Source organism: Pseudochrobactrum sp. sp1633, assembly GCF_030376605.1.
In the GTDB taxonomy this organism is placed as follows: domain Bacteria; phylum Pseudomonadota; class Alphaproteobacteria; order Rhizobiales; family Rhizobiaceae; genus Pseudochrobactrum.
Genome location: NZ_JARRAE010000001.1, coordinates 230,686 through 288,356, shown reverse-complemented (window position 1 = coordinate 288,356; position 57,671 = coordinate 230,686). Strand labels below are relative to the sequence as shown.

Here is a 57,671-nt window from a genome sequence, read left to right as displayed (position 1 = left end):
AGATGTTTTGTGTTCTGTCATCACCGTCATGCCAGCTCACCACAATCTCCGAGCGAAAATGATCATAGCCGATACTGCTATAGCCAACCGTGTATTGAACAGACGATATGTTGGAGACCTGCGTGGTACCTGACGCCACATTCTCCCATTCGGGAACAGTCTGTGCGTTAGCATAGCCCGTGTTGATTGCAACCAAACTGCAACACAGACAAGCAATCCGTCTGAATGGCGCATGCACGGGGTAAACACGCAGAGAAACTGGTTTATTAGTCAGGTTTCGACTGGCAATCATGGTGCTTCCAAAAATTCGCTTCATGATATCCTTAGCAGCTCACGCGGAACAATGCATCGCATTGAGGTTATTCATACCAAGCGGTGCCTTTAGTCATTCGCACTCAGCCCGCATAGAACAAAACTTCCATTCCTATCAAAACAACAGAAAATTATAGCTGGGCAATCCCTGCCCTGCCTTGTCATTCTTCATTCACAGGAGACAGAGATGACAGGGTTCTGGATATGCATCATCGTGATACTCGCCATCAACGGAGCGATAGCGGTTTATTACAGCCGGAATATCCCACTTGTCGGAGAAGATGATGATGCACCTGCAGACCGATGAAATCATCAATCGCGATCAGAATCCAGCCGCACAGAAAAAATGCGGAACACCAGCTCATTGAAATGATGTTCCGGATTTGCAGTTAAATTTATTGCCATCACCAGCGCCCCACTGGTCTGCCATATGTATTATGGCTAGCAACACCCTTGCCTGCGCTCTGGCCATTATCAGTCAGACACACTGCCGTTTCCGGCTTAAGGCTGCTCTGTTGCCACCCGCGCAAGTGCTTGCACATCATGCGCAGCCAGCAAGCTCAACACACAGGGTAGTATCATCTGCCGTATACTTTCGGAAACCGAAAGCGCGGCCTCTTCAAACGAGAAAGCTTCGCAAAAGCGAGGCTACATGTGAAATAGAAAAGGCAATTTTTTCGCCTTATTTATGTTGATGCAAACAAAAACACTGACTTTTATTCCGCTTCACCAGCAATATGAGATGATTAGTTTTTTTATGGTCTTTGCGCCAACACCAGCTTTGATAGTAGATCAATCTGTTGCTGCTGTTTTTCGATGAGTGCACTCAGTTCCGCTGAGATCACCTTGTCCAGTTTATCATGCAGAGCCAATATCTCGATTTCAGCTTTCAAATTGATCTCATAATCATGGCCTGCATCCATACGATCCTTTGCAGCCTGCCTATTTTGACTCATCATAATCACAGGTGCCTGCACCGCGGCCAACATAGATAATATGAGATTCAAAAATATATACGGATAAGGATCAAATACCTTGCTCGCAGCAAGTGAATTAAACCCCACCCATGCGGCCAGCAACACAGCGAAGATAAGAATGAATGTCCACGAACCACCGAACTTAGCAACTTTATCGGCCAGCCGCTGCCCAAGCGTTAATTTATCATCGAATGCGGTATTCACGTTACGCGCAATAGTTTGACGATCAACTAGGCGTTTAAAAATTCGCATTTCCCGCTCAGTAAGGGATTCTAACGGTTTCCCGAGATAATGGATCGCCTGTTCAGAAAAATGATACTTTTTACTTGCCTCTGACTTTAAGTTTTTAGGCACATCGATCTCCACTTAACTTCTGGGCTCTATGTTTCGATATACAAATATCATTCGTACTATTACGATTTAGCAACTGATTTTCACCATCATGGAAATCATAAAGGTTAAGTAAGTAAGCAATCTCACAATAATAATATTTGCTCATATCAGGGGAACGTCATGACTACAGATAAAAGCGTAAAAGGCCCTGCTTCTTATTTTCCGTCCATTGAGAAAACATACGGAAAACCAATCAATCATTGGTTGGAAATATTAAATGGGATGAACGGCAAAAAGCACATGGAGATGGTTACCATCCTCAAATCCGAACATGGGCTAGGTCATGGCCATGCAAATGCTTTAGTCGCCCATCATATGGCATCGGCTGCGAAGTAGCCTTCATAGACAACCCTCAGAGCCCAAACTACGCACCTCTTTTGGTTATGTATCAGACCATACATGGCGGCAATCTGACTTGCTGCCCCACACGATATCAAAAGTCCAATACTTACCCCATCATTCTCCATCGAAAGGTTAATACGTACTCCGTTTAGCTAGCTTTCTTAAAACGGCGCTGCCTTGTTTACTGTCACGCGTTTCAAGTTAGGATGGAGAGAAAAATGTTAAGGCTTGTGACAGCAGCAGGAATGATTGTTTTCGCATCCGCAGCAATAGCGGCCGACAAGGCGAGCGTGGAGGAAGGCGCGCGCATCGCTGTGGTCGGTGGTTGTCATGACTGCCATACAGAAGGCTTCGCTGAAAGTGGCGGGAAGGTCGACAACAAGAAAGCACTTTTAGGAAATAAAGTAGGGTTTCAAGGTCCGTGGGGAACGACTTATCCAGCTAATTTGCGCATTACCCTCTCCAAAATGAGCGAGGATGAGTTTGTGAAATACGGGCATGAGATGAAAGCCCGCCCACCTATGCCCTGGTACGGAGTAAATGCCATGACTAATCATGAGTTGCGGGCATTGTATCAATATGTGAAATCACTTGGCGAAATCGGGCGCCCTGCTCCAGAATATGTGCAGCCAAACCAGACACCGAAGACACCGTTTATTGTCTTCGCGCCACCAAATCTGCCCGCCCAGTAATCGATAAATTCCCGCATCACGACCAGTCCCACAGCTCGTTTTTTCCTTCACGCCCAGCTTTTTTTCAGACTCAGTCGTACTGGCTGCGATGCAACCATCAAGAGCAGTCATTAACCTTCACGGTACAGATTCGACACTATCAAAAGACTGTTAGCAGTCCATCCAGTCTATCTTGTCAGGATCATTGCAAGCCAGCACTTCTTCCAATCCTTCATGCAGCGCAATGGAACGCCGTGTGAAGCTGCAAGCCAAAACTGGCTACTGAGCATTATTGCACTCCGGCTTGAGAAAATCGGATATCCTTTTGGCCGACTGGCAGCATTTGAACGGCACATCTTCTCAATGAAGACGCAAAAACAGGCGTCACCATAACGGTAAAGATCCCTGAAAGTCTGATGGCTCTATTTGCCGCCTGCCCAACCCGCGTAGAAACCTTCATTGCAGACGAGAATGGTCGCAAATTTTCCAAGAAAATTTTGGCAACTGGTTTCGACTCAGATGCACTGAGGCGCTCATTGATAAAATGCGCATGGAATCAGAAAGCTGCCGGCAAAAAGCAAAGCGTCAGTTCGCGCGCTCATTGCTCAATATGGATGGAGCAATGTCGTACAAACACCAAAGGGCTAATTAGAGTGCCTTGGTGTCAAATCATCAGTTACGTAAGGGAGGAAATTATGAAATGCGCTCATGAATGCAATCCCGAAGTGTGGGACTAGTTGTAAAAAGCACAACAATTACAATGGGAAGATTGTAAGTGGTGCCCCCAGAGAGACTCGAACTCCCGACCCCCTGATTACAAATCAGGTGCTCTACCAACTGAGCTATAAGGGCAACTGACGGCTAGATAGCATATTCTTTTTGTTTGTAAAACGGAAAATCGCATACCCGCATAAAAAATAACAATGTTTTGCCTCTTATCCACATTTGAGCTACAAATCCTCATCCAATCATGCAGCTTTTCGGCGGAAACTGATGAAATACCCGTATAAAAATTTCTGTTACATCACTTCAGGCACCTCAGAATCCGAATTTGCCGCAGAATCGCTACGCAATCGCTATGGTGAATCACCTGCCAACGAAGCAGATGCCCTGATCGTGCTGGGTGGCGACGGCGTTATGCTTCAGGCTTTACACGATCATATGAATCACAGCCGTCCGATTTACGGTATGAATCGTGGTTCAGTCGGCTTCCTTATGAATGAGTATCATGAGGACGATTTACCCAAGCGCGTTGCTGCCGCCCATGCCGAAACCATTCGTCCGCTTGAAATGATCGCTGAATCCCGTGAGAGCGGCACAGTCAAAGCTCTGGCGATCAATGAAGTGTCAGTTTTGCGGCAATCTTATCAAGCGGCAAAAATACGTATCAGTATTGATGACAAGGTACGGCTGGAAGAATTGATTTGCGACGGACTGATGGTTGCCACACCTGCCGGTTCCACCGCTTATAATCTTTCCGCTCAGGGGCCGATCCTGCCACTCGACTCTCCGCTGCTGGCATTAACGCCGGTCAGCCCGTTTCGCCCTCGCCGCTGGCGTGGCGCATTGCTGCCTAAAACTGTCACTGTGCGGATGGATATATTGGAAGTAGACAAACGGCCGGTCAACGCCGTTGCCGATCATACAGAAGTCAAATCCGTGACATCCGTCACCGTGCGCGAAGATACGCAAAACAGCGTCACCCTCTTATTTGATGAAGAGCACACATGGGATGAGCGTATTCTCAACGAGCAATTTCGTTACTGACAACCCGCAAACAAGTTAACATCGCAAATAACCTGCATCAGAACTGCGGACTTACTGCACTGCAGACAATTGATTTGACTGGTAAAACCGAGATAAACACCCATATGTATCAACAATGCAGTGGCTCATCTGCTTTTTCAGGCAGTTGTCATCTGCCGCAAGGCCAATTAAATCAACCATAATCAAAGCAAAAACGGCATTTTTGTTGACTTTTTGAGCTATTACCCGTAACGGCATTATTAATTTTAACGCAATGCGCAAACATAAGCGCTTTTCCTGTCCTGTTGTCATGCGGACATTACCGGTCGGGTCCAGTGCGCTTCTTCCAAAAAGAGAGCTACGCCTCCATTGACGACATTTGCAGAACTCGGTCTGTCACCGAAAATACTGGCCGCAGTAGACGCCGCTGGTTACACCACTCCCACCCCTATTCAGGCTGGCGCCATTCCTCACGCACTGGAACGTAAAGACGTTCTCGGTATTGCGCAGACAGGTACCGGCAAAACAGCATCCTTCGTGCTGCCAATGCTGCACCTGCTGGAAAAGGGTCGTGCCCGTGCACGTATGCCACGGACCCTTATTCTTGAGCCAACGCGTGAGCTTGCTGCGCAGGTTGAAGAAAACTTTGTGAAATACGGTGTTAATCACCGCATCAACGTTGCCCTGCTGATCGGCGGTGTATCTTTCGACGAGCAGGAGCGCAAGCTGGAGCGCGGCGCTGATGTACTGATCGCAACACCTGGTCGTCTGCTCGATCATTTCGAGCGCGGCAAACTGCTGCTGACCGGTGTGGAAATTCTGGTGATCGACGAAGCCGACCGTATGCTGGATATGGGTTTCATTCCTGATATCGAACGTATCTGTAAGCTGATCCCTTTCACTCGTCAGACTCTGTTCTTCTCGGCAACCATGCCTGCAGAAATCACCAAGCTGACCGAGCAGTTCCTGCATTCGCCAGCCCGCGTTGAAGTGGCTAAAGCCTCTACAACGGCTAAAACAGTGACGCAGCGTCTGGTTAAATCCGCCAAAAAGCCTTGGGACAAGCGCGCTGTTCTGCGTGACCTTATCACTGCCGAAGGCGATGAGCTGAAAAATGCGATCGTATTCTGCAACCGCAAAATGGACGTATCCGAGCTGTTCCGTTCACTGGTGAAGCATGGCTTTGATGCCGGCGCTTTGCACGGTGATATGGATCAGCGCGCACGCATGACCATGCTGAGCAATTTCAAAGACGGCAATCTCCGGATTCTCGTGGCATCCGATGTTGCTGCACGCGGTCTTGATATTCCTGATGTCAGCCACGTCTTCAACTTTGATGTGCCGATCCATGCGGAAGACTATGTTCACCGCATCGGCCGTACCGGCCGTGCCGGTCGCTCAGGCAAGGCATTCACGATTATTACTCCTTCAGACACCAAGCATCTTGATGCCATCGAAAAAATGATCGGTGAAAAGATTGAATGGCTGGACGGTGATCTGTCCACTCTGCCTGCACAGGAAGAGACTGAAGATACCAGCCGTCGCGGCCGCAACAGCCGCGGTAAAAACGGCAAAAAGCCACGCGATAAAGACAATCGTGAAAAAGACCATAAAGAGAAGCAGGCACAGCCACGCAGCACGGAAGAGAAAACTTCCGATGCACCGCGTCAGGTTGCTGATATCTCTGCGCTCAATGCCCCGCAGCCTGTTTTACCTGACAACGTGTCGATTGGTACGACTGTAACTGCAGAGCCGGTACGTCCTGCGCCGCATAAAAACGGCAATGACGAGCGCCGTCAGAACCACACACAGAACGGCCAGCAGCATAACAAACGTCATCGTCGTGATTTCGATGATGAGCCGTCACCGCTGGGCTTCGGCGATGATATTCCGGCATTCATGCTGATACCGATCAATATTTGAGCATTTCCGCAAAAGCGCGTAGCGCTTTTGCATAAGGATAATGCGTCAGACAAATAATCAGGGCATTTTCAACTGAAAATGTTCAAACAAAAAACCCGCCGATTGGCGGGTTTTTTAATATCATCGTTTCATGAATGCAGGGTTAGAATTCGTCCTGCCGACTATTTATCCTGCTTGGAGAAACATACTCCGGCGAACAAATCAGGCTGCGCTATGGGCAGCATCCAGTGCTTCTTGTGTAACTGGCGCAAGCTCAACAGATTCACCGCAACCGCAGGCAGAAGTCTGATTAGGATTATTAAACACAAATCCTGTCCGCAATGTTGTCACTTCAAAATCCATTTGTGTGCCAAGCAGGAACAAAGCAGCTTCCGGCGCCACATAAACCCGCGCACCATCGCGCTCGATCAGATCATCACCGGCTTTTGCCTCTGCAGCCAGCGCAATTGTATATTCCATACCTGCGCAGCCGCCTTTTTTAACACCCACGCGGATGCCCAACGCATCTTCATTTGAGGCCTGAATTTCGCGCACGCGGTCAGCGGCTGCGTCAGTCAGGGTCATGATGGCAAAAAGTCCCATTAAATTATCTCACTTGTATCTGTTACATGGTTCAAGGCCATGTAGTTTCAACCGGCAGGCTGCAAACCAAAAGATTCTCAGCAAAACGCGGATAACCCGCTCAACCTATAAGCCTTATCTAGTCTCACACAGACATTTTCGCAAGTAAAGCCGCAGCTACAACGGTATTTTAAACAGCGTGCAACAAGCGCTTAAAATTGCCATGATCTGTTTGCAGTCTTTTGCAACAGAACCGAACAGAAGCCCTGCACGAGCATCTTTCTGAAAAAAAGCGGAGATATTAATGGGTACCCGGCAACACCGTCATAACCCCGCCCCTCATGTGCCGGTTGCGCATGCAATCGCTCTCAACCGCAAACAACTCCAGCGCATAACTTTGATGCGCCTGCTGGGCACCACAATTGTTGGCGCCGCACTGCTCACCGGCAGTGCTATTTATGCCAAGGCGGCAGGTTCTGCTGAAACCACCACAGCGCAACAAAAAGTCAAACCGGATGCTCTGAAAAAAGCAGGTGAAGCTGCTACCAAAGATTCTGAAGAAGAAAAAGCGAAGGCTGAAAAAGCCAAAGCCGATCCGGATAAAAAAGAAGAAGTTCAAACATCCGAGCCCTCACCAAAATCAGATGCGGCAGCGGCTCAACCAGCAAATGATTTAGCTGAGCCGGAATATCTGGATAATCGCAGTACGCCGCAGCAGCTTCTGGAATCCTATTACAATGCCATCAACCGCAAGGAATATGCGCGTGCTTACAGCTATTATGCTGAAGGCCAGCAGGGTGATGATTTCGAAAAATATGCCAAGGGTTATGAAGGAACGGAATCGGTAAGCGTCAAACTCGGCAGCAGCGAGCCTGATCCGGGTGCAGGTCAGATCTATTGGTCGGTGCCGATTGCAATCGAGTCCAAGCTCGCAGATGGCAAATCTCAGGTTTATACCGGTTGTTACACAATCAGCATGAGCAATCCCGCGATGCAGGAAGTGCCGCCATTCAAACCAATGTCGATTATGACCGGCACCTTGTCCAAATCGCCACTGCCACTTGAGAAAAGTGTACCGGAAGAATGCGGCGCACCTTAATCTCTGTATTCAATGTTTATAAAAGCCTGTCAGCAATGACAGGCTTTTTGTTTTATGGCTTGCGCGGATGAATGAGCTGCGTGCTGACACCGATCCGGTTCCATAAATTAATCATGCCGATGGCCACGATGAGTTTGGCGATTTCTTCCTCGGAGAACAGTGCTTTCACGCTTTCATAAAGATCATCCGGCACGCCAAGTTCTGCAACCCGTGTCAGATGTTCTGTCCATTCCAGCACAACACGATCACGTTCATCAAAACAAGGCGATTCACGCCATGCGCTCGTCATATACAATGTCTGCATATCCATGCCGTCTTTATGGGCATCACGGATATGAATATCCGTGCAATAGGAACAGCCATTAATCTGTGAAGCACGAATTTTCACCAGATGTAACAAGCGCTTATCCAGCCCCGCCGCATCGACAGCTGCATCCAGCGCCTGAATCGACTGATAGAGTGCCGGTGTAATTTTCGCGATATTCATTCTGTTCTGCATAGGTTTTGTCCAGAAATAAGAGTTTGCTCTAGAATCATCGATATAATATATCGATGATTAGAAAATAACAAATCACGGGTTTTTAAAATGCGCAGAATGAGTGACGGGGTTGAGGCGGCATTGCATTGCGCGCTCGTGCTGTCAGGACTCCCGCAGGATAAGGTTCTTGCAGGAAAACATCTGGCAGAACTGCACGGTGTGTCCGAGAGCTATCTGCTCAAACATCTGCGTGCCCTCACCGCTGCCAATGTGATTATCGCGGTACCGGGCCCGCGCGGTGGCTATAGGCTTGCGCATGCCCCGCAACAGATTACATTACTGGATATTGTCGAAGCGATTGACGGCAAGGAACCAGCTTTTATCTGTCGGGAAATCCGACGCCGCGCACCGGGAAAATCGCAGTATCCCTGCAACTATAAAAGAGATTGTTTTATTAAGTCACGCATGCTGGCCGCTGAGCAACTCTGGCGCGATGCTTTGCGCAGTCAGACTGTTGCCGATCTCATGCAAGACGGCGAACAACAGATCAGCCCTTCCAGCAAACTACTCGTATCCGATTATCTTGCTCTTCATGCCCGCTAAATAAAAAACGCTGCGTTTCCGCAGCGTCTTCAAGCACATCCCGAAAAGTGTGAAGCGGTTTTCGGAGTAAGATGTGCGTACAACCAACAGACAGAGCATTTCCAACATTTCAATTCAAACTGGAAATGCTCTGAAAATCAGTACCAGCCCACAGCAACCTGAGCTTCTTCAGACATACGATCCGGTGTCCACGGCGGATCAAATGTCATCGACACTTCCACATGGGCAACACCTTCAACCGCACCAACGGCATTCTCAACCCAGCCCGGCATTTCACCGGCTACAGGGCAACCCGGAGCCGTCAATGTCATATCGATTTTGACCGTGCGGTCATCTTCAATATCAACCTTGTAGATCAGGCCGAGTTCATAAATATCTGCCGGAATTTCAGGGTCATAAACGGTCTTCAGCGCGCTGATAATATCATCAGTCAGGCGCAGCAACTCATCTTCCGGAATTGCAGAGGCAGAAAACACCTTTGAAACGCCGGTTTCTTCATTCGTATCGGCTATATCTTCAGCATGCATTTGCGGTTTGGTATCCATAATATTTATCCAAAAAACTGTCTTGCTTTTTCAAGCGCTGCAACCAGAGCATCCACCTCGGCACGGGTATTATACATACCGAAAGAGGCACGGCAGGTCGATGTCACACCAAAGCGTTGCAGCAAGGGCTGAGCACAATGCGTTCCTGCCCGCACTGCAATACCGGCACGGTCAATCAGGGTTGAAACATCATGGGCATGAATACCCTGCATCTCAAACGCAATGATCGCCCCTTTATCCGGTGCATTGCCGACAATACGCAGTGAGTTAATTCCAGCCAGAGCTTCATGAGCATAAGCACGCAAATCAGCCTCATGGGCAGCAATTCTCTCACGACCAACACTGCTTATATAGTTAAGAGCAGCGCCCAATCCAATAGCCTGCACAATTGGTGGCGTTCCGGCCTCAAAACGATGCGGCGGATGATTATAGGTAACATTATCAACTGTCACCTCCTCAATCATTTCACCACCGCCCATAAACGGACGCATCTGCTCCAGCATGTCCATACGACCGTAAAGCACACCGATACCGGAAGGTCCGTAAAGCTTGTGGCCGGTCATAATATACCAGTCGCAACCCAGATCACGCACATCCACCGGCATATGCACGGCAGCCTGCGATCCATCCACCAGCACCGGAATGCCGCGTGCATGCGCCAGTTCCACGATCTTTTTAATCGGCAGAACCGTACCCGTCACATTGGACATATGGGTCAATGCAATCAGCTTGGTTTTCGGCGTGATGCATTTCTCAAATTCATCGAGATGAAACACACCTTCATCATCTACAGGTGCAAATACCAGCTTGGCACCCTGACGCTCGCGGATGAAATGCCACGGCACAATGTTGGAATGATGCTCAAGAATGGTGAGCAGTATTTCATCGCCCTCACCGATTTTCGGCATACCATAGCCATAGGCAACCGTGTTGATCGCCTCAGTTGCCGATTTGGTGAAGATAATCTCGTCTACCGAACCGGCATTGAGAAAACCGCGCACTGTTTCACGCGAACGCTCATAGGCATCCGTCGCGGCATTGGAAAGGAAATGCAGTCCGCGGTGCACATTGGCATATTCGTTAGAATAGGCATGCGTTATCGTATCAATAACCGCCTGCGGCTTCTGTGCCGATGCGCCATTGTCGAGATAAATCAGCGGCTTGCCGTAGACTTCACGCGACAGGATCGGGAAATCACGACGGATCGCTTCAACATCATAATTTTGCAGTACAGACGATAATTGATTCATAACAAAATCCTTGAGCGGCCTTTAAAAGCGGGGTCAAATACCCCGCTTTTAGTGTCTGCATCAAAAAGCGGTAGGCCGTAGCGAAAATGGTGATTTCGAGAACCGGAGCGCCGCGTACATTTAAGTACGTGAGTACCGGAAGCACAGAAATTGCCATTTGCAGCCAGGCATAGCGCCTTTTGGATCAGACATGCTTATGCGTGCTTTTCGAGCCAGCTCTGCAAAATATCTTCCAGCTTTTCAACGAGGACCTCGTTTTCCAGCTCTTCGATCACTTCTGCGATAAAGGCTTTGACCAGCAGTCCTCGTGCTGCGTTTTCAGGCACACCGCGTGCCATCAGATAGAAAAGGTGATCCTTCTCGATCTCACGCACCGTTGCACCATGACCGCAAGCCACGTCATCAGCGAAGATTTCCAGCTCAGGTTTGGCTGAAAACTCTGCATCATCCGACAGCAGCAAAGTGTTGCAGGACATTTTGGCATCAGTTTTCTGAGCGATCTGCGCAACGCGGATCATACCCTGAAAAATACCGCGTGCCTTATCGGTCACCACATTGCGGATCACTTCCGTTGAGGTCGTGTTTTCCACCAGATGCCCAACTGTCATGGTAACATCCGTAACAGTTTCACCGCCGAGCAGGTTCAGACCGCGCAGCTGGAAATCAGAGCCTTCGCCCTTAACATCCACATGCACTTCCTGACGCACCAGCTTGCCGCCCGCATTCATCACGAACAGAACCAGCTTGGAGTTCTCACCGATTGTCACATTGATCTGCGACAGCTGGGTGGAAAGATCCGTATGTTCACGCACGATAACCCAAACGATTTCTGAGTTGTCAGCAATGGACACATGGCTCACGCTGGTAGCAAAGGTTTCGCCTTCGCCGCCGATCTGGCGCTCAATGATTGTGGCTTTAACATCCGAGCCGATCTTGACCGGAAAACGCACATGAGACTGACCGGATGGCTGCAGATTCTGCAGTTCGATGGCCTGTTCCAGATCTGTGCCGTCAGCAATCGAGACGCCCCAGCCATCGCTGGCATAGGCCGCATTGATCTGGCCGATTGTGTCATCGTCACCACGGATTTGCAGAGTATGAGCAGCAATGCCCTGTCCCAGAATCTCGCGGATAGCTTCAACGCGTACGCCTTCGATCTTTGCAGGTTTCTGCGCAACACCATTGGCAACGCTCAGCACAGCAGACTGGTCAAGCAAAGGCGCAACAGATTTATGCTCAACACTCGCATCAAACGGCGCTACAGAACGCAGCAGCGTGCGCATATCCGTATAGTGCCAGCTCTCAATACGACGGCCAGGCAGACCGTTGATCTTCAGAGCTTCCAGCGCATTGTCACGGGCGCTTAAAACTTCCGCATCGCCCGGCAGATCACCAACACGGCTTACAAATGCATCAATCAATGCACTTTCTGCCGGTGTCCTGACTTTGGTAGCCAGTTTGGGGGAAATGACGTTCATAATCATCCCTCCCTTTAAGCAGCTGCGCCGATGATTTCAGCGTAACCGTTTTCTTCCAGATGCAATGCGAGGCTCTTATCGCCGGACTTGATCACCTGTCCTTTGTAAAGAACATGCACGCTGTCCGGAACGATGTATTCGAGCAGACGCTGATAGTGGGTGATCACGATCACGGCACGGTCAGGCGAACGCAGGGCATTCACACCATCAGAAACGATCTTCAGCGCGTCGATATCCAGACCTGAGTCTGTTTCGTCGAGAACGCAGAGTGATGGCTCCAGAAGCTGCATCTGCAGAATTTCCGCACGCTTCTTCTCGCCGCCGGAGAAACCGACATTGAGCGGACGCTTCAGCATGGCCATATCCATGTTCAAACCACCGGCAGCAGCCTTAACGCGACGTAGCAGTTCAGGGATTTTCAGCTCTTCTTCACCACGGGCCTTGCGCTGCGCATTCATCGCAACTTTCAGGAATTCCATTGTGGCAACGCCCGGAATTTCCAGCGGATACTGGAATGCAAGGAAAATGCCCTTGGCAGCGCGTTCCGCAGGATCAAGCTCAAGAATGCTTTCGCCGTTGTAGAGAATGTCACCGGAAGTCACTTCATAGTCTGAGCGACCGGCGAGGATATAGGACAGCGTGGATTTACCCGAACCGTTCGGGCCCATGATCGCAGCCACTTCACCGGCTTTAACGGTGAGATTCAGACCACGGATAATTTCTGTATCTGTGTCAGCGATTTTGGCGTGCAGATTAATAATCTCTAACATGAGTGTAACCTTTTATACCGGATCGTTGTACGATCCGCAGAATATCATTTGAGTTGATTAAAGGAGCGGAGAAGCTGTCTCCGCTGCACTTTTTAACCAACTGACCCTTCAAGCGAGATGCCGATAAGCTTCTGAGCTTCCACGGCAAATTCCATCGGCAGTTCCTGAATAACTTCCTTCACGAAGCCGTTCACGATCAGCGCAATCGCCTCTTCTTCCGGAATACCGCGCTGCATCACATAGAACAGCTGGTCTTCAGAAATCTTGGAGGTTGTCGCTTCATGCTCAAACTGCGCAGTCGCGTTCTTTGCCTCAATATAAGGCACAGTATGCGCACCGCAGTCATTGCCGATCAGAAGACTGTCGCACTGTGTAAAGTTACGGGCATTGGCAGCCTTGCGATGAGCAGTCACCTGACCACGATAGGTATTGTTGGAATTACCTGCCGAGATACCCTTGGAGATGATGCGGCTCGACGTATTCTTGCCGAGATGGATCATCTTGGTGCCGCTGTCGATCTGCTGATGACCGTTGGAAACCGCAATCGAGTAGAACTCACCGCGTGAATCATCGCCGCGCAGGATACAGGACGGATATTTCCATGTAATCGCCGAACCGGTTTCAACCTGTGTCCAGGAGATTTTGGAACGGTCGCCACGGCAATCACCGCGCTTGGTCACGAAATTATAAATCCCGCCCTTGCCGTCTTTGTCGCCCGGATACCAGTTCTGAACAGTGGAATATTTGATTTCCGCATCATCCAGAGCGATCAGCTCAACAACAGCCGCATGCAACTGGTTTTCATCGCGCTGCGGTGCAGTGCAACCTTCCAGATAGGACACGTAAGCGCCCTCTTCGGCAATAATCAGCGTGCGTTCAAACTGGCCGGTATCTTTTTCGTTGATACGGAAATAGGTCGACAGTTCCATCGGGCAGCGAACGCCTTTTGGCACATAGACGAATGATCCGTCGGTAAAGACAGCGCAGTTCAGAGCGGCATAATAATTGTCCGAAACAGGTACAACTGTCGCCAGATATTTCTTGATGAGATCCGGATATTCGCGGATCGCTTCAGAAATCGAGCAGAAAATTACACCGGCTTTGGCAAGCTCAGCCTTAAAGGTGGTGACAACGGAAACACTGTCAAACACCGCATCAACAGCCACGCGGCCCGATGCATAGACATTGTCTGCCGGATTGCCGTCAATCTCGCTCGGCTCACCCTGTTTGCGCACACCAGCCAGAATTTCCTGCTCACGCAGCGGAATACCAAGCTTTTCATAGGTGCGCAGCAGTTCCGGATCAACTTCATCCAGAGACTTAGGGCCGGTCTGATTTTTAGGCGCCGCATAGTAGCGGATATCCTGAAAATCAATGTCCGGATAATTGACGCGTGCCCATTTCGGCTCTTCCATCGTGAGCCAGCGGCGGTAAGCATCCAGACGCCATTCCAGCATCCATTCCGGCTCTTCTTTTTTAGCAGAAATGAAACGGATAATATCTTCGTTCAGCCCCTTAGGAGCCTTATCCATTTCGATGGTTGTTTCAAAACCATATTTATACTGATCCACGTCAAGCGTGGCGACCTGATCGATCGTTTCCTGCACTGCAGGCATCGCCGTTCTCCATCCTTGTCAGGGTCAAGGCCCGACAGTTAAAAACGTTATGGCAGCAATCATTTTGCTGTCATAAACATATAGTGCGCAATGATGCGCTATGAAAGCCTTGTGGCTGGCCATGTTTCAAACAGGCGTCGCCGCGACTTTAAGATTCGGCCGGTTTTGCATCACATTGCTGTGTGCAAAAACCTGTAGCCATTTATAAACACTCACCTTTTCAGGCAGCGCTTTTTCCCGATTCGCCGGCAACCTGATCCCGTCTGGTCACAAGTCTCGCGAAAATCGTCAGAAATGCTTCCGCATCCTGTTGTGTGGCCGACTTTTCAGTCGAAACCCGTATTGCGCCGCACTCATCATCATAACCCATAGCGGTCAGCACATGACTGGCTCCGACTTTGCCGGATGAGCAGGCAGAACCGGCTGAAAGCGCAATACCGCCCAGATCAAAAGCGATCTGCATGGTCTCGGCCTTCATGCCCGGCAATGAGATAAAACTCGTATTCGGCAGGCGCTCCACAGCAGCCCCGTGCACCACAGCATCATCTGCCAGCTTGCGCACGCCGTTCTCGATCACAGTGCGGATTGCATCCGACCAGCGCGGCAGATTACTGCCCTCAGTCTGCGCAGCCAAAGCTTCACGCGCAGCTGCGCCAAAACCGGCAATCAGTGGCAAAGCCTCAGTGCCTGCGCGATGTCCCTTTTCCTGTCCGCCACCGCGCACCAGCGCCAAAGGCATAACCAGATCAGAGATCGCAACAACCGCACCGACGCCCTTAGGCCCGCCGATTTTATGCGACGACAGGATCAAATAATCGGCTGAAGCTTTTGTAATATCAAGCGGAATACGCCCTACGGCCTGCACGGCATCAACAATGAAAAAACCACCAGCAGCTTTAACCAGCGCACCGATTTTCTCTACCGGCTGAATAATACCGGTCTCATTATTTGCCCATTGCACAGCAACCAAAGGTAGACCTTTGGTTTTATCATGCGCTTTCAACGCCTGTTCCAGCACATTAAGGTCTACAATACCCTGATGATCCACCGGCAGCACAGTCATATTATCCGCAGCAAAACGTCCGCCGGACAGCATGCAAGGATGCTCAGTTGCGGAAACATAAAGATGTGACAGGCGCAGTTCCGAGCGCCCCATCTTATAGACCGGCGTCAAAAGCGTTGTTGCAGCTTCCGTTGCGCCGGAGGTGAAAAACACATGATCTGATTTTGCATTGCACAGAGCGGCGACGTCGCGTCGCGCTGATTCAATCAGTCCGCGCGCCGCACGGCCTTCCTGATGCACGGAAGAAGGATTGCCTGTCACGTTCAAAGCCGCGACCACAGCCTCGCGCGCAGCTTCACTCAGCGGCGCACTGGCGTTATAATCAAAATAGATACGCGGCTTTGGCATTGCAGACTCTTTCGCGAAGCACCATATTTGCTTTAAAAGCGCAATTATCTTGAAATTTCAAACCAGAGCAGACTATTAAGCTGCATGAGTGTTTTTTACACCCTCCAGTTTTGAAAGATTCTAAAGACGGTTCTAGGATTTATGAGCGAAACAGTCAAGGATTTGCTCATAATTTAGACCGTAAAGTCGCATTCGGTAACGATCAGGCTTATAAATAATAAATACAAGACAGGTGTTGCAATCCGGCCATTTGGCCATGCAACCCGGCGGTTATAGCGGAGTACATATGCCAGAAGTCATCTTTAATGGTCCTGCGGGTCGCCTTGAAGGGCGCTATCAGCCTTCAAGCGAGAAAAACGCACCAATCGCCATCATCCTGCATCCGCACCCGCAATTCGGTGGCACCATGAATAACAAGATCGTCTATGATCTGTTTTACATGTTCCAAAGCCGTAATTTCACGACGCTGCGGTTTAACTTCCGTGGAATCGGCCGCAGTCAGGGTGAATTCGACCACGGCGCGGGTGAATTGTCCGATGCGGCAAGCGCACTGGACTGGGTGCAGTCCCTGCATCCTGATTCTAAAACCTGCTGGGTTGCCGGTTATTCTTTCGGCGCATGGATCGGTATGCAGTTGCTGATGCGCCGTCCTGAAATCGAAGGTTTCATGTCGATTGCACCGCAGCCGAACACCTATGATTTCTCGTTCCTCGCACCTTGCCCTTCATCGGGTCTGATCATTCATGGAGATCAGGATAAGGTTGCACCACCGAAGGATGTGCAGGTTCTGGTTGATAAGCTGAAAACCCAGAAGGGTATCACGATCACGCAGAACACTATGGCCGGTGCCAATCACTTCTTCTCCGGCATGGGCGATGAACTGATTGCGGAATGTTCAGAATATCTGGATCGCCGCCTGATGGGTGAACTGACCGAAGTTCGCCAAAAGCGCTTGCGCTAATCGATAAAATCAAAAGACCGGCCATTGGCCGGTCTTTTTTGTTTATGCTTTTACCAGAACACCGCCACTGACCGGCGTATCGCAGCCGGTTGTTGAAGGATAAGTCAGCGGTAAGTCTTTCAGACTACGCACAGCCAGATAGCCCCAAGCCTCGGCTTCCATGGAATCACCGTCCAGCCCTGCACTATCCGCATCAATCACCACAGCACCTTCAGCCTGTGCCAACTCGGAGAGTTCAGCCATTATCGCGGCATTCTTGCGCCCGCCACCGCTCACAACATAGCTGCGAGGCTTCTGCGGCAGATGCGCTGCCGATTGCAGAATTGATGCCGCTGCCACATAAGCCAGTGTGCGCGCACCATCCTGCACCGACACAACGCCTTTTTCCGGTACAGCAAAATCCCCGCGATCCAGCGAGCGGCGCTGATTGCCGGTGAAAAATGCATTGCTTAAGTAATGTGCAGTCAGCACTGCGTCTGTCTTACCGTTCAGTGCCAATGCACCGCCAGCATCAAAGCTACCCTGCCCGTGTAATTCCATCCACTGATCGATCAGCATATTGCCGGGTCCGCTGTCAAAAGCTGCCAGCCGCCCTGTTTCATCGACATAGGTCAGATTGGAAATTCCGCCAATATTGACGAAGACAACAGGCATATCCGGCTGCTGTTCCAGATTATGCGCTAAAGCCGCATGGTAAGCAGGGATCAACGGCGCGCCCTGCCCGTTATGGCGCATATCCTCGGCACGCATATCATATACCACATCAATACCGGTTTCTTGTGCCAGCAACGCCCCGTCACCGATTTGCACTGTCAGCGCATCATCAGGGCGATGCAGCACCGTCTGCCCGTGAAAGCCGATTACATCAACATCATTCGCGCTCAAACCATTGGCGAACAAAAAATCCTGCACCGCCACGGCATGCAGCAATGTCAGGTCATGCTCAAGTTTTTCAAGAATACCAATACGCTCATCTCGCTGTTGCAATGCCCGCGCATCAACCAGACCTTGCTTCAAGCGCGCGCGGAAAGCATCGGAATAGGTCATGCTGCCGGATGCGATGCGCTCAACCACCTGCTCACCATCGGTCGCGATCAATGCCAGATCAATACCATCCATTGAGGTGCCGCTCATCAATCCGATAGCACGATAGAGTACGGTCATATTTGTCTTTCCGTTTTCAGTATTTCCGGTTTTGGCCATCAGGCAGACGCAAGGAGATCACATAACGCATAAAAACAGCACGAAACTATAACAATTTGCGATAATATCGCTGGTTTCCTCGCCATAGTTTTATTGTGATTTGCCCTACAATAATGTTAAACGCTGGATTGTGTCAGTCACCGGAATAAAATTCACGGCCTGCTCTCTGGGGTCTTCCCATATAACAATCCTTTGTCAGACAGGAAAAATCAATGTCCGGCTTTAAGTCCGATTTTCTACGCACACTTTCCGAACGCGGCTTTATTCATCAAATGTCCGATGAATCGGGTCTGGATGAACTTTTCACCAAGGAAACTGTGACTGCGTATATTGGCTTCGACCCGACAGCATCCAGTCTGCATGCGGGCGGCCTCATTCAGATCATGATGCTGCATTGGATGCAGAAAACCGGTCATCGTCCGGTTGCGCTGATGGGCGGCGGTACCGGTATGGTCGGTGACCCGTCATTTAAAGAAGAAGCCCGCAAGCTGATGACGGTTGAAACCATTGCCGACAATATTGCAGGTATCAAAAAGGTTTTCACCAACTACCTCACCTTCGGCGAAGGCAAAACCGACGCGCTGATGGTCAATAATGCCGACTGGCTGGCAGGTCTCAACTATCTTGAGTTCCTGCGCGATGTCGGCCGTCATTTCTCCGTCAATCGTATGCTGTCCTTTGACTCGGTTAAAACCCGCCTCGATCGCGAACAGTCGCTGTCCTTCCTTGAATTCAACTACATGATCCTTCAGGCTTATGACTTTGTTGAACTCAGCAAGCGTTACGATATGCGTCTGCAGATGGGCGGTTCTGACCAGTGGGGCAATATCATTAATGGTATCGACCTTGGTCATCGCATGGGCACTCCACAGCTCTATGCTCTGACATCACCATTGCTGACCACCTCGTCAGGCGCCAAAATGGGCAAGTCGCTCAATGGCGCAGTCTGGCTCAATGCAGATATGCTGAGCGCCTATGACTTCTGGCAATACTGGCGCAATACCGAAGATGCCGATGTTGAGCGCTTCCTCAAACTTTACACCACCATGCCTATGGATGAGATTGCTCGTCTGGCAGCACTTGGCGGCTCGGAAATCAACGAAACCAAGAAAATTCTGGCCACCGAAATCACTGCTATGCTGCATGGCCGTGAAGCCGCTGAGCAGGCTGCGGAAACTGCACGTAAAACTTTCGAAGAAGGTGCAATTTCTGACAATCTGCCAAGCCTGAGCATTGCCAAAGACGAGCTGTCAGCTGGTCTCGGCATTCAGGCACTGCTGGTTAAAGCCGGTCTGGCTTCGTCCAATGGTGAAGCACGTCGCCACATTCAGGGCGGTGCAGTACGCATCAATGATGTAGCTGTTCAGGATGAACGCGCCGGTATCACTGCCGGTGACGTTACCGAAGACGGTATTATCAAACTGTCGCTGGGCAAGAAAAAGCACATTCTGGTACGTCCGGAATAAGCCTGCATCATCACAGTGAAAATACAAAAAAGCGCGGGCAGAGCGGTGTAAACCGCTCTGTTTTTTTTGTAACGCAGTTTCGGACGAAAAACCGGCTTCCACTTTTTCTGAAACTGCTTAAGTCCGCGCTTTTTTATTGTGTCCGGTTACAAATCAAAACTCAAATATTGAGCGGAAAATTCCCGGCGCAATTGCAGAAATCGGATTGACGATAATATTCGGCTGTTTGGCATTGCCTGCCAGCTTATAGGTAATACCGATCAGGCCACGATCACGACCATTGCCGAGAATAGCACCCAGCACCGGTACCTCACCGAACAGACGGTTCAGACCATAAGCGGGCATGAATGTACCGGTGACAGACATATTGCCGTTGCGGTCATAGAGAATACCCTGAAAAGTCGCGCCAATCAGCGGCCCGCGGATCACGCCGTTTTTCAACGTCAGATAGCCGGAGCCTTTTTCAATCTGGGCATAGCCGCGTTCAAAATCCACGCGTGAGACGTCAATGTTTTTGCGTACTGCCTGATTGAGGCTTTTGCCGCCACCCGTTCCGCTGGATACCAGCTTATCGAGGCGCGGCTCGTTGATAACTGAAAAATCGCGCGCATCAATACTGCCGTAAAGAGGGCCTGTTCCCTGTGAGGTCAGATTAGCCGAAATTCTGCCGCCACGCATCTTGTCGTAGAAATCAAAGAACCGCAGCACCGCTCCCGCATTGGCTGAACTCAGCGCCACAGAGCTCGCACCCTTCTGGTTGCTTGACGTGGCACTGACCTGCGCTCCATTCCCCGTAACTGCATTCAATGACACGCCGGAGACTTTTGCCCCTGCGGTTTCATAAGAGACGGTGACATTGCGCAGGCTTTCATCATAGAAGCCCTTCACATCGTCAATCTGCGCATTAACAACAATGTGCGGGATCGCACCGCCTTTGACTTGGCCGTCTTTTTTCTCATCTGCATTGGTTGATACAGCCTGCTTGATCAGCGCACGCGCATCAAAGGCCGTACCACGCACATCCGCCCGATAACCATTTCCAGACTTGCGCACTTCAAGACGCAAATCATCATTACGGGTCAGATTGAGCTTACGGATACTGGCATTCTGCAATTCATTATTATCAATTGTCAGATCACCGCTGACATGAAAGCCAGTGCCTGCAAAAACGAAATTGCGGACGGAAACAGGGCCTTTCCCATCCTTTGGCAATCTCATATCCAGTGTCAGTTTCGCAGGAATTCCTGCACCTTTTTTCCAGCCAAGCCAAGGCAGACTAACATTGGTTTTAGCCAAATCAGCAGAGATTTTACGTGTTTCACCCTGCTCCTCACCCAGATCAAGGGTCAGCGGGCCTTTGAAAATTTCATTGAGCGCCGGATAATACGTCTCGCGTGTTTTATCATCCAGTTCCAGCCGCACAGTCTGCTGGCGCTTAATCGTCTCATTGGCCAGAGGCTCGGTCAGAGAAAGCTTGGCGGGTATATTATTCAGCCGCGCTGTGGCATCGATTTTTGCCACATTTTCATTCACACTCAGATTGCCTTTAGCCTGCGTTACATTCTGGCCGTTAAACGGCTTTTTCAGCGCAACATTATTGAAGGCAAGATCAGCTTGCCATTGCAGACTGTCCTTAGGTGCGTCTTTGGTTACAGAAAAGGCAACTTTTACCTTTGCATTGACATCGCCGCTCAGATCTTCAGCTGTAAAAGGCAGTTTGCGCAAGGCATTGATCGGCTTATACCCCACCAGCTCGGTGATCGCCGGTGCCTCACCGCTCAAATCAAGATCAAGATCGGCAATAACAGGACGTTGCCGCCCCCAAGGAACGAACAATGTGCCGCCAACCACATCAATCCGGCGGTTGGCAGAGGTAAATGCTGCGCCCTTCTCAAGCTTGATTGTGGTATGCGCACCACGCACAGCAATCGTGCCTGCTGCATCACGCACCGGTGGTATTTCACCAATCACATCAAACCGTGTGCCTTCGACTTTAAAATCCGCTTTAATATCAGATTCAGTCAGATCAGGCGGCAGTCCCGGTCCGTTAAAATGTCCTGCTGGCAGAGCAATGTCGATCCGCCCTTCAGTCATACGTCCGCCAAAAAGGTTTTTCAGCACCCAGTCCCGTGCGCCATCGGCAACATTCAACGGCCAGAGTTGTTTAGCCTGCGCCACCGGCATTCCCGGAATGCGCAGCATAAAGATCATCGCCGGTGAACCATGCCCGAAAATCATCCGCCCCTGACCGTAGAGTTCGCCGGAATCTGTTTTCACATTCAGATCATTGAAATCGACGCGGCTGGCATCCTGCATCAGTCGTCCGGCCACTTTCACTCCGAACGGAAGCGGCGCCTCACTTGAATTTTCAGGGGTACTCAATGCACTTCTTGAAACCAGCTCAAAACGGTAACCGGCTTTTGCAGCAATATCAGGCTCACTGTTTTGAGCGGCTAAAGCAATCTGCTTAACGACAGGCAGGTTTTCTGCCGGAAGCGTGTCGGTTTGCGGCAGATTGGCAGTGTCTTCCACCGGCTCGGCACCAAATGCGCCCTCAAACACTGTGCGCAAACCACCAAGATTGAACTCAAGAGCTTTAATTTCCAGCTTTTCACCGCCGGTAACATGCTCGAAGGCAAGCGCCATATTTCCTTTAATGCCGCGCTCACGCCCCATATCAACAACAGCATCATTCAGGATCAACTTGCCGGACAGCGTTTCTATGTGATCCGGATTGGCTGCCTGCCCTGAAACGGAAAGCGAAGCCGTGCTGTTGACGTGAAAATAAGCAGGGTTCGGCCGGTCATTCGCCATTTGCGGCATGACTTCCTCAGGCGAACCAAGACTGAGCGGAATATCATTCAGCGCCAGAGAAAAAGCAGATGCACGGGCGGGATCATCCGAGCGGGTCATATCAGCCACCAGACCGGTCGTTTTTCCCTGCCAGACGAATTCAGCACTCAGTGTAACTTTTTGATCCGACTGCCGGACCTGCGCATTGCGGATAAGAATTTCCTGATCTTTATCCATCGCGCGAAAGGCAATTGTTACATCATGAAGAGCAATCGCCTTGGTGCTGCGCATATCCAGCAGCGCCAATGTCTGGTCGACACCGGAGAAAACCATACGCGAAAGCAGATCAAAATCAACAAGCCCTCTGTCATTCAACGGTAAGCGAATAATAGGTTCAGGCTTGTTCTGCCCCTCCTCAATCCGCACCACGGCATCACCGATTTCAATCTGCGCAACCTGCACAGAGCCTGTCAGCAGTGGCAAGGGTGCCAGCCCCAGCTTCACAACGCCAAGTTTTTCAATCGAAATGTCCTGGATCGAGCTGTTGAGAGCAACATCGCGCGCTTCCAAAGCCAGATGCCTGTTTCTGTCCAGCGAGACCTGCGCCTGACTGATCGAAACATCTGCATCCGGCCCCAGAATTTCCTGCAAGCGTTGCTGCGCTTCATCCCGCAGCATATCGCTGCTCACGCCCGATCGCAGCACCAGAAAACCGATTGCCGCCAGAACAATCAACGCAAAACTGACAGATACAAACGCACGCCAGCAGTGCCGTATAAAGCTTTTCCGCTTTCTCCGGCGCAATTTGCGGGATGATTTGTTTTTTAGAATATCCTGATGTTCATGGCAGTCTTTCAGCACAGCCTTATTATCAAGATCTGCACCGGCTGACGGATACTGATCCAGACAAATAATGTCACGCTTGTTAAAGCGGATTTTTTGCGGCTTTTCTTTCAAAAACTTAAATCACTATCCGGATTGGCTGCACCTGATTTGCACAATTTTCAAAAGAAACTTTAATACAAGTCGCAGGCATAAATGAAATCATTTGGCACCTGCAACAATACTGCTAACAGAAAACCGGTTTTGGCTCCATCCGAAGCGCCACTGGCCGATAAATATTAATCCGGCAACAGAATCGCTTTAAAGCTAAATCTGCACTGTCAGTTCAATTATACCGCTTCTGCCGTTCCCATAAAGATGAAGAAAGGCACACTTGTGACCAAAGAAACAGATAAAGCCGCCGCAATGCCACAAGACACAATTTTGCAGGCGGGTGATCCGGCTCCGGCATTTCAACTTCCTAAAAACGGTGATGACACCCTTTCCTCTGCTGCCCTGAAAAACAAAGCCTATGTACTTTATTTTTATCCTAAAGATGACACCAGCGGCTGCACACGGGAAGCGATTGATTTTAGCGCACTGAAACCAAAATTTGATGCAATCGGTGTCAGCATCATTGGTGTTTCGCCCGACAACGCGATCAAGCATGACAAGTTCATCAAGAAACACGACCTCAGCGTTGAGTTGCTTGCCGATGAAGAAAAAACACTGAGCACGGCCTATGGTACATGGGTCGAAAAAAGCATGTATGGCCGCAAATATATGGGCGTTGAACGCTCCACATTTCTGATCGGTACAGATGGTAAGATTGCACAGGTCTGGCGCAAGGTTAAAGTACCGGGGCACGCTGAAGCTGTGCTGCAAGCTGCGCAGGAACTATGTGCGGGTTAATAAGCTAAAAAGTGTTTTCGCAACAAATGGAAACACTTTTTTAACCTTGCTACGGTGTATGATCCAAGCAACAGTCCAGAACAGTTTTATGCGTGCTCACAGTTTGTTATAGTTAAAGAGTGATCCGCTCAGACAAACAAAACTGAAGCAGCAAACCTCAGAACACTGCCTTAGAAAACACGCAAATCTGTCTGAAATGATTGCAAGTACCTGCATTTTTTTAGGAATGCAGGGCAAACCGCAGGCTTTACGGGATAAGACGATGCCAGCCATGAGTAAAATTACGACCCGTTATTTTGCACACGTATCCGCATCCCTTGCGAAGTTGCGCATACCCTCCCGTACGGCTGGTTTTCTGCTCGCCGGATTGCTCGGCTCCGGTGTAAGCGCAGGCGCACTTGTGGCCGGAGCACTGGCCGCATCAGTTTTGCCTGCACAGGCACCGCTGAGCGAACCGTCTGCCCTCATTTTAAAAACCGATACCATTGCCGCAGCCCAGCCAATGCCGTCGATGCCGGATCAGGTCTATGATGCACAATTTCATGAAGGTGCGGTTGACCTGAGCGTCGCAACCAGCTTCGCCGGTATTGACCCCTTCATTACCGGTCCTGTACCGAAATAAATTTTCTTTTTTAAAATAAAAAACCGCCAGTGAGCGCTCCTCACCGGCGGTTTTTCTGTTTCAATCCCTGCAAGATCAGTCAATGTCCTGCACATCAGCAGCGGTGCCATGCACACGTTGCGCCAATGCGGCTTCCATGAATTCATCCAGATCGCCGTCCAGCACATCACTTGGGCTGGTGCTTTCAACGCCGGTACGCAGATCTTTGACCAACTGATACGGCTGCAGCACATAAGAACGGATCTGATGCCCCCAGCCGATATCGGTTTTGGAAGAATTGATCTCGTTGGCAGCATCCTCACGCTTCTTCAGCTCTTCTTCATAAAGACGGGCACGAAGCATAGACCATGCCTGTTCCTTATTTTTATGCTGGGAGCGCTGTGTCTGACACTGCACCACAATACCGGTGGCAATATGTGTAATACGAACAGCCGAATCCGTGGTGTTAACGTGCTGACCACCGGCACCGGAAGCGCGGTATGTATCAATACGAACATCCGATTCTGTAACCGCGACTTCGATATTGTCGTCGATCACCGGATAAACCCAGATACTGGCAAAAGACGTATGCCGGCGGGCATTGGAGTCATAAGGCGAAATACGTACCAGACGATGCACGCCCGATTCCGTCTTCAGCATGCCGTAGCTGTTGTGTCCTTTAACGAGAATGGTTGCGGATTTGATACCCGCTTCTTCACCGTTCTGAACTTCCAGCACTTCAACTTTACGGCCGTCCCGCTCACCCCAGCGCGAATACATGCGCAGAAGAATGGACGCCCAATCCTGACTTTCCGTACCACCGGCACCCGCATGAACTTCCAGATAGGCATCATTGCCGTCAGCTTCGCCGCTGAGCAGCATTTCAATCTGACGCTTGTCCAAATCCGCTTTAATGACGCGAATAGCGTTCTCGGCTTCGGTGATGATGGACTTGTCGCCCTCTTCTTCACCCATAGCGATCAGCTCGATATTATCTTCAAGCGAACGGGTCAGAGCCAGAATACCGTTAATGCTGTCATCCAGCTGCTGGCGCTCACGCATCAGTTTCTGGGCTTCCTGCGGATCATTCCACAGGGTCGGGTCTTCGGCACGGCTGTTGAGATAGTCGAGTTGCTTCAGTGACCGATCCCAGTCAAAGATGCCTCCTCAGCAGGCTTATGGCCTGCTTGATTTCAACAACCAAGTTCTCAATCTCAGCACGCATAGCTGCGGCTCCTTTGTCAGTCTTAATTTATATGTCAGTACATGGCTTTAGAGCATAATTCCTTAAACTTGAATCAGTTTAAGCTAAAATTACGCTCTATTTTTAAAGTGTTAGAGCGACCTTGTGTAGCGCCCAATCGGGCGCACGGCGCTCTAATAAAAAAGCATACAGGCACTTTTCAGAAGGCCTGTATGCTGATTGTGTTTAAGCCTGTCAATATTTCAGGCTTCCGTGAGGCTTAATACAAGCCTCCGGAACCGGAATTAATTGCTTTATTGGCCTGCGGAGACTGCGGCAGCACTGGCGACCCCTCCTGGAATGTATCCGCACCAATCACAGAATAGCTATCAGCAGGACCGGTTCCCGGTTTAAAGGCTTCCATAATCACATCAGGTCCGCCGGGCGATGCACGCATACCTGTACGACGGTTAATTGCGATCATCGTCATCCCTTCCGGTACACGGAAGTCGACTTTAGGCGCCCCCTGAAGAGCGACCGACAAGAAGTCCTTAAACACCGGAACAGCAAGACCGGAACCTGTGCCGCCGCGGCCGAGAGCAGCCGGTTGATCCATGCCCAGATAAAGGCCGACGACCATGTCCGGTGTAAAGCCAACAAACCATGCATCTTTTTCATCATTTGTCGTACCGGTCTTACCGGCGATCGGACGGTTCAGGCTGAGCAGCATACGCGCAGTACCGCGCTGCACAACGCCTTCCATCATCGACGTAATCTGATATGCGGTCATCGGATCAAGCACCTGATCGCGCTCGTCAACCAGTTCTGGTTCTTCCTGATTGTTCCACTCTTCCGCATTACAGTTCTGGCACTGACGCGCATCATGTTTGAAAATCGTTTTACCGTAACGATCCTGCACACGGTCGATCATCGAAGGCGTGATCGAACGTCCGCCATTGGCCATGATCGAATAGCCGGTCACCATACGCAGCACAGTGGTTTCACCGGCGCCGAGCGACATAGACAGTACCGGCATCAACTTGTCATAAATACCGAAGCGCTCTGCATATTCCGCAACGGTCTTCATGCCCATATCCTGCGCAAGACGAACCGTCATCAGGTTACGTGACTGCTCAATACCATAACGCAGGGTTGAAGGGCCGGCGAATTTGCCGGAATAGTTTTTCGGGCTCCACACACCAAGCGAACCGCCCTGATCAACCGAAATCGGGCCGTCAAGCACCACGGATGCCGGTGTATAACCGTTATCCAGCGCTGCCGCATAAACAAACGGCTTGAACGATGAACCCGGCTGACGATAAGCCTGCGTAGCGCGGTTAAACTCGGACTGTGCATACGAGAAGCCGCCGACCATCGCCAGCACACGGCCGGTATGCGGATCCATAGCAACCATCGCGCCGGAGATTTTAGGTATCTGACGTAGGCGGTAGGCATCGCCGCTGTCAGCCTTTTTCTCTACATAGATAACATCGCCGACTTCAAGAACACCCGCCGGTGATTTGGCAGATGAGCGCTTACCGGCAATATTCATGCGCATTGCCCACTTCATATCGGCAGCGGCAACACGACCGGTTACACGGTCTTCACTGATTTTTCCTGACGGATCACGCGCAGGCTGAAGCCCGATTTCAAGCGCATCAGGCGTTGCATCCAGTACAACAGCCAGATGCCACTCCGGCACATCGGAAAGACCTGCCACCTCGCCCAGCTCCTGACCCCAGTCAGTGCTCAGATTGAGATGCTTGACAGGCCCGCGATAGCCCTGCGCTTCATCATAACGGATAAAACCATTATGCAATGTTTTGCGCGCCATGACCTGCAACTGCGGATCAAGCGTGGTGCGAACAGAAAGTCCGCCTTCGAGCAGCGAGGCATTACCATAACGGGCAATGATCTGACGGCGCACTTCTTCGGCGAAATATTCACTGGCAAACAGACGACCGTCAGCATTATGCGGCTTCACGCCAAGCTGTGTTTCTTTCGCCTCTTTGGCATCCTCAACCGTGATGTAGCCGTTTTCCTGCATACGATCGATGACCCAGTTGCGGCGCTCAAGCGCGCGCTGGGTATAACGGTAAGGGTGATAATTGGCAGGGCCTTTAAGCAGCGCTGCAAGATAGGCAGATTCGCTGATTGTCAGCTCATTGACCGACTTATCAAAATAGGTCAGCGCGGCACCGGCAATACCATAGGCACCCATACCGAAGAACATCTCATTGAGATAAAGCTCAAGAATCTGATCCTTGGTAAAAGTGCGCTCCATGCGCAGCGCAACAATCGCCTCTTTGATTTTACGGTCATAGGTCTGCTCAGAAGAGAGCAGCATGTTTTTGGCAACCTGCTGTGTGATGGTAGACGCGCCCACAGGGCGGCGGTCATTGCCGGTCAGCTTGTTGACAATATTGGTTGAGACAGCGCGGGTCAGACCCAGATAATCCAGACCATGATGCTGGTAAAACGACTTATCTTCTGCGGAGACAAAAGCAGCTTTAACCCGGTCAGGAACAGCCTGAATCGGCAGGAACATGCGGCGCTCTTTGTAATATTCCGCCATCAGACTACCGTCAGCGGCATGAACGCGCGTTGTTACCGGCGGCTCATATTTGGCCAGCACTTCATAATCCGGCAGGTCTTTGCTTATGCTGCCGACATAGAAGGCCACGCCCCCTGCAACGATCAGCAACAGCACCGTTCCGATGCCGAAAAAATATCCGATGAGCCGTACCATATTTTATCCGGTGTCCCGTTTCAGACTATCTGCATTACATATCATTAACTTAGCAAAAATTCACAGGCAATTTTAGCAGGCCTTCCGGCCTATTGCTATTTTCTCTCTGCAACTCTTTGTCAGGGCTGTCATTTCAAAAACCGATCCTGCCTGATGAAGACAACCGCAGGAAGATATCCGTGCGTGCGATACCGGTTTAAACAGACCCTTTGCGGGTAGTGAACAGCAAATACGTCAAAGACAAGATGAATTCGACGTTTTTAACTCTTTATTCATTTCTGTGACGCTTTTGACGCAGCCGAAACCACGCATATCCGCCCCTCAAGGCTGCGCCTGAACATTGTTACGAAGCGTGTAATATTTATCCACAGCATGAGAAATCCGCTCTACGGCACGTTTGCGCCATGTGGCATCCTTCAGCAGTTTTTCATCATCTTTATTCGACAAATACCCGATTTCCACGAGCACGGAAGGCACATCCGGCGCACGTAACACCTGAAATCCGGCAAAACGATGAGGATTATTGATCAGATTAACCTCGCCCTGCAAAGATTTGACAAGCCCGTCAGCAAAATTCAGCGAAAAAGAATGCGTCTCGCGCTGGGTCAGTTCCATGAGAATATCATGAACGACCGGCGCCTCTTCACTGTAAATACCGGCGCTGGCATCGGAGTTATTTTCGCGCTCCGCCATCGCCTTGGCCACATCATCAGACGCTTTGTCTGACAGCGTATATACTGTGGCACCACGGATATCCTTATGACGGATCGTGTCTGCATGCAGCGAGATAAACAAATCCGTCTCATGCTGGCGCGCTAAACGCACGCGTTCACCCAGCCGCAGGAAAGTGTCATCTTCGCGCGTGAGTAACACATTAATATTCTTATTCTTCATCAACTCGTCACGCAGCTCGCGGCCAAATGCAAGGGTCACATTTTTCTCTAATGTGCCTGAGGTACTTTCCGCGCCGCTGTCGATGCCGCCATGTCCGGGATCAATCATCACAGTAAACTGGTGGCTGGAACCGAGCGTGTCACTGATGGCCGGAGATTCTCCGTCTTTTTCAGACGGCAACGAAGATGTTGTTACTTTTTGGTCGGCCAGCAGCTGTGCGAATTCGCGGTCTGAACTGGCAACAATATCAATCACCATACGATAACCGGCTGAAGATTCGTTTTTAACGACTTCCAGCTTTTCAACACGAAACGGTCCTTTGGCATTCAGGATCAGGCGCGAGCGCTTTTGTGCAATCAGCCCGTAGCGCACTTCGGAAATCAAGCCGCGTGGCTCCAGTGATTCCTTATCAAAACCGAAACTCGCTTCCGGCAAATCAACAATCAGCCGGTGCGGACGTTCCAGCAGATGTGTTTCCACATTCGGCTCACGATCAAACATCACCACGATGCGGCTGCGCAGCTCATCACCGGCCATTTTGAATGTTAAAGCAGCCAGTTCTGGCTTGTTATGTTGCTCGGCCAAAGCAGGACTGAGCGGCAAAGCCACAGTGAAAGCCACAGCGACACCGCATAGCCGGCATTGCTTGCGGACAAACCTGACCGGAGAAATAAAACAGGCTGATAGAATTCGTAAAAACATTGTCTTGATCAAATTGTTGCAAACCTGAGATTTATGTAAATCCTGCGCGCATCTGCTTCACCATATACAAGCTGACTGCTGAGCAGCCAATATGCCGGTTAACCTGCCTATGAATACAATCGTCTTTGCGGCAGTATGGTGTCACATATTTTTAAACCACAGATATTTACGCCCTGCCCCTGTCCGATGCAGCAGCTCTGAAAAACATGCTAGAGCTTTATAGTTAACGAAGCCTTTGTAATTTCCGTCAAGTTTACACCGCTGCTTTCATTTTATTTTCAGGCGATATCCGCCCGCGAATCTGTCCTTTTATGACTCAGATTCGCGCATCCGTGTCTTTGCCGGTTAAGCACGTTCGGACATGTGAAATTTGAAAATTAAACAATTGAAATAGATACGTTATTTTAAGAATCATCAACCAATTTATTTGAAGTACAGACTACGCGTTATTATATTCTGCTTGTCATGTGACCGATCAGGTCCTAAAAGCATTATCAGGTTACAGATCCGTCATCGGAATCATTTTCTGTCCAGCGTCAGGTTTACACCCGCGGACAGGCTCTTATCGTGGCAGATCAGCACAGAACCTGACGGTGAAAATCGTCAGAAAACTGCACAAAACCGTTACGAGATAATTCAGATTTAAAGGATTATCCGGCGGTTAAGCGTAACTGAAGAAGGATTCAGCACTGGCACGGTTCCCCCGGCCACTGCTCTTAAAGATTGCGGATTATGTGAAAAACCATACTCGGCAGTCTGTTATCTGCGGCATTGCGCGTTGTCAGAAACGCTGGTTAAAATGCCGTAACACTTTTGAATTGCTGCATATTCTATCCTTAAGGATATGTGCGGCACTATAATCGGCCTGTTTATCAGGTCTTTCGAGGTCGTTTCGATCGGAACCGTTATGGGTCATGCAGACTTGACCAGTACCAGCCTGAAAATCGCGATTGCCGCAAGGCATCAGCGCGTGAAGACTGTACTCTGCGTTTCGACGAACCTTAATTTATCCGGCAATCGCAAATATAACGGAACCGGCGCTCACGATGCGTCTTTGGTTGCCATTGATTTGCGTTTTTCCGCCGGAAGGAAAAACACATATGTCGAACAAAATGCTTATCGATGCCTCCCACCCGGAGGAAACGCGCGTTGTAGTGGTGCGCGGCAATAAAATCGAAGAATTCGATTTTGAATCCGAGCATAAGAAACAATTAAAAGGCAATGTTTATCTGGCACGCGTAACCCGCGTTGAGCCGTCATTGCAGGCTGCTTTCGTAGAATATGGCGGCAACCGCCACGGCTTCCTCGCCTTCTCAGAAATTCATCCGGATTATTACCAGATCCCGGAAGCAGATCGCAAAGCGCTGATCGAAGCTGAAGCACGCGCCGCGCGTGACGAAGATGATGAAGAACGCGAAGAAGCACCGCGCCGCAACCGCCGTGGTCATAATGAGCGTCGCGGTTCAGGCCGCAATCGTCATCAGCAGCACAATAAAGATGTCGTATCTGCACCAGCTCTGCCTGCACCTGAATTCGTCGGCGATTTCGCCGTTGAAGCACAGGAAAACTATGCGCAAGCTTTACTGGCTGCTGCACAGCAATCGGCAAATGATGATACCGATGACAACACATCCGTCATGGCGGCTTCTTCCGATCAGCCGGTGATCCGCGAAAAGGCCTCCCGCAAGCACAACTCCCGCTCATCAAGCAATGATGACGAAGATGATGATGATCATGACGACGAAGATGATCAGGTTGAATCAGTCGGCGCAGAAGATGCAATGGAAGAGCTGCCGGGCAGCAACCGTGCGCACCGCAAGCATTACAAGATTCAGGATGTTATCAAGCGCCGCCAGATTGTTCTGGTTCAGGTAGTCAAGGAAGAGCGCGGCAATAAGGGCGCAGCTCTCACAACCTATCTGTCATTAGCGGGTCGTTACTCTGTCTTGATGCCAAACACCGCACGCGGTGGTGGTATCTCGCGCAAAATTACCAATATTCAGGATCGCAAGCGCCTGAAAGATATCGTCAAGGAACTCGAAGTGCCGCAGGGCATGGGTGTGATCCTGCGCACGGCCGGTGCTAACCGCACCAAGGCAGAAGTGCGCCGCGATTATGAATATCTGATGCGCATGTGGGACAATGTCCGCCAGCTGACCATGCAGTCACAGGCGCCTGCCCTCGTCTACGAAGAAGGCAATCTGATCAAGCGCTCGATCCGCGATCTTTATAACAAAGACATCACGGATATTCTGGTTGCCGGTGAAACCGGTTACCGCGAAGCCAAAGATTTCATGCGGATGCTGATGCCAACCCATGCGCGCGTGGTTCAGCCTTATCGTGAAACCACGCCGATTTTTGCCCGCAACGGCATTGAGGCACAACTCGACCGTATGCTGCATCCGCAGGTTACACTGAAATCCGGTGGCTACATCATCATCAACCAGACAGAGGCTCTGGTTGCTGTTGACGTGAACTCCGGCCGCTCAACCCGCGAAAGCTCGATCGAAGAAACCGCACTGCAGACCAATCTGGAAGCCGCAGAAGAAGTTGCGCGCCAGTTGCGCCTGCGCGATCTTGCCGGTCTGGTTGTTGTCGACTTCATCGACATGGAAGAAAAGCGCAATAACCGTGCTGTTGAAAAACGCATGAAAGATTGCCTGAAAGATGATCGCGCCCGCATTCAGGTCGGCCGCATCTCGCATTTCGGCCTTCTGGAAATGTCGCGTCAGCGTATCCGCGCTTCGGTTCTCGAAAGCACAATGCAGCCATGCCCGCATTGTGCAGGCACTGGCTTGATCCGCTCGGACTCCTCGATGGGTCTCTTTGTTATCCGCTCCATTGAAGAGTTCTTGCAGCGCAATTCTCAGAACAACATTATCGTGCGTGCGCCTCAGGCGACTGCGCTTTATGTGCTCAACCACAAGCGTCATCTGCTCGCTGAAATGGAAAGCCGCTTTGGCCTGACCATTGAGCTGCAGATTGATGAGACCGTTGGTCATCAGCATCTGGCCATTGATAAAGGCGCTCCGGCTGCCGGCCCTGTTAATCCGGTTCCGCAGACCATCCAGTTCATGCCTTATGATGAGGAAAATGATCCGGAAATCATTGATGTGGAAGATGAAACAGAGGCAGAAGCCGTATCATCTGAAGATGAAGGTGCCCGCGAAGAAACAGGTGATGATCGCAAGCGCGGTCGTCGCCGCCGTCGCCGTCGTGGCGGGCGTGACCGTGACGCATCGGAAGCGCAGGGTGAAAATGCATCTGATGAAGATGAAGGCGATGATGCAGAAACAGATGATGCATCTGCTCAGTCCGAAGAAGATCGTCGCAAGAAGCGCCGTCGTGGCCGTCGTGGCGGACGTAAAAACCGTCGTGGTGAATATGACAACGACAACCGCATGCCTGCGGTGGAATTTGTCGGTTTCAGCCGTGATGAAGCAATCACCCGTCTGAACGCCTATCAGGCTGCGGCAAAGAAAGCCTCTGCTCCGCTTCCTGCACCGGAATTTGTCGGCTTCCAGCCACAGTCTGCCAAAGCTGTTGCTGTTGCGCAGGAGGCTTCGGTAAAAGCAGAGACTCCGGCTCAGACATCGGAAAAAGCAGACAAGAAAACTGCAAAACCGGCGCGCAAACGTGCAGCCAAGCCACGCACAGCAAAAGCAGCTGCAGACGTTGTAACGGAAGTGCCTGCTGAAGAGGCTGAAGCTCCGGTTGCAACTGAAGAACCGGCAGCGGTTGAAGCGCCTGCCAAAACAACCCGTAAAAAGGCGGCGGATAAGGCTGAAAAGCCTGCCCGCAAGCCGCGCGGCAAAAAAGCAGCTGAACCTGCAGAAGCTTCAGACAATGTTATTGCTGAAGCTCCGGTTGAGGTGGCTGCGGTTGCTCCGGTGTCAAAACAAGAGGCATCTCCGCAAGCATCGTCAGAACCAGCTGTTGAATCTGCACCGGAACCTCAGGCTGAAAAACCTGCCCGCAATCGCAGAAGTACGCAGGAAGCGTCAAAGCCGGTTGTGACTTCTCAGGTCGGTCAGGCAGAGAAAAAAGAAGAACCTGCAGAGCAGCCAAAACGCGGCGGCTGGTGGCAGAAAAAAGGCTTCTTTTAAGAAGAAGCTCATATAGATATCAAAAAAGCCGCCGGAAATTCCGGCGGCTTTTTTTGTTTCTGCGATAGATTTTAAAAAAACAAGGCCTACCTCAAAGTGTGAAAGCAGTGCCTTTTGGCGCAGATTTTCAGAGCCAGCCTTCCAGCCTGCGCATAGCTTCACGCATTTCATCCGCAGTCCCCGCATAGGAAAAGCGCATAGTGCGGTGACCTTCCAGCGGATCAAAATCCAGCCCCGGCGTAGCTGCCACATTGATCTCGGCAATCATTTTGCGGGCAAATGCCATGCTGTCATTGGTGAAGCGCGAAACATCGCAATAGGCATAAAATGCACCATCCATAGGTGCTGCCAATGTCAGCCCCAGCTTTGGCAAATGCTCTCCGAGGATTGAACGGTTCAGTGCATAGCGCTGTTTGATAATATCCAGCTCGTTCGTTGCTTTAAAAGCTTCAATCGCCGCAATCTGCGATAACTCCGGTGCAGATATATACAAGCTCTGCGCAATGCGCTCATGCGGGCGAACCGCATCTTCCGGCAACACCATCCAGCCGATACGCCAGCCGGTCATGCAATAATATTTGGAGAATGAATTGATCACCGTCACAGTATCATCGAAGGCCAATGCAGTCTGATCAGGACGGTCATAGGTCAGCCGGTGATAAATCTCATCAGAAATCACACGGATATTGCGCTCACGTGCCGCTTCCAGAATAGCTTTCAGCTCATCATCTTCAATAATCGCGCCGGTCGGATTGGCGGGGCTGGCAAAAAGCACACCCTTCAGCGGTTTTTCTGCGTGAGCTGCAATCAGACTTTCAGCGGTTAAGTTTGCACTGGCGCCCTCACCGGTGCCGATTTCAACAACTTCAATTCCCAGTGCTTTGAGAATATTACGATAGGCCGGATAGCCGGGACGGGTAATCGCCACACGGTCGCCCGGATCAAAATAAGCAAGAAATGCCAGATTGAAAGCCGCCGATGACCCTGTCGTCACCGCAATGCGCTGCGGGCTGACATCAACGCCATATTGCTCTGCATAATGTGCGGCAATCGCCTCGCGCAGACCAATCAGACCCAGCGCATCCGTATAACCGATTTTACCGTCAATCAGCGCTTTTTGTGCGGCTTCACGCACGCGGAGCGGTGCCGGATCGGCAGGCTGCCCCACAGCCATAGAGATCATCGGTGCGCCGCTGGCACGCCGCCTGTTGGCTTCCGCCAGCACGTCCATAGCATGAAACGGATCAACATCACTGCGGTAAGAAAACACTCTCACTCTTCTGCCCTCAAATTAACTTTGCCGCTGCCGGCCTGTTCGTGAAGCTTGTGCAACTCTGATCAAAGTTCTGAATTATGTTCGTTGCATACTCCGAACGCCTGAGGGCAACAACAGCGAAATCATCACGAATTTTAAAGCAAAACAGTAAAACGGCTTAAATCTTTAGGCTTCTTAAGGCTGGCTTCAGCTCAGGTCATAAAAAAGGCCTGAAATATCATAAAGAAAGGAACCTGTTCTGCGGATAGCTGCGCATTAAAGGGATGAGTCTGTTTTTTCAGCCCTGAGCCTTAAAACAACGCTATAAATGACGCAGATGATTCACGCCTGAAGTAACTTTTTAAAAAAAACAGGACTTTATTGATGGCCGAAAACACATTTTTTCATACTGCCCCTGCGCCCCGACCGGCAGCACCGGCTTCGGCTGTTCCCCTCAATATATTGCGTCTGCCACTGGCTCTGATGATTTCAGCTGCGGTTCTGGCAAGTTCAGCCTTTACCGCCTCGGCTCAGTCCCGCTCAATTCCCATCGTGCGCGATGCGGAAATTGAAGCGCTTGTTACCGACTACACAACTCCTATCCTCAACGCCGCCGGTCTTGGCAACCGCCGTATCGGCACTGTGCTGGTCAACAGTCAAAGCTTTAATGCGTTCGTAGACGGACGGCGTATTTTTATTAATACCGGAGCTCTGCTTCAGTCCGAAACGCCAAACGAAATTATCGGCGTTATTGCACATGAGACCGGCCATCTTGCCGGCGGTCATCAGGATCGTCTGCGCGAACAACTGAAACAAGCCAAGACTATGGCAGTGATTGGCATGCTACTTGGCCTTGGTGCAGGTATTGCCGGTGCAGCCACCCGCAACAGCGCCATTGCCGGTGCCGGTGGCGGTATTGCGGCAGGCGGCGGCGAAGTTGCTATGCGCAGCCTGCTCTCCTATCAGCGCTCGGAAGAAGCAGCGGCCGACCGCTCGGCAATCAACTATCTGAACAAAACCGGCCAGTCTGCCAAAGGCATGCTCACAACTTTTGAGCGCTTTGCAAGCGCTTTGTCGATCAGCGGCACACAGGTTGATTCCTATCGCATCAGCCATCCGCTCCCGCGAGACCGTATTGCCAATCTGGAAACGCTTGCCCGCCAAAGCCCGAATTTCGAGAAAAAAGATCCGGAAAGCCTGCAAGTTCGCCACGATCTGGCACGCGCGAAAATTGCAGCCTATTCCGGCGGGCTGGGTTCTATACAGCGCATTTTCCGCAACAATCCGCGCGGACTTGGCGCGCGTTACGGCGATGCTATCTACACCTATCTCAACGGCAATCCCCGCAATGCACTCCCCAAGATTGATGTACTGATTAAAGAGCAGCCGAAAAACCCCTATTTCCGTGAAATGAAGGGGGAAATTTTGCTGAAAGCCAACAATCCTGCCGGTGCTGCGACTGAGTTCAAACAGGCGGCAGCGCTCGACCCTCGCAAATCCAGCCTCATCCGTATGAGCTATGGCCGCGCCCTCATGCTGACCGGAAACAAAGCAAATATGGAAGCCGCTATTCGGGAGCTTAAAGCAGGTGTCGTCAGAGATCCTGAATTCTCGGAAGGCTATGGCTATCTGGCGCAGGCCTACGGACAATCCGGCCAGATGGGGCTTTCCGATCTGGCAACAGCGGATCAGCATTATTATGCAGGCCGCATCAATGAGGCAAAGATTTTCGCAACCCGTGCACAAACCCGCCTGAAATCCGGCTCGCCGGACTGGCTGCGCGCACAGGACATCATTAATACCAAAACTAAAAAGAAATAACCGTCACGGAAAACCGGCGCCGGTTTTTTTGACACATAACAAGCTTCACATTTAGTTTGTCTGGCATCTCTGCCTGACAAACTTCCATTCTTAACCCGAACGACAAGGCCGGTTTATCCGGAGTGACCCAATGACCATTCATTTCAAGCGCCGTTTAGCGACCACTGTTTTCGGCGCCGCCGCTCTGGTTTCAGCTGTTGCAGCCTCCCATGCGCAGGAAGCAAAACCACTTGATAAAGCCGCAGTTGAAAAGATTGTCCGCGAATATCTGCTCGAAAACCCGGAAGTGATGCTCGAAGTGCAGGATGCGCTGGAAGCCAAACAGTCCGCATCTGCCCGCGAAGGTCAGTCAAAAATCATTGCAGACAACCATGATTCGATTTTCAACGATGCCAATGATGCCGTTTACGGCAATCCAAAAGGCGATGTGACGATTGTCGAATTTTATGACTACAATTGCGGTTACTGCAAACGCGCGATGCCGGACATGCAGGCTCTTATGAAAGCCGACCCTAATGTTCGTTTTGTTCTGAAAGAATTCCCGATTCTCGGCCCTGATTCCATGCGCACGCATCTGGTGGCACAGGCATTTAAAAAGCTGATGCCTGAAAAATACATGGAATTGCATGAAGCGCTGATGAAAGAGCCAAAAAGCTCGACAGAAGAAAGCACCCTGAAAATCGCAACATCACTGGGTGCAGATGAAGCTAAACTGCGTGAGCTGATGAAAAGCAAAGAGGTCGTCACCTCTTTCCAGAGCGCATATAACATTGCACAGGCGCTGAATATCTCCGGCACACCGTCTTACATTATCGGCGAAGAGCTGGTTCCGGGAGCTGTCGGGCTTGATGCGCTGAGTGCAAAAATCGCAGAACAGCGTGAGTTAAAGGCGGCCACAAAATAAAACGCCATAATTTTATCTATAAAATTTGAATTTAGTGCCTAAAAATGAGGTTAAAGCCTGTACGGATATGATTTACAGGCTTTAACCTCAACGGATTCCCCATTATATGGGAAGAGACAAAGTCTTCAGATCACCTGAATTCATGAATATAACGGAACTGTAAAGCGACAGCGCACTCTATGGCACAAATGATATTCATTCTGAACGGCCCGAACCTGAATATGCTCGGTAAAAGAGAACCGGCAATTTACGGGTCGGTCACGCTTGATGACATTGCTGCAAATTGCCGGAAAGAAGCTGAACGCCTCGGCGTTGAAATCGACTTTCGCCAGTCCAATCATGAAGGTGATCTTGTTTCATGGATTCAGGAAGCCGGTGAGAAAAGAGCACATATTCTCATCAATCCGGCAGCCTATACGCATACATCCATTGCGCTGCTTGATGCCATTCGTGCTGCGCAGGTGACTGTTGTTGAGGTTCACCTCTCCAATATTCATGCCCGTGAAGAGTTTCGTCACAAATCTTTCGTCTCGCCGGTTGCCAAAGCTGTCTTATGCGGTTTCGGTGCAGACGGCTATTTGATGGGGCTGCGGGCTTTGGCCGGCTATCCTAAGAATAGCGAAAGTTGACCGGATTTTCAGAGTGGATTATGCCACTCAGTATAAACCAGCATATAAAGCCCTGATCGTCAGGCATATGCTTCAGAGCAGTTAAAACAAAAGTGAAAACCCGTTTTTCGCCTGTTACTGCGCCAAGACAAAAACATAAAGCATATTCCGATCTGATTTTATCCGATCGGAATATGCTTTAAAACAAACAACACCATATCAGCGGTAAAGGGGCCAGACCCATGACGAATAAAAGCTCCGGTATCGATCAGGCGATCATTCGCGATCTCGCGAATATTCTCAAAGATACCGATCTGACAGAAATTGAAGTTGAACAGGATGATCTGCGCATTCGCGTTTCGCGCAACATCACTGTGCAGGCAGCAGCGCAGCAGTATTTCGCACCGGCACCGGTTGCAGCGGCAGCTCCGGTAGCAGCAGCACCTGCGGCAGAAGCACCAAAAGCAGCTGACAAATCCAAAAATGCAGTGCCTTCACCAATGGTTGGTACTGCCTATCTGTCACCTGCACCAGGTGCCAAGCAGTTCGTGGAAGTCGGCCAGAATGTTAAAGAAGGCCAGACTGTTCTGATCATCGAAGCGATGAAAACCATGAACCAGATTGCCGCTCCGCGTGCAGGTACTGTGACTGCTATTCTCGTGAGCGACAGCCAGCCGGTTGAATTCGGCGAACCGCTTATCGTCATCGAATAAGATCTTCTCAGATCGCGGCTGTATCCGGCGGATACAGCCATCGCTGACCAATTTGATTTGATGCATAGTTTGCCCGTCAAACTATGCTGAGGCAGGAGCACCGATGTTTCAGAAAATCCTCATAGCCAATCGCGGCGAAATTGCCCTGCGGGTGCTGCGCGCCTGTAAGGAGCTTGGCATCAAGACTGTTGCCGTTCACTCAACTGCTGATGCCGATGCCATGCATGTGCGCCTCGCAGATGAAAGCGTTTGTATCGGACCACCACCATCGCGCGACAGCTATCTGAATATTCATCAGATCGTTGCTGCCTGCGAAATTACCGGTGCCGATGCTATTCATCCGGGTTACGGCTTCCTCTCCGAGAATGCCAAATTCGCTGAAATTCTTGAAGCACACGACATCACCTTCATCGGCCCGACCGCTGCGCATATCCGCATCATGGGCGATAAGATTGAAGCGAAGAAGACTGCAAAGCGCTTAGGCATTCCGGTTGTTCCGGGTTCTGACGGCGGTGTAAACAGTGAACAGGACGCCGTCCGCATTGCGGCAGAAATCGGTTATCCGGTTATCATTAAGGCTTCTTCCGGTGGCGGTGGTCGCGGGATGAAGGTTGCCAAATCGGCAGAAGATATCTCCGTTGCCTACAATACTGCACGCTCAGAAGCTGCTGCTGCATTCGGCGATGATGCTGTCTATATCGAGAAATATCTCGAAAAGCCGCGCCATATTGAAGTGCAAATCGTTGGTGATGGTGCGGGCAAGGCCGTGCATCTGGGCGAACGTGACTGCTCGCTGCAGCGTCGCCACCAGAAGGTTTGGGAAGAAGCAAACTCCCCTGCTCTGAACTCTGAAGCCCGTGACAAGATCGGCATGATCTGTGCCAATGCGGTTGCAGAGCTCGGCTATCGCGGTGCCGGCACCATCGAGTTTCTCTATGAAAACGGTGAGTTCTATTTCATTGAAATGAACACACGTCTTCAGGTTGAGCACACGATTACCGAAGCGATTACCGGCATTGATCTGGTTCATGAGCAGATCCGCATTGCTGCCGGTCTCGGCCTGTCGATCAAGCAGGAAGATGTACGCTTCTCCGGTCACGCGATTGAATGCCGTATCAATGCGGAAAACGCACGCACATTCACACCGTCACCGGGCACAATCAACCACTATCACACACCGGGCGGCCTTGGTATTCGCGTCGATTCCGGCGTGTATAGCGGTTATAAAATCCCGCCATATTACGACAGCATGATTGGGAAACTGATTGTTCATGGCCGTAACCGCGTGGAATGTCTGATGCGTCTGCGCCGTGCGCTTGATGAGTTTGTTGTTGACGGCGTTGATACAACGCTGCCGCTTTTTCAGGATTTGATTGCCAATCCGGATATCGCCAACGGCGATTATGATATCCACTGGCTTGAAAAATATCTGGAAAAGAAAAACGCATCGGGTCAGTAACTCCGGTGGCGGGACGCAAATCCCCTCCACCACAAAATTTAAGTCCGGAGCTTCTGCTCCGGGCTTACGCCTCCGGCATTTTCCCTATGTCAGAAAGTGCTGATGATCCGGAAATATTCTGGGTACGTCCTGAAAAGCGCGGTATCATCCCGCTGGACCAGTTTCACATTCCCCGCAGCCTGAAAAAGACACTGAAGCGCGCTCCCTTTGAGATTCGCTACAATACGGCCTTTGAGCAGGTTCTGGAGAGGTGCGCTATGCGTACAGACCCTGATGCCGGAACGTGGATTAACCAAACCATTCGCGAGGGCTATATTGCGCTGCATCGTGCAGGCCACTGCCATTCTGTGGAAGCATGGCAAAACGGGCGTCTGGTTGGGGGACTATACGGTGTATCGCTCGGCGGAGCGTTCTTTGGCGAAAGCATGTTCAGCCATATGACAGATGCATCCAAAGTCTGCCTTGTGCATCTGGTCGAGCGGCTGCGTGCCCACGGGTTTCAGCTTCTGGATACGCAATTCACCACAGAGCATTTACAGCGCTTCGGAGCGGTTGAAATCCCCGCCAGCAAATATGAAGACATGCTGCTACCGGCGATATTAACGCCCGCACAGTTTTGAAATCACAGTATTTTTGATTATTTAGGCGCCGGAATATCAGAAGTCTGCTTACAGTCTTTAAGCCAGATATCATAAACCGGATGATCAACGGCATTCAGACCCGGACTATCAGCAAACATCCAGCCAGAAAAAATGCGTCGGATCTTACGATCAAGGGTGATCTCATCCACCTGCACGAAACTATCGGTGCGCGGTGCTTCATTCTCAGAGCGGCTGTAACAAACCTTAGGCGTTACCTGCAACGCACCAAACTGCACTGTTTCATTGATATAAACGTCAAAAGTCGTGATACGGCCGGTGATTTTATCAAGACCGGAAAACTCAGCGACTTTATTGGAAATCCGTTCTGCCCTCGCCTCAGATACAGCGGTCAGACTTGCAGCAGTTAAACCTGCAACCAGCAGAAATGTTGCCCCAAAATGCCATCCGGAAGAAACATTCATACGCATTAAGCCTTTGGTGTTGGTTGCAAGATCAGGCGGCCTGCAGACCACCCTTAATGAAAATTAGCCTGTTCTTTGCGGCATTTGTGAGAAAAAACACTGCTCAGTGCAGTTTTCCCCAACCCATAACTAACAGGAGGCCAGAACAACAGAACTGATTAACCGGAAAGCATAATCGCTGAAATGCAAAGGCGGCACACCTGATAAAGTTATGCCGCCTGTTTATCCCCTCAGGAATATAACTTAGTTCGGTGTCCAGGCGTCGTAGTCGCCGGTTACCTTTGGACGCTGGCCGGAAGCTGAAATTGCACCCTGCGGACGATAGGCCTGCGGTGTGCCTGTCAGGTTCTGCTGATGTTGCTTCTGCCATTCACGCGGCTGATAGTTTTCTTCAGTCGGCGGCGTGTCGGTGCGGTGATGCATCCAACCGTGCCAGCCTGCCGGAATAGCGCTGGCTTCGCTGTAACCGTTGAAGATAACCCAACGGCGGGTGCGACCTTCAGAATCTTTACCACCGGTATAATAGACATTGCCAAACTCGTCTTCACCGACGCGCTTGCCTTTGCGCCATGTGTGCAGACGGGTGCCGATTGTCTGGCTGTTCCACCAGGTAAAAACCTGAATAATAAATTTTTTCATAGCACTTCCAGATCCTGAACTATCCTGACCATAAAGGCGCAGGATCATGCAGATTATTCCCTGCTTATGACCTTATCTGAGGCTCTTCGCAAGGGTCAAGTTGCCGCTGTTTTCAGCATTTCTCAGTTAAGTGATCTCATTGAACATAAGAGAACATCCACCACTCAAGAAATTTGGCACGGACGTAACAGGCACAATTAAATGCCAAATGCTCAAATCACATAGACCAGCCTGTCAGAGACTTTTCCATTTTGATAACCGGAATATCCAGATTGAGCGTGCCCCAGTCATTCGTCTCACCGGTCTTTTCAAAACCTTTGCGGGCGTAAAAATCCAGAGCTTTCTGATTCTTCGCAATCACTTCGAGAGCAAGCTTTTCCACATCAGGAAAAGCCATCTCGATCTCGGCCAGCAACATAGTGCCGATGCCCTGCACATGATGCTCGGGATCGACGTAGAGCTGATGCAGCTCTGCAATACCGTCCTTGCTCTGGCTGGCAAAGGCCATGCCGACGAGGTTGCCCTCGCCGTCATCAGCCACAACAAATTCGGAATATGGCTTAGCCAGATTGCGCGTCAGCACTGCTACAGAATGATATTCGCCGGTGACTTTATTGACAGTCTCAACACCCAGCACATCATCAAATGTTGCGTGCCATGTCTTGACCAGCAATTGATGCACAGCCTTCAGATCATCCTTATTTGCAGAGCGCAGCCACATTATTCGATGCCCAGTTTCGCTTTAACCAAATCATTCACAGCCTGCGGATTTGCTTTACCGCCGGTTGCCTTCATTACCTGACCAACAAACCAGCCAGCCAATGTCGGCTTTTCCAGAGCCTGAGCCACCTTTTCAGGGTTCGCAGCAATGATTTCATCAACGGCTTTTTCAATCGCGCCGGTATCAGTTACCTGCTTCATACCGCGGGCTTCAACGATTTGCTGAGGATCACCGCCCTCATTCCAGACGATTTCAAACAGGTCTTTCGCGATCTTACCGGAAATGGTGCCTTCTTTGATCAGATCAAGAATACCGCCGAGCTGCTGCGGGGAAACCGGAGCATTTTCAATGTCCTTACCGGCTTTGTTTAAAGCGCCGAGCAAATCATTGATGACCCAGTTTGCAGCAACTTTACCGTCACGGCCTTCTGCAACCGATTCGAAATAGTCAGCAATAGCTTTTTCAGTAATCAGAATGGATGCGTCATAAACGGACAGACCCATGGTCTCAACCAGACGGTTTTTCTTGTCATCCGGCAGTTCCGGCAGGCCTGAAGCCAGTTCATCAACATAGGCCTGTGTGAACTCCAGCGGCAACAGATCTGGATCAGGGAAATAACGGTAATCATGCGCTTCTTCTTTCGAACGCATGGAACGGGTTTCACCCTTTACCGGATCATAAAGGCGGGTTTCCTGATCAATCGCGCCACCATCTTCGAGAATACCGATCTGGCGACGGGCTTCATATTCAATCGCCTGACCGATGAAGCGGATCGAGTTCATGTTCTTGATTTCGCAGCGCGTGCCAAATTCACCGCCAGGACGGCGCACAGACACGTTCACATCCGCGCGCATCGAGCCCTGATCCATATTACCGTCACAGGTGCCGAGATAACGCAGAATGCTGCGCAGTTTCGTCATATATGCGCGGGCTTCATCCGATGAACGCATATCCGGCTTGGATACGATTTCCATCAGCGCTACGCCGGAGCGGTTCAGATCAACAAAAGACACGCTCGGATGCTGATCATGGATCGACTTACCGGCATCCTGCTCCAGATGCACACGCTCGATACCAACTTCGACATCTTCAAACTGGCCTTTGGAATCAGGGCCGACAGACACGATAACAGTGCCTTCGCCAACGATCGGCTGCTTGAACTGAGAAATCTGATAGCCCTGCGGGAGATCCGGATAGAAATAGTTCTTACGGTCGAAAACCGACTTCAGATTGATCTGCGCTTTCAGCCCGAGACCGGTACGAATAGCCTGCGCCACACATTCCGCATTGATAACCGGAAGCATGCCCGGCATCGCAGCATCCACCAGCGATACATTGGCGTTTGGCTCCGCACCAAATTCGGTTGAAGCACCGGAAAACAATTTGGAATTGGAAGTTACTTGCGCATGAACTTCCATCCCGATCACGATTTCCCAGTCACCGGTGGCACCGGAGATCAGGCGTTTTGGGTCTGGCGTACGTGTATCGATAAGGGACATGGGCTCTTAAATCTCTGTTTTTGCGGCGCGAAGTTCACTCTGCCGTTTTCTCATGCTTCTGGCTAAAACAAACCGGCCTGACTGGCAAGTGTTCTCTGGGGTTTCAGTATTGTTTCAGCACGGATGAACTGACATTGCGCGGACTATAAACAGTCTGCCACAACAGTGCACCCTGTGTTGGAGCAAAATATGCAAAATTCTCTGACAAAGCATAGGCTTGAAAACGCCCGTCCCCGTTCACTGCATTGCCCCTTCAGACTTCCGTCATTCCTAAACGCCGGTAAAGTCTCTCTGCACCAAACGGATTGCTCTGCTCGACTTTCAGACCGATATTTTTCGCACCGCACGTCTTAAAAATATGGAAGCAATGCAACAGCAAAGCTTCGCCAATACCCTGCTTGCGCCATGCTGGATGCACCACAATATCTTTGATAAAAGCACTGCTCCAGCATTGTGCAAAAGCGATGACCTGCCCTTGGTTGTCTGTTACCGGAAAAATCAGAGAGGCATCATATTCTTCATCTCCGGATAAGGTCTGCCACCACACATCCTTTGGTGGCACGGTATTACCAACAGCCTCGTAAGACTCGACGAGCAAAGCATGAAGCGTAGCAATCATATCCGGCCTGAACACGGACAGAGCCACAGCTTGCGGCCAGACTGGCCGCGCTATGTCACCGTTCAGATTTTTGCACAAATGATAATAGGGTTTTATGGCCATCCGGTCACAATAGCGCAACGCGGGCGGCAAACAATCATTCTGTAACCGGCAAATAAAAAAAGCCGCGCATGAAGCGCGGCTTTCTCGTAATTCTATGCGGGCTGATTATTCAGCTGCATCGTCAGCTTTTTTAGCTGCTTTTTTCTTTGGAGCAGCTTTTTTAGCAGGCTTTGCATCTTCTGCGCCTTCTTCATCAGCTGTCAGCTCTTCTTTGGTCACTTTTTTATCAGTAACGGAGATTGTGCCGAGCAGATGATCAACAACCTTTTCTTCAAAGATTGGTGCGCGCAGGTTAGCAACTGCATCAGGAGTCTTACGCAGGAATTCATAAACCTGCTGTTCCTGACCTGGATAACGACGAACCTGATCGTAAACGGCACGCTGCAGTTCTTCTTCGGTTACTTCCACGCCGGCTTTGTCGCCGATTTCGGAAAGAACCAGACCAAGACGTACGCGGCGTTCAGCCAGCTTGCGATATTCTTCGCGAGCAGCTTCTTCAGTGGTTTCTTCGTCTTCAAAAGTCTTGCCAGCCTGCTGCAGGTCGAAATTGATCTGCTGCCAGATGTTGTTGAATTCAGCGTTAACCAGACGTTCTGGTGTTTCGAACTGATATTCTGCATCCAGACCGTCGAGGATCTGACGCTTAACTTTCTGACGTGTGATCTGGCCGTACTGGCTTTCGATCTGCTCACGAACAACAGTGCGCAGACGCTCAAGGCTTTCAATGCCCAGCTTCTTAGCAACATCATCATTCAGTTCCAGCTCAGCAGCTTTAGCAACTTCCTTCACAGTGATGTCGAAGGTTGCTTCTTTACCGGCCAGATGAGCAGCGCCGTAATTTTCTGGGAAAGTCACTTTGATCTGCTTTTCGTCACCGGCTTTTACGCCGATCAGCTGATCTTCAAAGCCCGGAATGAACTGGCCTGAACCGAGAACCAGCTGCGCATCCTGATCTGCGCCACCTTCAAACGGATCATCACCCAGCTTGCCGAGGTAATCCATAGTTACGCGGTCGCCGTCTTCAGCTTTGCCCTTTTTAGCTTCAAAAGTGCGTGCGGAAGATGCGATTTTCTTAACCTGATCTTCGACTTCTTCGTCAGAGATATCAACAACTTCACGGGTCACTTTAAGACCGGAAACATCTTTAACTTCGATCTTTGGCAGAACTTCGTAGTTCATCGAGAATACGAAATCAGCTTTACCGGCCAGAACCTGTTCGGCTTCAGCTTCATCTTCGCTCATCACAACTTCTGGCTGGGTTGCAGCTTTTTCGTTGCGTTCTACGAGGATCGAACGGGTTGAATCGTTGAGAATTTCATTAACGATTTCAGCCATGAAAGACTTGCCGTACATCTTGCGCAGATGTGCTGAAGGTACTTTACCAGGACGGAAGCCGTCGATTTTAGCGCGACCGCGAGCGGTTTCGAGGCGCTCAGCGAGCTTTGCTTCAAGATCCTGTGCCGGAACCACGACTTTGATCTCGCGCTTCAGCCCTTCATTGAGCGTTTCGGTAACCTGCATGTCCAAACCTTCACTTTTGTCTTCGTTTCGCATGACCGGCCGCATGACCGCAGCCGCCGTAGCTAGCAAAACTTCTTGTTTTTCTGTTGTCACATACCGCGCACAGATATGCGCAAAGGCTATATAACATCCCTGAACTTATATAAAGTCCGCCGATGAACGGCCGCGACTCTATATATAAACGGTACGGATTTAAGCAGCCATACCTGACTTCTGCTATTGATTTTCCTGCACAATATCTGCTTTTTCAACAGCAGGCGGTCACATTTTGTGCCTGAGCCCGTGCCACAGCATTGCGCCAGAATCCCATTTATCGCAAACCCATTACAATCAGCGCCCGCAAAATACAAGATGCGATTGAATTTTAGCCCTGCAAACAATCGGATTTTATCGGCCAAATCTCCAGAATTGCTGCCATTTCGGAATAATACCGCATCACCGCGGCCATTCCCCGCTGAACAATAACGAAATAGCTGATCCGGCTGCTGAAATCCGGCCCTTTCATCATAAAAGTACTTTTGATACAGGCCCTGCTTTATGCTCTGTTTCAAGGATTACAGAATGAAATTTCGTTTCATTGCTTTGTTATCACTGCTTTTGCCGCTTGCACCTGTTGCCACCCATGCACAGGAAGCCGGCCTTGCGGAACGCCGTGCCATTGCAGCCTATGCCAAAGATGTCTGGCCGCAATATGAAAAATCCATTCAGGACGCCGCAGGCTTTCCGGTTGTGATTGAGCTTAATCTCAACAGCCTTGCCTTGGCAGGCTATGCGGATTCCTACGCTGCTCCGGATTATCTGCAAAATACGGTGATTGAGCCGGTTATCCGCTCATTCAAGGCGATTGCAGCGGATGATATGGGTAAAACAGCGCTGCAAGAAAAACTGAAATCCGTTGTTATTCTCTATGATGAAAAAACCGCTCCGGCTTCAAACTATGCTGACGGCCTGACGTTTGAAGGCAGCAAGTTGACAATCAACTGGAAACCTTTCTCCAATGCCGGTGATATCGAACCACGCACAAAAGCTCTGACCAGCCTGCTGGAAAGTAAGCTTTAAAACTACGAGCGAATATATTTTGAATAGAAAAAAACGCTCCGGTCACCGGAGCGGTTTTTGTTTTTACGTTGTCATGCAGCTTACAGATGCGGCTATGCAGCCAGCGTGTTCTTGTAAATAACACCATCTTTCATAATCAGATTCATATTCTTGTCCGGATCGCTGATCAGCGACACATCTTCCAGCGGATTACCGTCAATCAGCAACACATCCGCCATTGCGCCTTTTTCAATCACGCCGACAGCTGCACCGTAAGGATTACGGTTCCCTGACAGTGCCAGCAATTCCGCATTGGTGCCAGTTGCCATTTTCAGCACATCACCATTGTCAAACCAGCGCGCCAGTTTCGCCAGCTGACGTCCCTGTGAAGCCGTTCCCTTAGGGTTGAACAGAATATCCGTTCCCCATGCCATTTTGACATTATGTTTCGGCCCCAGTTCAAAAGCGCGTATCGTGCCTTCAGCAATCATTTTCTGCTGGTCGCGCTGTATCTGCGAGGCATAAACATTGGAATCTTCATCTGCCAGAAACGGCTGAATGCTCCACCATGCACCGGCATCGGCCATTTGCTTGACGGTTTCCTCATCCGCCAGCTGGCCATGCTCAATCGACTGCACGCCGCAAGCCAGCGCACGCTGAATGCCTGCGGATGTATAAACATGTGCACAGACATATGTGCCCCAATCCTTAGCAGCCATCACAGCCGCACGGATTTCGGTTTCAGTAAATTGCAGAGAATCCAGCGGATCAAAGGAAGAAGCCACACCGCCGCCGACCATGATCTTGATCTGGCTTGCACCCAGCATCAACTGCTCACGCACGCGGCGCAGCACTTCAGCCTCACCGTCAGCAATGGCCGCAATACCGGCGGATTCTGCAATGCTGAGATCATTGGCACTATGGCGCGGAATATCGCTGCGCTGGCGGAAATCGCCGTGACCGGAGGTCTGAGATACCATCGCACCCGACGGATAAATCCGTGGCCCCGGAATACGCTTTTCGTCAATCGCACGCTTGAGCGCAAATGAAGGTCCACCCATATCACGCACAGTCGTAAAGCCACGCATCAAGGTGCGCTGTGCTTCCTGTGCGGCAACAAGATGCACATAAGCAATATCAGAGGTCATCGCGACCATTTGCGGAATAGCAGCCAGAATACTGTGCCAATGGGCGTCAATCAGACCCGGCATCAGAACGCGCTTGCCGCAATCAATCACCTGCGCATCGGCAACATTCTCTGAAGCCTTGAGAATATCCATAATTTTGCCACCGCTGATCAGAACATTACGCCCCTCAATCAGGTTTGAGGACTTACCATCGAAAATGCGCAGATTTTTCAGCAATACAGGCTGACCGGCAACGGAGACAGGTGTTTGCGCCAATGCTGACACAGGATCAGCTACCACAGCGCCAGCCATGACAGCAGCAAGGCCACTCAGCACAGAACGGCGGCTCAGCCCGCGACCAATACGTTCATTCAGCTGTGTGATTTCAGAACTATGGCACAAACACCCAAATCCATGAGCATATTGCCCGTAACGCGCGCCATAGTTACCCATACTCTCAGACCCTTCTAAAGCTTTGATAAGACTGCCGTCGTGCAATTGTAATTATGCGGAAACTTCGGCCATAAAGTTTTAGAATTCATGAAAACCGGCATCCTATGGCAGGATATATTTCCTACGGAGAGTTTAAACAGTGCGCAATGAGAAAAGATGACAGCTAAAAGTGCATTGTAACGCAATTTGTAACACAGTTTGTATCACAAAATTGACTAAAAACGCACCTTCGCCAAAATCGCAGAGTCAAACACTCAGCAACTACAAAGGCTTACAAAAAATAAAGGAAATAAAAGTGGTGCGGATAGAGGGACTCGAACCCCCACGGTCTCCCGCCAGAACCTAAATCTGGTGCGTCTACCAATTTCGCCATATCCGCAACTGAAGCAAGCGTGCTTCTGATGTGCGCGCTCTATAGCATTCAATTTTCAGGGGGCAAAGGGGAAAAACAGATTATTTTTGATAAGAGACTGTCATACACAGATCTTATCATTTTCCCCTTTTAATTTTCCTCAGAACAGCGGCTCGTCAAAGATCAGCTTTCCGTCAATTCTAAGCGCGCGGATAGCCGCCACACCTTTTTCATTCACAGATAAGACGATATCAACGCTACTGTCGCGCTGGGCGTTTTCTACAGCAAGCCCCTCACCTTCAGGCACATAATAGCGTTCTATGCCATAAACGACCGGAACAGTTGAACTCTCATCATAAATCTGGATTGGTGCTTCAACTTCCCCGCGCAGGAAAATTTCATTCTCCTTCAGCGCATCCGGCCTGACATATTGCGCGCGTTCAGCCGTCCACAGACCATCAGCCTGTTTCGCCAGCACAACATAAATATAGTTCAGGCCGCTTTTACGTGGCGGCTCACCGCTGATCAGGCGCGCAGGCAAACGGGAAATCTCATAGCCGAGAATAACATAGTCCCCGCGCATCAGATCGCGCGGATCAACAGGCAGTGTCCGCAGCACAACTTCAGAACCATTGCGCAAAATGCTGATGCGCTGCTGCACACCAGCCAGCATAACGCCCGATTGCAACAGAGCTGCAATAATAGCAGCAACATAAAGCCAGCGTTTTTTAAGAAAACTCATGACTGCTGCCCCTTGCTGCTATCAACGCCATTATCTGACACCGCTTTGACCGGCGCGCCATGCAGATATTTTTCCATACGGGTCACCAGATAAGCCAGCCCCATCACCAGCAAACCACCGATCAGAAACACGCCGGATGTGCCAATCATCGTTCCAACGGTGACAGTGGCCAGATAAAGCACATGCAGAGAGAACCCCGCATAGGCGAACCAGCGCAGCTGACCGCTTTTCTCTCCGGCAATAATCAGCGCGAAAACACAAATCGCAATTGCTGCCAGCGAATAGAGCGCATCGGCACCGACCTCATAACTGTTGAACAGGTCTTTATGCTCAACCTGAAAGATAAACAGAGCAATCAGCAGCGAAGCCAGACCATAACCGGCCAGCTGCGAACCAAACCCGTAGCTCAAACGCTCAAAATCCGGCCAGCGCCCCTGACAGACTATCAAAACGGCACCTAAGGCTATCATCAGTATCAGTATCGCCGGATTTTCAAGATCGAAATACATCACCAGAAAATAGCCCAGCGTCAGCATCGACAGCAGATGCATGGCTTTATCAGCTTTGGTGTAAATAATCGTGCCGACACAGGCCGCGAGATAAAGCGGCAGAACCCAGCGGTAGGATGCAACCAGATTAACCTGTCCGCCCATCTCTTGCAGCACAGTAGCAAGGTAGAAACCACCGATACCCAACGCTGCGGTTGTCAGAATCGGCGCACGCAATAATATTGCAGCAATCAGAACACCAACGCCCCATGCCAGCGCCGCGGTCGTCATATCACCGGACATATGATACATCTGCCCGACCAGCGCGATACCGGCACCATAGGTTATTGCTGAAAGCAGATAGAGCGCCGGCGCAAATATCGCTGCCAGCTTGTTTTCATGCCCGCTTGCGCCCCGTTGTTGCAACCATGCTCCGCCGAGATAACCACCCCACAATATTGTCAGGATCAGAGCCACACGCCCGATACGGGGAATGACCTCCCAGTTGGCTGCAATAAACAGGATCAGTGCCGCACCGAGCAGCAATGCACCAAGCACGGCAAGCACACCACCAATGCCAAAACCATTATGACGGCTTTTAGCATCAAGGCGCAGCCTGTCTGCGGTTTCCTGATCGAGCAATCCTTGCGACTGCCACTGGTCTATCTGACGTGCGAGGGAAACAAAAAGGGACAAATGGTGATCCTGTTATAATGGTTGCTCGGCTTGCATGAGAACAAGCCTGCCCGATGCAATAAACGAGCGCATAGCTTTATTATCGTGTTAAATTAAGACGAACGCTCAGGCAATCCCGGCTTACCGGCTTCATCAGGGTTCAGGCGCACATAATCGGCCTTCAGATCTTCCGAGGTTTTGCGGCTACCGTCATGGCTCCAGCCGGGAGGCGCCGCCATATACATCAGCCTTTGGCGTAAACTCAGCCCCGGCGCGAACACATCACGCAACATCCCTGCCCATTCATGAAAAGCCACCCGCACCGGATTGAAAGTACCGATATTGCGCACAATCCCGTAACGCGGCATATCCTCCGGCAGCTCTTCAACAAATGTGCCAAATAGCCTGTCCCAGATAATCAGCGTTCCGGCAAAATTTGCATCCAGATAACGCGGATTGGTCGCGTGATGCACACGGTGATGCGACGGCGTGTTGAAGATCAACTCAACCGGCTTCCACATTTTGCCGATTGCCTCGGTGTGAATCCAGAACTGATAAATCAGGTTAAAGCCATAGACAAAGGCAATAACCGCCGGATGAAACCCCAGCAGAACCAGCGGCACCTGCAGGATAAACATGCCGGTGATCTGCCCTGTCCATGACTGACGCAGTGCTGTGGTGAGATTATAGTGCTGGCTGGAATGATGATTAACATGCTCCGCCCAGACCCAGCGCACACGATGAGCAATACGGTGATACCAGTAATAGCGCAGATCATCGAAAATAAAGGCCGCGACGAAGACCCACCAATGCAGGCCAAGATCAAAGAAACGAAACTGCCAGACCCAAAGCAATGCTGTTACTGAGACAAAGCCGAGCAGTAAACCTGCCACAACATTGCCGGTGCCCATTAACAAGCTGGTCAGCGCATCGCGGGTTTCAAACTCGCCTTTGCGATGCCAGTAACGCACCGCTAACAGCTCTATTAATATAGCAAGGAGATATAACGGCACCGCAATCAGCGTAACATCGAAGAATGCCGGTTCATTCATGTCCACTACTCCCCCTTTATAGTGCCTTCCAGCCAGCTATAAACCTGATTGCGGCTGGCCTGATCGCCGAATGTGAAAGATGCCGCAGGCCATGTAAAATCGTCCATGCGCACAAATAGCCCCGCTTCATCCTGCTTTCGTATGTCCAGAATATCTTGCGGCTTCAATATACGGGTCAGGAATTTCGCGCCCACCGCATGAACAATGCCGGTTCCCTGCTCTGGCAGAGCAAAAAAAGCCGTGCGCCGATCCTGCGTATAGCAAATCTCATTAATCCGGCTTTCAGGATAATCCTGATGAAAGCGGGTAAGCACATCTGTATTATTATTTAAAACCGCCTGCCTGCCGCCGCCTAAAAAATGAACGGCCAGCACTCCGGTGATAATAGCGGCAACAATCATGCCAATCAGAACAGGCAGACTCAGCAAGCGACTTGACCTCCCCCCGCAAACAAGCCGGATATGTCCGGACGTGTATTGAGCAAGGTCACACGAAAATCCGGCCGGTTCAAGCACTCAATAATTGGGATGCAATAGCCGTTATGCCTGTTGTCTGCATCCCGTCTAATAAAACAGTAACCATAGCCTTAACCCTATGCGCATAGCTCTTGAAATCATGGGAAACACACACAACCAATACGTGATATTTTCATGACAACAACTCCCGCAAACCGTACAAAAATTTCACGCCGTCGCTCTTTAGCGAACAAAAATTACGCATCAGGTCAATTTTGCCCGAAATACGGCTAAACTGCGATTTAAATCGTTTAAATGAGGTCTGCAAGGCTCGCAGAGGAGCTATGCAATCTTGTCTCTCCTCATTTCCAAAGGCACGGGCTATATACAGGACAACAGATTACACAACACAACTAAACACAATCGAGGGTTTTAAAAATGAACATCATTCGCTCTTTCAACAACTGGCGCCGTTACCGTGACACAGTTTCCGAACTGAACCGTTTGTCCAACCGTGAACTCGGTGATCTCGGTATCTCCCGCTCCGACATTCCTTACATCGCCCGCAAGTCAAACACAGCCGGCATGTAATCATCTGAAACTATCTGCTGCGGAATTTTCCGGCAGCGATAGCTCAGATAACAAGTGGTAACTGCGCCGGTTCAGGTTCTTACGAACAATTGGCGCAGACGGAATAAACATCCTCCCTTTCATGACCGGTATTCCTCCTCCCGTACCGGCCATGTTCTATTGCCTGCTATTCCTCCTCCCGTTTTTTAGCAGGCATAGCGCTGCCGGATTTAAAGCCCGTCTTTAAATCCTCAATTCTGCGCTGACTGATATCCCCCGTATCAGTCCATCCCTAAAAACAGCTCCGTCGCCCTCCCTCCTGCGTCGGAGCTGTTTTTTTATTCTCACAATCATGCAAAAGCCTGTGATCAAACATTCAGGCAATTGATGCTGCGCCTTAAAAGCGGTATTGGACAAAGCATGTCCAGTTCATCATTATCCCCAATTCATATCATCGGCGGCGGCCTTGCCGGCAGCGAAGCAGCCTGGCAAATTGCTGAGGCCGGTATTCCCGTCATCATGCATGAGATGCGCCCCGTTCGCGGCACTGATGCGCATAAAACGCAAGGTCTGGCTGAGCTTGTCTGCTCCAACTCCTTCCGCTCTGATGATGCTGAAACCAATGCCGTTGGCGTGTTGCATGCGGAAATGCGTCTTGCCAATTCGCTGATCATGGCTTGCGCCGATGCCAATCAGGTTCCGGCCGGTGGTGCGCTTGCTGTTGACCGCGACGGCTTTTCCGATGCTGTTACCGCGAAGCTTGAAGCGCATCCGCTCATCACCATCAAACGTGAAGTGGTTGCAGGTCTGCCGCCGGAAGACTGGGGCAATACAATTATTGCTACCGGCCCTCTGACTGCCGCAGAACTAGCAGAGGCAATCGCACAGGAAACTGAAGCTGATTCCCTCGCCTTCTTCGACGCCATTGCGCCTATCATCCATTTCGACAGCATCAATATGGATGTCTGCTGGTTCCAGTCGCGCTATGACAAGGTTGGCCCGGGCGGCACCGGCAAAGATTATATCAACTGCCCGATGGATAAAGAGCAATATCAGGCCTTTATTCAGGCTTTGATTGACGGTGAAAAAACCGAATTCAAGGAATGGGAAGGCACACCTTATTTCGACGGTTGTCTGCCGATTGAAGTGATGGCAGAGCGCGGCCCTGAAACCTTGCGCCACGGCCCGATGAAGCCGATGGGGCTGACCAATGCTCATAATCCTGATGTTAAAGCCTATGCCGTTGTGCAGCTGCGGCAGGATAATGCGCTCGGTACGCTCTATAATATGGTCGGTTTCCAGACCAAGCTGAAATATGGCGAACAGACGCAGATTTTGCGTATGATCCCCGGCCTTGAAAATGCGGAATTTGCCCGTCTCGGCGGCTTGCATCGCAATACTTATCTCAACTCGCCAATCCTGCTGGACACAAGCCTGCGCCTGAAGTCACGCCCGCAAATCCGTTTTGCAGGCCAGATCACCGGCTGTGAAGGCTATGTGGAATCGTCAGCAATGGGCTTGCTTGCCGGTCGCTTTGCGGCAGCGGAGCAGCGTGGTGGGACTTTGCCGCCACCGCCGGTCACTTCGGCTTTCGGCGCACTGCTCAATCACATTACCGGCGGTCACCTCGTCAGCGATGATGAACCGGGCAAACGCTCTTTCCAGCCGATGAATGTGAATTTCGGGCTTTTCCCTGAAGTCACAGTTCCGAAACAGGAAGGTGTGCGTCTGCGCGGCAAAGAAAAGACACAGGCCAAAAAACGTGCCCTCAGCGCACGCGCTCTGAGCGACTTCAAAATCTGGCTGCAAGAGCAGAACTAAAACAAAAAAGCCGGAGATTAAAATCTCCGGCTTTTTTGTATCTTGTAAGCTCAGAATGAGGATTTCAGGTAAATCCACTGACGACGCAGCTGCGACAGCTCAATGCCCTGATCTGCAACCAGATCAGCTTTACGTCCTGCGCGCTTCAAAATCAGCGGTACAAGACGCACAGGCAGAAATGCCGGCTTGAGACTTGCAGGCATGCTTTGCTTTTCAAAAGCACTATAATGCTCACGCGCCAATGCGCTCAGCGCCGCAACCACGCGCTGCATGGCCTGTTTATCATCACCTTTGATAAGCTGTTCGGCAGTCACACCCACAGCCTGTAAAATATCTGCAGGCACATAGACCTGCCCGCGACGGCGATGCAGCGGCATCAGCCGCAACAATCCGCTCACAGCCTGCGCAACCCCCGCATGGCCGGAGAGTTCAGCTGAGGATTTTGCGGCCTCACTATCCAGTATCATCACTGCCATCTGTAAAATTGCGCAAGCCGTTTCCCCGCAATAACCTTCCAGATCATTGCGGCTCGGCATTGCATCATTGTAAAGATCGAATATCCGCGCTTCACAATAAGCATCAAAAACAGCACGTGGCAGATTATAATCGCTAATCGCTTTGAGCAGCAAAGCAGCAACAGGGTTACCCGTCACCACACCGTGCTCTGTGCCGTTGATCAGGTCGCGCCACCATTGCAGCCGCACTTCACCCGGCAAGGCATCATGCACCACATCACGGATACGGGCGATCTCGGCATTGAAGGCGTAAAGCCCTGCAAGCGCTGATCTTTTAGCTTCCGGCGCATAAAGTACGGCCAGATAACGGTCAAAATCCGTCTGGCGTAAAAGCTGCATACAATGCTGAAAATTTTCAGTGTCAGCTGATACATGGACTGCGGCATTATTATCAGGAGCACTCACGCCTTTACTCCACTGCAATCAGAGCAGCGGCAACAGCGCGGTCTTCGGCAAGCAGCACATTATAGGTGCGCACAGCAGCACCGGTACTCATCGGGTCTGAGGAGATCCGGTGCTCACGCAAGAGTGCTTTAACATCTTCCGGTATACGTCGCAGATCCATACCGGTGCCAACCAGCAATATCTCAATATCGCTCGCCTGCTCCAGAATTATTTCCAGATCACCCAGTGTTAAAAGAGGCGGCTGTTTCGGTTCCCAGCTATGAATGCCTGAAGGCAAACAAAACAGTGAGCCGCGATGTGACATATCTGCAAAACGAAATCCGCCATTTCCATAAGCGTCAATCGGAGCGCGCCCCGGAAAATGCGCCTCGCGGATTTCAAGACCAGTATTCATGCCATCTCTCTTTTGCTTAACCTGCACAACCACATTACGTGGCGTATTCAGCCAAATCTTAAACAGACCAGATCTTACAGATAAGTGCTGATA

General features: G+C 50.6%; 49 protein-coding genes, 2 tRNA genes and 1 pseudogene (1 of these 52 running past the window's edge). 20 read left to right on the top strand and 32 right to left on the bottom strand.

Annotation, left to right across the window (positions count from 1 at the left end; genetic code table 11):
• Both P8H26_RS01360 and P8H26_RS01355 read right to left on the bottom strand, forming a co-directional pair.
• Positions 1-196, bottom strand: the 5' portion of a protein-coding gene (locus P8H26_RS01360) for a hypothetical protein (RefSeq protein ID WP_289631048.1). It extends 182 nt beyond the left edge of the window; only the first 196 of its 378 coding nucleotides appear in the window; it begins with the start codon at positions 194-196; the stop codon falls past the left edge of the window.
• 871 nt (positions 197-1,067) lie between these two features.
• Complete coding sequence (locus tag P8H26_RS01355; RefSeq protein ID WP_374708202.1) at positions 1,068-1,649, bottom strand: DUF1003 domain-containing protein; 582 nt, start codon at positions 1,647-1,649, stop codon at positions 1,068-1,070.
• Between the two features lie 153 nt (positions 1,650-1,802).
• Here P8H26_RS01355 and P8H26_RS01350 point away from each other — a divergent pair, with 153 nt between their 5' ends.
• Complete coding sequence (locus P8H26_RS01350; protein WP_289631045.1) at positions 1,803-2,018, top strand: DUF4287 domain-containing protein; 216 nt, start codon at positions 1,803-1,805, stop codon at positions 2,016-2,018.
• 251 nt (positions 2,019-2,269) lie between these two features.
• On the top strand, positions 2,270-2,716 hold the full coding sequence (locus tag P8H26_RS01345; RefSeq protein ID WP_289631044.1) for a c-type cytochrome: 447 nt from the start codon (positions 2,270-2,272) through the stop codon (positions 2,714-2,716).
• Between the two features lie 755 nt (positions 2,717-3,471).
• On the opposite strand, the gene P8H26_RS01340 is transcribed toward P8H26_RS01345, so the two are convergent.
• Positions 3,472-3,547, bottom strand: a tRNA-Thr gene (locus tag P8H26_RS01340).
• A gap of 141 nt (positions 3,548-3,688) precedes the next feature.
• Between P8H26_RS01340 and P8H26_RS01335 the strand changes: the two genes are divergently transcribed.
• Complete coding sequence (locus P8H26_RS01335) at positions 3,689-4,462, top strand: NAD kinase (protein WP_289631043.1); 774 nt, start codon at positions 3,689-3,691, stop codon at positions 4,460-4,462.
• Between the two features lie 51 nt (positions 4,463-4,513).
• On the opposite strand, the gene P8H26_RS01330 is transcribed toward P8H26_RS01335, so the two are convergent.
• Positions 4,514-4,753: a hypothetical protein gene (locus P8H26_RS01330; RefSeq protein WP_289631042.1), complete on the bottom strand. Its 240-nt coding sequence runs from the start codon at positions 4,751-4,753 to the stop codon at positions 4,514-4,516.
• Between the two features lie 57 nt (positions 4,754-4,810).
• Between P8H26_RS01330 and P8H26_RS01325 the strand changes: the two genes are divergently transcribed.
• On the top strand, positions 4,811-6,364 hold the full coding sequence (locus P8H26_RS01325) for a DEAD/DEAH box helicase (RefSeq protein WP_289631041.1): 1,554 nt from the start codon (positions 4,811-4,813) through the stop codon (positions 6,362-6,364).
• A 201-nt stretch (positions 6,365-6,565) separates the two neighbouring features.
• Here P8H26_RS01325 and sufA read toward each other — a convergent pair whose 3' ends face one another.
• Entirely contained in the window at positions 6,566-6,946 is a 381-nt protein-coding gene (gene sufA / locus P8H26_RS01320; protein WP_289631039.1) for a Fe-S cluster assembly scaffold SufA, read from the bottom strand.
• Positions 6,947-7,229: 283 nt separating this feature from the next.
• Here sufA and P8H26_RS01315 point away from each other — a divergent pair, with 283 nt between their 5' ends.
• A complete protein-coding gene (locus P8H26_RS01315; RefSeq protein WP_289631038.1) occupies positions 7,230-8,024 on the top strand; it encodes a hypothetical protein in 795 nt (264 codons plus the stop codon).
• A 52-nt stretch (positions 8,025-8,076) separates the two neighbouring features.
• Here P8H26_RS01315 and P8H26_RS01310 read toward each other — a convergent pair whose 3' ends face one another.
• Positions 8,077-8,511 (bottom strand): carboxymuconolactone decarboxylase family protein, encoded by a 435-nt coding sequence (locus P8H26_RS01310; RefSeq protein WP_374708195.1) that lies wholly within the window; start codon positions 8,509-8,511, stop codon positions 8,077-8,079.
• Between the two features lie 99 nt (positions 8,512-8,610).
• Between P8H26_RS01310 and P8H26_RS01305 the strand changes: the two genes are divergently transcribed.
• A complete protein-coding gene (locus P8H26_RS01305; protein ID WP_289631036.1) occupies positions 8,611-9,105 on the top strand; it encodes an Rrf2 family transcriptional regulator in 495 nt (164 codons plus the stop codon).
• Between the two features lie 137 nt (positions 9,106-9,242).
• On the opposite strand, the gene P8H26_RS01300 is transcribed toward P8H26_RS01305, so the two are convergent.
• From P8H26_RS01300 to P8H26_RS01275, 6 genes are all read right to left on the bottom strand, one after another.
• A complete protein-coding gene (locus P8H26_RS01300; RefSeq protein ID WP_289631227.1) occupies positions 9,243-9,632 on the bottom strand; it encodes an SUF system Fe-S cluster assembly protein in 390 nt (129 codons plus the stop codon).
• 23 nt (positions 9,633-9,655) lie between these two features.
• Positions 9,656-10,900 (bottom strand): cysteine desulfurase, encoded by a 1,245-nt coding sequence (locus tag P8H26_RS01295; protein WP_289631035.1) that lies wholly within the window; start codon positions 10,898-10,900, stop codon positions 9,656-9,658.
• Between the two features lie 194 nt (positions 10,901-11,094).
• A complete protein-coding gene (gene sufD, locus P8H26_RS01290) occupies positions 11,095-12,378 on the bottom strand; it encodes a Fe-S cluster assembly protein SufD (protein ID WP_289631034.1) in 1,284 nt (427 codons plus the stop codon).
• Positions 12,379-12,392: 14 nt separating this feature from the next.
• A complete protein-coding gene (sufC, locus tag P8H26_RS01285) occupies positions 12,393-13,148 on the bottom strand; it encodes a Fe-S cluster assembly ATPase SufC (RefSeq protein ID WP_289631033.1) in 756 nt (251 codons plus the stop codon).
• Between the two features lie 92 nt (positions 13,149-13,240).
• Entirely contained in the window at positions 13,241-14,764 is a 1,524-nt protein-coding gene (gene sufB, locus P8H26_RS01280) for a Fe-S cluster assembly protein SufB (RefSeq protein ID WP_289631032.1), read from the bottom strand.
• Positions 14,765-14,984: 220 nt separating this feature from the next.
• Positions 14,985-16,175, bottom strand: coding sequence for a cysteine desulfurase family protein (locus tag P8H26_RS01275; protein ID WP_289631031.1), 1,191 nt, complete (start codon positions 16,173-16,175; stop codon positions 14,985-14,987).
• A 286-nt stretch (positions 16,176-16,461) separates the two neighbouring features.
• Between P8H26_RS01275 and P8H26_RS01270 the strand changes: the two genes are divergently transcribed.
• A complete protein-coding gene (locus P8H26_RS01270) occupies positions 16,462-17,136 on the top strand; it encodes an alpha/beta hydrolase (RefSeq protein ID WP_022711445.1) in 675 nt (224 codons plus the stop codon).
• 42 nt (positions 17,137-17,178) lie between these two features.
• Here P8H26_RS01270 and P8H26_RS01265 read toward each other — a convergent pair whose 3' ends face one another.
• A complete protein-coding gene (locus P8H26_RS01265; protein WP_289631030.1) occupies positions 17,179-18,300 on the bottom strand; it encodes an anhydro-N-acetylmuramic acid kinase in 1,122 nt (373 codons plus the stop codon).
• A 251-nt stretch (positions 18,301-18,551) separates the two neighbouring features.
• Between P8H26_RS01265 and tyrS the strand changes: the two genes are divergently transcribed.
• Positions 18,552-19,805, top strand: coding sequence for a tyrosine--tRNA ligase (gene tyrS, locus P8H26_RS01260; protein WP_289631029.1), 1,254 nt, complete (start codon positions 18,552-18,554; stop codon positions 19,803-19,805).
• 153 nt (positions 19,806-19,958) lie between these two features.
• On the opposite strand, the gene P8H26_RS01255 is transcribed toward tyrS, so the two are convergent.
• Positions 19,959-23,555, bottom strand: coding sequence for a DUF3971 domain-containing protein (locus P8H26_RS01255; RefSeq protein WP_289631027.1), 3,597 nt, complete (start codon positions 23,553-23,555; stop codon positions 19,959-19,961).
• A gap of 291 nt (positions 23,556-23,846) precedes the next feature.
• Here P8H26_RS01255 and P8H26_RS01250 point away from each other — a divergent pair, with 291 nt between their 5' ends.
• Together P8H26_RS01250 and P8H26_RS01245 are read left to right on the top strand one after the other, a co-directional pair.
• Complete coding sequence (locus P8H26_RS01250; RefSeq protein ID WP_289631226.1) at positions 23,847-24,332, top strand: peroxiredoxin; 486 nt, start codon at positions 23,847-23,849, stop codon at positions 24,330-24,332.
• 271 nt (positions 24,333-24,603) lie between these two features.
• Positions 24,604-24,954 carry a hypothetical protein gene (locus tag P8H26_RS01245; protein WP_289631026.1) on the top strand — a complete coding sequence of 117 codons (351 nt, stop codon included), beginning with the start codon at positions 24,604-24,606 and terminating at the stop codon, positions 24,952-24,954.
• Between the two features lie 75 nt (positions 24,955-25,029).
• Here P8H26_RS01245 and prfB read toward each other — a convergent pair.
• The 3 genes from prfB to P8H26_RS01230 all read right to left on the bottom strand — a co-directional run bounded on the left by prfB (position 25,030) and on the right by P8H26_RS01230 (position 30,380).
• A protein-coding gene (gene prfB, locus P8H26_RS01240) for a peptide chain release factor 2 (protein WP_289631025.1) occupies positions 25,030-26,158 on the bottom strand; the annotation gives its coding sequence in 2 pieces (ribosomal slippage) (positions 25,030-26,088 and positions 26,090-26,158; 1,128 coding nt in all).
• Between the two features lie 238 nt (positions 26,159-26,396).
• Positions 26,397-28,865, bottom strand: a complete 2,469-nt coding sequence (locus tag P8H26_RS01235; protein ID WP_289631024.1) for a penicillin-binding protein 1A — start codon at positions 28,863-28,865, stop codon at positions 26,397-26,399.
• Between the two features lie 321 nt (positions 28,866-29,186).
• Positions 29,187-30,380 (bottom strand): N-acetylmuramoyl-L-alanine amidase, encoded by a 1,194-nt coding sequence (locus P8H26_RS01230; protein ID WP_289631023.1) that lies wholly within the window; start codon positions 30,378-30,380, stop codon positions 29,187-29,189.
• Positions 30,381-31,561: 1,181 nt separating this feature from the next.
• Here P8H26_RS01230 and P8H26_RS01225 point away from each other — a divergent pair.
• Positions 31,562-34,567, top strand: a complete 3,006-nt coding sequence (locus tag P8H26_RS01225; protein ID WP_289631022.1) for a ribonuclease E/G — start codon at positions 31,562-31,564, stop codon at positions 34,565-34,567.
• A 127-nt stretch (positions 34,568-34,694) separates the two neighbouring features.
• On the opposite strand, the gene P8H26_RS01220 is transcribed toward P8H26_RS01225, so the two are convergent.
• Positions 34,695-35,798, bottom strand: coding sequence for a pyridoxal phosphate-dependent aminotransferase (locus P8H26_RS01220; protein ID WP_289631225.1), 1,104 nt, complete (start codon positions 35,796-35,798; stop codon positions 34,695-34,697).
• A gap of 507 nt (positions 35,799-36,305) precedes the next feature.
• Between P8H26_RS01220 and P8H26_RS01215 the strand changes: the two genes are divergently transcribed.
• From P8H26_RS01215 to aat, 6 genes are all read left to right on the top strand, one after another.
• Entirely contained in the window at positions 36,306-37,643 is a 1,338-nt protein-coding gene (locus P8H26_RS01215; RefSeq protein WP_289631224.1) for a M48 family metalloprotease, read from the top strand.
• A gap of 130 nt (positions 37,644-37,773) precedes the next feature.
• A complete protein-coding gene (locus P8H26_RS01210; RefSeq protein ID WP_308446646.1) occupies positions 37,774-38,547 on the top strand; it encodes a DsbA family protein in 774 nt (257 codons plus the stop codon).
• A gap of 179 nt (positions 38,548-38,726) precedes the next feature.
• Positions 38,727-39,176 (top strand): type II 3-dehydroquinate dehydratase, encoded by a 450-nt coding sequence (aroQ, locus tag P8H26_RS01205; RefSeq protein ID WP_289631021.1) that lies wholly within the window; start codon positions 38,727-38,729, stop codon positions 39,174-39,176.
• A 221-nt stretch (positions 39,177-39,397) separates the two neighbouring features.
• Positions 39,398-39,868: an acetyl-CoA carboxylase biotin carboxyl carrier protein gene (gene accB, locus P8H26_RS01200; protein ID WP_289631020.1), complete on the top strand. Its 471-nt coding sequence runs from the start codon at positions 39,398-39,400 to the stop codon at positions 39,866-39,868.
• Between the two features lie 103 nt (positions 39,869-39,971).
• Positions 39,972-41,327: an acetyl-CoA carboxylase biotin carboxylase subunit gene (accC, locus tag P8H26_RS01195; protein WP_289631018.1), complete on the top strand. Its 1,356-nt coding sequence runs from the start codon at positions 39,972-39,974 to the stop codon at positions 41,325-41,327.
• A gap of 5 nt (positions 41,328-41,332) precedes the next feature.
• Complete coding sequence (gene aat, locus P8H26_RS01190; protein WP_289631017.1) at positions 41,333-41,947, top strand: leucyl/phenylalanyl-tRNA--protein transferase; 615 nt, start codon at positions 41,333-41,335, stop codon at positions 41,945-41,947.
• Between the two features lie 17 nt (positions 41,948-41,964).
• Here the strand turns inward: aat and P8H26_RS01185 are convergent.
• The 6 genes and pseudogenes from P8H26_RS01185 to tig all read right to left on the bottom strand — a co-directional run.
• Positions 41,965-42,306 (bottom strand): annotated as a pseudogene (locus P8H26_RS01185) (DUF2155 domain-containing protein); the annotation flags it as partial.
• A 327-nt stretch (positions 42,307-42,633) separates the two neighbouring features.
• Entirely contained in the window at positions 42,634-43,029 is a 396-nt protein-coding gene (locus tag P8H26_RS01180; RefSeq protein WP_289631014.1) for an NADH:ubiquinone oxidoreductase subunit NDUFA12, read from the bottom strand.
• A gap of 217 nt (positions 43,030-43,246) precedes the next feature.
• Positions 43,247-43,750 carry a GNAT family N-acetyltransferase gene (locus tag P8H26_RS01175; RefSeq protein ID WP_289631013.1) on the bottom strand — a complete coding sequence of 168 codons (504 nt, stop codon included), beginning with the start codon at positions 43,748-43,750 and terminating at the stop codon, positions 43,247-43,249.
• Positions 43,750-45,249 carry an Asp-tRNA(Asn)/Glu-tRNA(Gln) amidotransferase subunit GatB gene (gene gatB / locus P8H26_RS01170; RefSeq protein ID WP_289631012.1) on the bottom strand — a complete coding sequence of 500 codons (1,500 nt, stop codon included), beginning with the start codon at positions 45,247-45,249 and terminating at the stop codon, positions 43,750-43,752. The genes P8H26_RS01175 and gatB overlap by 1 nt, the downstream gene beginning before the upstream one ends.
• A gap of 253 nt (positions 45,250-45,502) precedes the next feature.
• Positions 45,503-45,868 (bottom strand): GNAT family N-acetyltransferase, encoded by a 366-nt coding sequence (locus P8H26_RS01165; protein WP_289631011.1) that lies wholly within the window; start codon positions 45,866-45,868, stop codon positions 45,503-45,505.
• 207 nt (positions 45,869-46,075) lie between these two features.
• Positions 46,076-47,491: a trigger factor gene (tig, locus tag P8H26_RS01160; RefSeq protein WP_289631010.1), complete on the bottom strand. Its 1,416-nt coding sequence runs from the start codon at positions 47,489-47,491 to the stop codon at positions 46,076-46,078.
• 561 nt (positions 47,492-48,052) lie between these two features.
• Here tig and P8H26_RS01155 point away from each other — a divergent pair.
• Complete coding sequence (locus P8H26_RS01155) at positions 48,053-48,550, top strand: hypothetical protein (RefSeq protein WP_289631009.1); 498 nt, start codon at positions 48,053-48,055, stop codon at positions 48,548-48,550.
• A 92-nt stretch (positions 48,551-48,642) separates the two neighbouring features.
• Here P8H26_RS01155 and P8H26_RS01150 read toward each other — a convergent pair whose 3' ends face one another.
• The 6 genes from P8H26_RS01150 to P8H26_RS01125 all read right to left on the bottom strand — a co-directional run bounded on the left by P8H26_RS01150 (position 48,643) and on the right by P8H26_RS01125 (position 53,846).
• Positions 48,643-50,109: an amidohydrolase family protein gene (locus P8H26_RS01150; RefSeq protein WP_289631008.1), complete on the bottom strand. Its 1,467-nt coding sequence runs from the start codon at positions 50,107-50,109 to the stop codon at positions 48,643-48,645.
• A 296-nt stretch (positions 50,110-50,405) separates the two neighbouring features.
• Positions 50,406-50,488: transfer RNA gene (locus tag P8H26_RS01145), tRNA-Leu, on the bottom strand.
• A 133-nt stretch (positions 50,489-50,621) separates the two neighbouring features.
• Positions 50,622-51,203, bottom strand: a complete 582-nt coding sequence (locus P8H26_RS01140; protein ID WP_289631007.1) for a GDYXXLXY domain-containing protein — start codon at positions 51,201-51,203, stop codon at positions 50,622-50,624.
• Complete coding sequence (locus P8H26_RS01135) at positions 51,200-52,387, bottom strand: DUF2157 domain-containing protein (protein WP_289631006.1); 1,188 nt, start codon at positions 52,385-52,387, stop codon at positions 51,200-51,202. Before P8H26_RS01135 ends, P8H26_RS01140 begins: the two co-directional genes overlap by 4 nt.
• Positions 52,388-52,479: 92 nt before the next feature.
• Positions 52,480-53,418, bottom strand: a complete 939-nt coding sequence (locus tag P8H26_RS01130; RefSeq protein ID WP_289631005.1) for a sterol desaturase family protein — start codon at positions 53,416-53,418, stop codon at positions 52,480-52,482.
• 5 nt (positions 53,419-53,423) lie between these two features.
• Positions 53,424-53,846 carry a hypothetical protein gene (locus tag P8H26_RS01125; protein ID WP_289631004.1) on the bottom strand — a complete coding sequence of 141 codons (423 nt, stop codon included), beginning with the start codon at positions 53,844-53,846 and terminating at the stop codon, positions 53,424-53,426.
• 465 nt (positions 53,847-54,311) lie between these two features.
• Here P8H26_RS01125 and P8H26_RS01120 point away from each other — a divergent pair, with 465 nt between their 5' ends.
• Both P8H26_RS01120 and trmFO read left to right on the top strand, forming a co-directional pair.
• Positions 54,312-54,464, top strand: a complete 153-nt coding sequence (locus tag P8H26_RS01120) for a DUF1127 domain-containing protein (protein ID WP_022711474.1) — start codon at positions 54,312-54,314, stop codon at positions 54,462-54,464.
• 399 nt (positions 54,465-54,863) lie between these two features.
• Positions 54,864-56,264 carry a methylenetetrahydrofolate--tRNA-(uracil(54)-C(5))-methyltransferase (FADH(2)-oxidizing) TrmFO gene (gene trmFO, locus P8H26_RS01115; RefSeq protein ID WP_289631003.1) on the top strand — a complete coding sequence of 467 codons (1,401 nt, stop codon included), beginning with the start codon at positions 54,864-54,866 and terminating at the stop codon, positions 56,262-56,264.
• Between the two features lie 50 nt (positions 56,265-56,314).
• Here trmFO and P8H26_RS01110 read toward each other — a convergent pair whose 3' ends face one another.
• Together P8H26_RS01110 and P8H26_RS01105 are read right to left on the bottom strand one after the other, a co-directional pair.
• Positions 56,315-57,118 carry a phytoene/squalene synthase family protein gene (locus P8H26_RS01110; RefSeq protein ID WP_289631223.1) on the bottom strand — a complete coding sequence of 268 codons (804 nt, stop codon included), beginning with the start codon at positions 57,116-57,118 and terminating at the stop codon, positions 56,315-56,317.
• A 70-nt stretch (positions 57,119-57,188) separates the two neighbouring features.
• The gene (locus P8H26_RS01105; protein WP_289631002.1) at positions 57,189-57,578 is read right to left on the bottom strand and encodes an Mth938-like domain-containing protein; all 390 of its coding nucleotides are present in this window, start codon (positions 57,576-57,578) and stop codon (positions 57,189-57,191) included.
• Positions 57,579-57,671: the final 93 nt, after the last annotated feature.

Excerpts from the sequence above, each read along its gene's own strand:
- P8H26_RS01270 (WP_022711445.1), top strand. The coding sequence starts at position 16,462 with ATGCCAGAAGTCATCTTTAATGGTCCTGCGGGTCGCCTTGAAGGGCGC.
- P8H26_RS01120 (WP_022711474.1), top strand. The coding sequence starts at position 54,312 with ATGAACATCATTCGCTCTTTCAACAACTGGCGCCGTTACCGTGACACA.
- P8H26_RS01350 (WP_289631045.1), top strand. The coding sequence starts at position 1,803 with ATGACTACAGATAAAAGCGTAAAAGGCCCTGCTTCTTATTTTCCGTCC.
- P8H26_RS01140 (WP_289631007.1), bottom strand. The coding sequence starts at position 51,203 with ATGAGTTTTCTTAAAAAACGCTGGCTTTATGTTGCTGCTATTATTGCA.
- accB (WP_289631020.1), top strand. The coding sequence starts at position 39,398 with ATGACGAATAAAAGCTCCGGTATCGATCAGGCGATCATTCGCGATCTC.
- P8H26_RS01345 (WP_289631044.1), top strand. The coding sequence starts at position 2,270 with ATGATTGTTTTCGCATCCGCAGCAATAGCGGCCGACAAGGCGAGCGTG.
- P8H26_RS01330 (WP_289631042.1), bottom strand. The coding sequence starts at position 4,753 with ATGACAACAGGACAGGAAAAGCGCTTATGTTTGCGCATTGCGTTAAAA.
- trmFO (WP_289631003.1), top strand. The coding sequence starts at position 54,864 with ATGTCCAGTTCATCATTATCCCCAATTCATATCATCGGCGGCGGCCTT.
- P8H26_RS01265 (WP_289631030.1), bottom strand. The coding sequence starts at position 18,300 with ATGACCGTACTCTATCGTGCTATCGGATTGATGAGCGGCACCTCAATG.
- P8H26_RS01180 (WP_289631014.1), bottom strand. The coding sequence starts at position 43,029 with ATGAAAAAATTTATTATTCAGGTTTTTACCTGGTGGAACAGCCAGACA.
- P8H26_RS01235 (WP_289631024.1), bottom strand. The coding sequence starts at position 28,865 with ATGGTACGGCTCATCGGATATTTTTTCGGCATCGGAACGGTGCTGTTG.
- P8H26_RS01220 (WP_289631225.1), bottom strand. The coding sequence starts at position 35,798 with ATGGACGTGCTGGCGGAAGCCAACAGGCGGCGTGCCAGCGGCGCACCG.
- P8H26_RS01275 (WP_289631031.1), bottom strand. The coding sequence starts at position 16,175 with ATGCCAAAGCCGCGTATCTATTTTGATTATAACGCCAGTGCGCCGCTG.
- P8H26_RS01165 (WP_289631011.1), bottom strand. The coding sequence starts at position 45,868 with ATGATTGCTACGCTTCATGCTTTGCTCGTCGAGTCTTACGAGGCTGTT.
- aroQ (WP_289631021.1), top strand. The coding sequence starts at position 38,727 with ATGGCACAAATGATATTCATTCTGAACGGCCCGAACCTGAATATGCTC.
- P8H26_RS01110 (WP_289631223.1), bottom strand. The coding sequence starts at position 57,118 with ATGCAGCTTTTACGCCAGACGGATTTTGACCGTTATCTGGCCGTACTT.
- P8H26_RS01175 (WP_289631013.1), bottom strand. The coding sequence starts at position 43,750 with ATGTGGCTGCGCTCTGCAAATAAGGATGATCTGAAGGCTGTGCATCAA.
- P8H26_RS01105 (WP_289631002.1), bottom strand. The coding sequence starts at position 57,578 with ATGAATACTGGTCTTGAAATCCGCGAGGCGCATTTTCCGGGGCGCGCT.
- P8H26_RS01155 (WP_289631009.1), top strand. The coding sequence starts at position 48,053 with ATGAAATTTCGTTTCATTGCTTTGTTATCACTGCTTTTGCCGCTTGCA.
- P8H26_RS01130 (WP_289631005.1), bottom strand. The coding sequence starts at position 53,418 with ATGAATGAACCGGCATTCTTCGATGTTACGCTGATTGCGGTGCCGTTA.
- P8H26_RS01225 (WP_289631022.1), top strand. The coding sequence starts at position 31,562 with ATGTCGAACAAAATGCTTATCGATGCCTCCCACCCGGAGGAAACGCGC.
- P8H26_RS01295 (WP_289631035.1), bottom strand. The coding sequence starts at position 10,900 with ATGAATCAATTATCGTCTGTACTGCAAAATTATGATGTTGAAGCGATC.
- P8H26_RS01250 (WP_289631226.1), top strand. The coding sequence starts at position 23,847 with ATGCCACAAGACACAATTTTGCAGGCGGGTGATCCGGCTCCGGCATTT.
- tig (WP_289631010.1), bottom strand. The coding sequence starts at position 47,491 with ATGCAGGTTACCGAAACGCTCAATGAAGGGCTGAAGCGCGAGATCAAA.
- accC (WP_289631018.1), top strand. The coding sequence starts at position 39,972 with ATGTTTCAGAAAATCCTCATAGCCAATCGCGGCGAAATTGCCCTGCGG.
- P8H26_RS01315 (WP_289631038.1), top strand. The coding sequence starts at position 7,230 with ATGGGTACCCGGCAACACCGTCATAACCCCGCCCCTCATGTGCCGGTT.
- P8H26_RS01150 (WP_289631008.1), bottom strand. The coding sequence starts at position 50,109 with ATGGGTAACTATGGCGCGCGTTACGGGCAATATGCTCATGGATTTGGG.
- sufC (WP_289631033.1), bottom strand. The coding sequence starts at position 13,148 with ATGTTAGAGATTATTAATCTGCACGCCAAAATCGCTGACACAGATACA.
- gatB (WP_289631012.1), bottom strand. The coding sequence starts at position 45,249 with ATGTCCCTTATCGATACACGTACGCCAGACCCAAAACGCCTGATCTCC.
- P8H26_RS01210 (WP_308446646.1), top strand. The coding sequence starts at position 37,774 with ATGACCATTCATTTCAAGCGCCGTTTAGCGACCACTGTTTTCGGCGCC.
- sufB (WP_289631032.1), bottom strand. The coding sequence starts at position 14,764 with ATGCCTGCAGTGCAGGAAACGATCGATCAGGTCGCCACGCTTGACGTG.
- P8H26_RS01305 (WP_289631036.1), top strand. The coding sequence starts at position 8,611 with ATGCGCAGAATGAGTGACGGGGTTGAGGCGGCATTGCATTGCGCGCTC.
- sufA (WP_289631039.1), bottom strand. The coding sequence starts at position 6,946 with ATGGGACTTTTTGCCATCATGACCCTGACTGACGCAGCCGCTGACCGC.
- P8H26_RS01310 (WP_374708195.1), bottom strand. The coding sequence starts at position 8,511 with ATGAATATCGCGAAAATTACACCGGCACTCTATCAGTCGATTCAGGCG.
- P8H26_RS01245 (WP_289631026.1), top strand. The coding sequence starts at position 24,604 with ATGAGTAAAATTACGACCCGTTATTTTGCACACGTATCCGCATCCCTT.
- P8H26_RS01300 (WP_289631227.1), bottom strand. The coding sequence starts at position 9,632 with ATGCATGCTGAAGATATAGCCGATACGAATGAAGAAACCGGCGTTTCA.
- sufD (WP_289631034.1), bottom strand. The coding sequence starts at position 12,378 with ATGAACGTCATTTCCCCCAAACTGGCTACCAAAGTCAGGACACCGGCA.
- tyrS (WP_289631029.1), top strand. The coding sequence starts at position 18,552 with ATGTCCGGCTTTAAGTCCGATTTTCTACGCACACTTTCCGAACGCGGC.
- P8H26_RS01335 (WP_289631043.1), top strand. The coding sequence starts at position 3,689 with ATGAAATACCCGTATAAAAATTTCTGTTACATCACTTCAGGCACCTCA.
- P8H26_RS01215 (WP_289631224.1), top strand. The coding sequence starts at position 36,306 with ATGATTTCAGCTGCGGTTCTGGCAAGTTCAGCCTTTACCGCCTCGGCT.